Source organism: Micromonospora sp. LHW51205 (assembly GCF_003315815.1).
Classification (GTDB): Bacteria; Actinomycetota; Actinomycetes; order Mycobacteriales; family Micromonosporaceae; genus Micromonospora; species Micromonospora chalcea.
Genome location: NZ_QMEZ01000001.1, coordinates 1 through 57,186, shown reverse-complemented (window position 1 = coordinate 57,186; position 57,186 = coordinate 1). Strand labels below are relative to the sequence as shown.

Genomic DNA, 57,186 nt, shown 5'->3' with positions numbered 1-57,186 from the left:
CGGCGGCCGGGCGCGCGGGAGAGGATGGTCGTGACCGTCATCGATCTGGGGGAGTTGCGTCACGACGCTCCGCCCCCGGCGGCCCCCCGCCCGCCGCGCAGCGTCGGCCGGCCGGCCCGCACCCTGGCGCTCCTGCTGCTGGCGCTGCTCACGCTCACCGCCGCCGCGCCGCCGCGAGGACCGGCGGAGTGGACGCTGCCCGGCGGCCTGGGCTCGGCCGTGTTCGTCTCCGGCGACGTGGTGTACGTGGTGCGGCCGAACCGCGGTGACGGGCGGGAGATCGTCGCCTACCGCGAAGGGCGGGAACTGTGGCGCAGTCCGCTGCCCGGCATCGGCACCGCCGTGTCGGTGTGGGAGCAGGACGGCCGGGTGATGGTGGCCGGCCCGGCCGGCAACGACGAGGACTGGGAGACGGTGACGTACGACGCGGCCACCGGCGTGGACGTCTGGCGCCGGCGCGGCGTCGCGTTCGCGGTCGGCCGGGTGCTGCTGTCGCAGTCCGCCGCGTCCGACCCCCGCCCGTCGATCACCCGGGTCGACCCGGCCGACGGAAGGACGATGTGGACGCTGCCCTCGACGGGCATGCTGGGGTTCGATTACGGCTCCGGGACGGAACGCATGCTGTTGTGGCCGGCCACCGGGCAGGTGGTGGTCGTGGACGCGCGCACCGGCGCGCGGGTCGCGGCCCGGGACCTGCACCCGGTTCGACCGCCCGGCCCGCGCCACGTGATGACCGTGGCCGGGCTGCTGCTGGAGATCGGCGGCGGGCTCATCGAGGCGTACGACCTGGACACGCTGCGACCGCGCTGGACCGTCGAACAGAAGCTCGTCGACTACGTCGACAGGTGCGGCGCCCTGCTCTGCGCCGTCCGGCCGGGCGCCGGGATGACAGCGCTCGACCCGGCGACCGGCGCCGTGCGCTGGAGCGTGGACCGGTGGGCGCGCGTCGTGGCGGCGCGCGACGACCGGCTGCTCGTCGGCGACACCGCGATCGGCGCCGGCGGCCTGGCGGTGCTCGGCCAGGCCGACGGGCGTCTGATCGCCGAGCTGGGCGGCTGGACCCTGGCCCCGCAGCACGGGTCCGGCGGCCCGCTGCTGGCCACCCGGCTGCTGGGCGGCGGCCGGCAGCTCCTGGCCGAGATGGACCTGTCCGGCGGTCCGCCCCCGATCAGGGGAGTGATCACCGGGACCGACTGCACGACCGGCGTGACGCTGCTGGTCTGCCGCAGGCCCGCAGGTGACTACGTGGTGCGGCGGCTGCCGTGAGCCCGTTGATCGAACTGGGCGAGATGCGGCACGGCGAGTCCGCCGACGAGCCGGAACCCGCGCCGCCCCGCCGGCCGCCCGGCCCGGCGGCCCGGGTGGCGCTGCTCGGCGTACTGGTGCTGCTCGTCGTGCACGCTGCCGCCGGGCCGCCGCGCCGGCCCGTGCCGATCCGGATTCCCGCCCCGCAGGGCGCGGCGTTCGTGGTCCGGCCGGACCGGGTGGTGGTGGCCGACGGCCCCGGCGCGACCGGCCGGGGCGGGCGGGTGGTCGCCGCGTACCGGCTGCCCGGCGGGGAACCGGCGTGGCGGTTCGCGCTGACCGACGGCGACCACGTGCTCGGCCTCACCACCGTGGCCGGGGGACTGCTGGTGACGAGCAGCCCGGCCGGGGACGGTGACTCGGTGTCGGCGATGCTCGACCCGGCGACCGGCACGCTGCGCTGGCGGCATCCCGGATACCCGGTCCCGACCGCCTCCGGCGGGCTGCTGCTGGAGAACCCCCGCCCGCCCGGCGCGGGCACCGTACGGGCCGTGGACCCGGCCTCCGGCGCGGTGCGGTGGACGCTGCCCGTACCGGGCCAGGAGGTGGGGTACCGCCGCGACGACCACGGGGTGACACAGCTCGTCCTGGTCACCCCGCAGGGCCGGGTGACCGTGTACGACGCGGACGCGGGCACCGTCGCGCACACCGGCCGGGTGGCGCCCGCGGCCGGCCGTGCCGCCTACCGGTACGCCCAGGTGGTGGCCGATCTGCTGCTGGTCGAGGACGCCCGGGGCTCGGTCACCGGGTACGGGTTGGACCGGCTTGAGGAACGGTGGAGCCTGCCGGTGGGCTCCCGCGCCGGACTCTGGTTCGCCGACTGCGCCGGGATGGTGTGCCTGCGCAACCAGGTGGGCGGCGCGCAGGCCCTCGATCCGGCCACCGGCCGCCCGGCCTGGACCGACGAGCGGTGGCTCGGGATGGGACCGGTCGGCGACCGGCTGATCGCCGCCGAGCGCGGGGTCGGGGAGGAGCTGGAACTGTCGGCGCTGGACCCGCCGACCGGCCGGGTGCTGGCCCGGCTGGGCCGCTGGCGCGTCTCCGGCAACGACCTCCCGTCCGGGCCGCTGCTCGGGCTGCGCACGCTCACCGAGGACCGGACGCTCGTCGGCGCGCTGGACGTGGCGGTCGGGCAGGTGCGGATCCGGGGGATCCTGCCCGGCGCCTGGTCCGAGTGCGCGGACACGGGTACGCAGCTGGTGTGCCTGCGCCCGACCGGCGGCATGGCGATCTGGCCGGCCGGACGCTGATCACCAGTTGGCCTGCGCCGGTGGCGGCGGCAGGGGCGTCGACTCGGGGCGAAGCACGTACGCGATGCCGCCGCTGCCCACCTGCCAGGCATGCTCGAACGGCGCGCGCGGCACGGTGCGGCGGACCCGCTCGTCGTCCGGCGCGTACGGGTCGTTCAGCACCGGATCGCCGTCGGCGGTGAAGCCGACCAGCACGATGAGGTGCCCCCGGGTGTCGTAGTCCAGCCCCGGCACCTGCCCGGCGGTGAACGCCGCCGAGACGATCAGCGGGATGCCGGCGGCCACGAACAGTTCCGCCTCGGCCAGCGAACGCAGCCGGGTGACGAAGGCGTCCACGCCGTGCGTCGCCGCGTACGCGGTGTTGAACGGCCAGTTGCCCGCCCCGGCGTACGCGTGGTCGAAGCAGTGCCGGGCGGCGTGCACGACCCGCGGGCGGGGGCCGGGCGGCGTCACCCAGGCGTACCGGTCCGGGGTGGGGCCGGCGCCCCAGAAGTCGAGCACCATGGACACGCAGGTGGGGCTGCACCAGGAGTCACCGCCACCGCCCCAGCGGGTCTCCCCGGTGGCGTGCAGCCGCTGCGCGTAGCGCGGCACGTCCAGCACCCGCCCTCGCGCGCCGCCCGCGCCGGCATCGGTTCTTGCGACGGCTCGTTGTCCGACGCCGGGCGGGTCGGTGGAGGCGACCACGCCGATCGTGCGCAGCGCCGGGCCGTCCGCCGCGTCGAGGCGGCGCAGCAGCGTCACCCGCACCTGCCAGCCGGTCACCGTCGCGCCGGTCACCCGCAGCGTGTCGGCGGCCACCCGCGCCCGGTCGTCCGCCTGCCCGGGTACGGACGCCCGGTGCACCGTGCTGTCGTCGGCGGCCCAGTTGCCCAGCTCGTACCAGCCGGTGGAGGCCGCGTCGCCGGCCCAGCCCCGCAGCTCCACGCGCAGCCAGCAGCCGGCCGGCGTGTGCGCGGTCCAGGAGGGCACCAGCTCGACGGCGGCGAAGCCGAGCGGCGTCACCGGGGAGGTCCAGCTCCCGGCGGCGTACTCGGCGGTGGTCCCGGAGTGCGGATCGGTGTGGGTCAGGCGGCCGGGCGCGCCGTCGAGCGCCAGCCCGGTCGGCCCCGCGGTGAGCCCGTCGGCGAGGCCCACGTCCCGGTCCGCCGGGAAACGGAACCGGCGGTACGCGATGTCGCGGCCGGTCATCGGGAGGCCGCCCGGCGTGGATCGGGTGTCTCGACCGCGTGCTTGTCGATCATTGCCGCTGAGCATCGCGTACCCGAAGGTTTTGTGCAACGGCGGTGGGTGCGGGCCCCGCGCTGGACCGGTCGGCCAGTGGGTTCGGGCCAGCCGCGCGGGAGGGTCCGCCTGCTCGCCGGGCCCGGTGTGATCAGGGGCGTAGCGAGTCGATGGGGCGGCCCACCTGACTGCATTTTCGTCACCGAAGGTAACCGTGACGTGAGCTCCCGGGGTTCACCCTGCGCCGACTTTGCTCTGCAGCCATCGACGCAACGGTGACTCACCGCAACAAGTGCGTATCGGGCTGCAGAGCAAAGTCGACGGAAGGGCATCGCAGACCCCGACGGCTGAATTGGCGTATCTGCAGGTCAACGGCTTCTGACTCGGCGGCAGTCTCGCGTGGAGGAGCAACCGTCGGTGACAGTGCGTGACGCAGCGGCGCGCCGTCGCCAATCTCACGGACAGTCACAGAAATCCGCGCGTGCGAGGAAGAGCGACCCGGTGGACGGCGGGCGGATCATGCGCCGCCGGGACAGCTCCTCCGGCGACACGCTTGGCCGGCGGCACTAGGTTGTCAGAGGTCACGAGGCGGGAGGGCCGGGATGCGGGTACTGGTGGTCGAGGACGAGCGCAACCTCGCCGACGCGATCGCGCGCGGGCTGCGCAAGCGCGGGATGGCGGTGGACGTCGCCTACGACGGCGACGCCGGCCACGAGGCGGCGTTCGTCACCCGGTACGACGTGGTGATCCTGGACCGCGACCTGCCGGGTGTGCACGGCGACCAGATCTGCGCCGATCTGGCCGCCTCCGGCGCGCTGACCCGGGTGCTGATGCTCACCGCGAGCGGCACCGTCGCCGACCGGGTGGAGGGGCTGCAGCTCGGCGCCGACGACTACCTGGCCAAGCCGTTCGCGTTCGACGAGCTGGTGGCGCGGGTGCAGGCGCTCGGGCGCCGGGCCACCCCGGCCGCGCCGCCGGTGCTGGAGGTGGCCGACCTGGTGCTCGACCCGGCCCGGCGGGTGGTCACCCGTGGTGGCGTGCCGCTCGACCTCACCAACAAGGAGTTCGGCGTGCTCGCCGAGCTGCTCAAGGCGCGCGGCGCGGTGGTGTCCAGCGAAGAGCTGCTGGAACGGGTCTGGGACGCCAACACCGACCCGTTCACCACGATCGTCCGGGTCACCGTGATGACGCTGCGCAAGAAGCTGGGCGACCCGCCGCTCATCGACACGGTGGTCGGGGCGGGCTACCGGATCGGCCGCACGCAGTGAGCGTGGGCACCCGGCGGGTGCGGCCGACGCTGCGGTTGCGGCTGACCCTGCTCAACGGCGTCCTGCTGGTCGGCGCCGGGGCGATCCTGGTGCTGCTGGCCTGGCTGCTGGTCCGCGACGCGCTGCGCCCCACCGACGAGCTGCTGCCCGGCACCACAGTGGTGCTCACCGACGGCCGCACCCTCGACGCCGGGCAGTGGCAGCGGCAACTGGTCGACGCGGCGTCGCAGGAACTGCTGGTCAAGGGACTGCTCGCGCTCGTGGCGATCAGCGTCGTCGGGGTGGCCGGGGCGTACCTGGTGGCCGGCCGGGCGCTGCGCCCGCTGCACCAGGTGACAGCCACCGCGCGCCGGCTCGGCGAGGCCACGCTCGACGAGCGGATCGGCTGGTCCGGCGCCGACGACGAGGTGGCCGAGCTGGCCGAGACGTTCGACGCGATGCTGGACCGGATCAGCGGCGCGTTCGAGGCACAGAAACGGTTCGTCGCGAACGCCTCGCACGAGCTGCGGACACCGCTCGCGGTGATGCGTACCGAAATCGACGTGACGCTCAGCGACGACGACGCCGACCTCGCCGAGTACCGCCGCATGGCCGGGGTGGTGCGGGACGCCTCGGAGCGGGCCAACGGCCTGGTCGACGCGCTGCTGGTGCTGGCCCGCAGCGAGGCCCAGACCGGCCGGCGGCTGGCCCGGCGCGCGGAGTCGGACCTCGCCGTCGGCACCGCCAACGCGCTGTCCGCGGTGTCCCGGGAGGTCGAGCGGATCGGCCTGAAGGTGCACACGTCGCTGCGTCCGGCGCCGGTGGTCGGTGACCCGGGGCTGCTGGACCGGCTGGCCGGCAACCTGGTGGAGAACGCGGTCCGCTACAACCACCTGCACGGGCGGATCTGGGTGCGCACCGGCACCGACGGGCAGCGGTCCTGGCTGGTGGTGGGGAACACCGGCTTCGAGGTCGCCCCCGCCGACGTACCCGGGCTGTTCGAGCCGTTCCGGCGCGGCGGCCAGGAACGCACCGGTGCTCGCGGCTCCGGGCTCGGTCTGTCGATCGTGCGGGCCGTCTGCGACGCGCACGGCGGCACGGTGAAGGCGGTCGCCCAGCCCGGTGGCGGCCTGGAGGTGACCGTCACGCTTCCGTCGGCCGACCCGCCCGCGGCCACCTGACCGCCCATCCCGATCCGTCCAGCCGGTGAGGCGGCCTCACCTTTTCGTGCGGACAGCCTCGGCTGTCCTGGCCGGACCCGGCGGTGGTCGGCCCCCGGCGGCACGGTGGTCGGGCAGAATGCTCGGCTCACGCTGGACGCGGAGCGGTGATCAACGGAGAGTAAGCGCAGCGACGCCTCACCCTGCTCACCCACCGGAGCTGCCCGTGACCCACCTCTCGGCCCCGCGCCGCCGCCGTCTTCTCGCGGTCCTCACCGCCGGCGCCCTCACCGTCGTCGGCCTCTCTCCGGCCACGCCCGCGGCCGCCGCCGCGCCCGGCCACGACAAAGTGGTCCACACCGTCCCCTCCACGGCCTCGCCCGACGTCCAGGACGGCTCGGTCGACGCGATCCACGACGCCGGTACGAAGATCATCGCGGGCGGCTCCTTCACCCGTGTGCAGAACCGCAACTCCGACGTCGACATCCCCCGCGACTACCTGCTCGCGTTCGACAAGGCCACCGGCGCGGTGGACACCGCGTTCGCGCCCACGCTCGACAACGAGGTGACAGCGGTCACGGGCGGGCCCACGGCGAACACGGTCTTCGTCGCCGGCAAGTTCAACACCGTCAACGGCGTGACCCGGCGCAAGGTGGCCCTGCTCGACGTCAACACCGGGGCGGTCGTCACCAGCTTCGCGCCGCCCGCGTTCAACGGGCTCATCAAGGACATCGCGCTGGTCGGCAACCGGCTGCTGGTCGGCGGCATCTTCACCACGGCCGGCAACCCCAACCCGCGCGGCGGACTCGCGTCGCTCAACGCCACCACCGGCGCCGTGGACAGCTACCTCACCACCACGCTGACCGAGAACCACAACTGGGACGGGGTCAGCGGCGCCAAGGCCGGCGTCGGCGCGGAGAAGCTCGCCGTCTCCCCGGACGGCACGCAGCTCGTCGTCATCGGCAACTTCAAGAAGGCCGACGGGGTGCTGCACGACCAGATCGTCAAGATCGACCTGGGTGCCACCGCCGCCACCGTCGCGGACTGGAACACGGCCCGCTACACGCCGCGCTGCAAGTGGCAGTCCTTCGACTCGTACGTCCGTGACGTCGCGTTCTCCCCGGACAACAGCTACTTCGTGGTGGTCACCACCGGCGCGCCGTACAGCGGAACGCTCTGCGACACCGCGGCCCGCTGGGAGGCCGGCGCGACCGGCTCCGCTCTCCAGCCGACCTGGGTCGACTACAGCGGCGGCGACACGTTCCTGTCCGTCGGCATCAGCGAAGAGGCGGTCTACGTCGGCGGCCACCTCCGCTGGCTCAACAACACCACCGGCACCGACAACGCCCGGGCCGGCGCGGTCGGCCGGGCCAGCATCGCCGCGCTCGACCCGGCCAACGGCCTGCCGCTGTCCTGGAACCCCGGCCGCCACCCGCGCGGCATCGGCGCCTCCGAGATGCTCGTCACGCCGACCGGGCTCTGGGTCGGCGGCGACACGCTGTGGATCGGCAACTTCCAGTACCGCCGGGAGCGGATCGCGTTCTTCCCGCTGGCCGGCGGGACGGCGGTGCACCCCACCACCACGGCCACCCTGCCCGGCAACATCTACCAGGCGGGCCTGCCGCAGCCGACGAACGTGCTGTACCGGGTGAACGCCGGCGGCTCGTCCGTCGCCGCCACCGACGGCGGGCCGGACTGGGCGGCCGACACCAGCTCCAGCCCCAGCCCGTACCACAACACCGGCAGCAGCGTCTCCAGCTACACCACCGCCGCGAGCCTGGACTCGACGGTACCGGCCGGCACCCCGGTCGAGCTCTACAACCACGAGCGGTACGACCCGTCCGGCGGTGCGGAGATGACCTGGCAGTTCCCGGTGCCCAACGGCACCGAGGTGCACGTGCGGCTCTACATGGCCAACCGGTACGCGGGCACCGCCAACGCCGGCACGCGGATCTTCGACGTGGCGCTGGAGGGTGCTGTCGTCCTCGACGACCTCGACCTGTCCGCCACCGCCGGGCACAACGTGGGCACCATGCGGGAGTTCACGGTGGTCAGCGACGGCTCGATCGACGTGGAGTTCCGCCACGTGCGGGAGAACCCGCTGGTGAACGCCGTCGAGATCGTCAAGACCGGGCCCCCGCCCGCCCCGGCCAGCTCGCCGGTGCAGGTGCGCTCGTACGACGGGCAGAGCACGGTCGGCGCGCCGGACCCGGTGACCGACCCGAACGGCACCGTCTGGGCGGGCGCGCGCAACGCGTTCTGGGTCGGCGGGACGGTGTTCTACGGCGCCGACGGCGCGCTGTGGCGGCGTACGTTCAACGGCACCACGTTCGGCACGCCGGAACTGGTGGACCCGTACCACGACCCGTACTGGGACAACGTGATCACCAACTCCGGGCCGACCGGGCAGACGTACGTCGGCGCGACCACCGGCTTCTACGCCGAGATCCCGAACGTGACCGGCATGTTCTTCTCCGGCGGGCGGCTCTACTACACGCTCAACGGGCAGAACGGACTGTTCTGGCGCTGGTTCACCCCGGACAGCGGCGTCGTCGGCGCCGACCGGTTCACGGTGTCCGGGGCGAGCGGGTTCGCCGACGCGGGCGCGGTCTTCGTCTCCGGCGGCACGCTCTACAAGGTCAACCGCAACACCGGTGACCTGGCCGCCACCGACTGGGTGAACGGCGTGCCGGCCGCGACGTTCACCGTGCGCAGCGGCCCGGCGGTCGACGGCGTCGACTGGCGCGCGAAGGCGGTGTTCGTCGGCCCGTAAGGAAGGGCACCTTCTTAACGCCTCCGGTAGAGGAAGGGCCCCTTGTTAACACGCAGGTGTTAACAAGGGGCCCTTCCTTGCGGCGGGGCGGGGTTGCCGGCGCCGGAGGGCGGTGGAATGATCAACCGGTCAGCCCGATGAGGTGGAAGGGGGTGTGGTCGATGTCTTTCGTGAACCGTCCCGCGCCCCGCGTTCCCCGCTGACGTTCCCACTCCGCCGGGGCGCGTACCCCACAGGAGGAAGCACCGATGAGTGCACAGTTCCATTGCGTGACAGTCGAGTCCGACGACCCGTACACCCTCGCCGGATGGTGGGCCCGGGTGCTCGACCGCCGGCTCGCCGACGACGACCACCCGGACGACCCGGAGGCGGTCCTCGCCGCGCCCGCCGGCGACGGCCCCGACCTGTTGTTCGTCCGGGTGGGCGAGCGGCACGGCAAGGGCGCGTTCCACATCGACCTGCACGCGGCCGAGGGCACCCGCGACGAGGAGCTGGCGCGGCTGCGTGACCTCGGCGCCACGCTGGTGGCCGACCGGCGCCGGCCGGACGGCAGCGGCTGGGTGGTGCTGGCCGACCCCGAGGGCAACGAGTTCTGCGTCTGCCGGAGCCCTGCCGAACGGGCCGAGTCCGCCTGATCCGGAAACGACACCGGGCCCCCGCCGTCGCGGCGGGGGCCCGGTGCGTAGCGGTGTCAGCCCTGCTTCTCGATCTCGCCGCGCATCGTGACGAACTCCTTCTGGAGCTCGGCCGCGGACTTGAAGTAGACGACCACCATGCCGAGGCTGCCCCGGTCGGCCCAGATGCAGACGGCCACCTGCTCACCCGAGGCCTTGCCGTCGGAGCACTTGGCGTCGCCGCCAAGCGGGCCCGGGTCGACCGTCTTGAAGTCCTTGGTGGCCAGGTCCGGCGTGACCGCCGTGGCGGCGTCGTCCAGTTCCTTCTTCGGGTCGGCCATGACGCCGGACACGGCGACGATCATGACCAGGTCTTTCTTCTCCGGGTTGCCGTAGAAGGCGCCGGCCGTGCTCGTCGCGTCCGGCACGTCCTTGCTGAGCGAGGCCTTCATCTGCGTCGCGGCGTTCTGCAGCTGCGGGTCGGTGACCTTCGGCCGGCCGCCGAGCGTCTGCGGCTCGACCACCCGGGTCTTGGTGGCGGTGACCACCTCGCCGACGGTGTCCTTGGTGACGAGCCAGGTGACGATGCCGCCACCGACGCAGAGCACCAGGACCACCGCGAGGACGATCAGCAGGATCTTGCCGACGCCGGACTTCTTCGGCGGGACCGGCGCGCCGAACTGGTTGCCGTACTGGGGCTGCTGCGGGATCTGCGGGTAGTCAGCGCCGTACTGGGGCTGCTGCGGAGCCTGCGGGTAGCCACCGCCGTACTGCGGCTGCTGGGGCGGCTGGAAGCCGCCGGGCTGGTGCTGGGGCGGCGGGTAGTGGCCGGGGTAGGGATTGGACGGCGGCTGGGACATGTAGGCAGCTCCTGTGAGAAAACTGAAGGCGTGATCGTAGCCAGGAGCACCGACATGCCGCTGTCCGTGGAAGGCCGGTGGGACGAAACCGCATCCGACCCGTGACCTGCCCGCGAAACGCCGATCGCGGTGGCCGGGCGTCCGTCTCGGACAGCCCGACCACCGCGATCGATGCGGTATCGGTCAGCGCAGGCTGGCCACGCCGCGCGGCAGGAACCGCTTGCCGGTCACCCGCTCGGAGGTGCCGGTCCGGTCCAGGTACGGCGTCACGCCGCCCAGGTGGAACGGCCAGCCGGCGCCGAGGATCATGCACAGGTCGATGTCCTGCGCCTCGGCGACGACGCCCTCGTCGAGCATGAGCCGGATCTCCTGCGCCAGCGCGTCCAGCGCGTTCTGCCGCACCTGCTCGGCGGTGAGCGGCTCGTCGCCGACCACCAGCAGCTTCGCCACCTCGTCGTTGATCTGGTCGTCGACCACGATCGGCTGGCCCGAGTCGGCGATCCGCTTGAGGTTCTCGCTGACGCCGAACCGGTCCGGGAACGCCTCGTGCAGGGTGCCGCCGACGTGGTACGCCACGGCCGGCCCGACGAGCTGCAGCAGCGCCAGCGGACGCATCGGCAGGCCCAGCGGGTCCAGCGCGCTGTTCGCCACGTCCAGCGGGGTGCCCTGGTCGACGGCCGCGAACACGGTGCCGAGGAAGCGGGTCAGCAGCCGGTTCACCACGAACGCCGGGGCGTCCTTGACCAGCACCGACGACTTCTTGAGCTGCTTGCCGACAGCGAACGCGGTGGCCAGCGTGGCGTCGTCGGTCCGCTCGCCGCGGACGATCTCCAGCAGCGGCAGCACCGCGACCGGGTTGAAGAAGTGGAAGCCGACCACCCGCTCCGGGTGCTCCAGGTCGGCGGCCATCTCGGTGATGGACAGCGAGCTGGTGTTGGTGGCGAGCACCGCCTCCGGCTTGACGATCTTCTCCAGCTCGGCCCAGACCTGCTTCTTGACGCCCAGGTCCTCGAACACGGCCTCGATGACGAAGTTGGCGTCGGCGAAGACGGACTTGTCGACCGAGCCGCTGACCAGGCCGTACAGCTTGGCCGCGGTGCCCTTGTCCATCCGGCCCTTGCTGACGGCCTTCTCGATCTGGGTGTGCACGTAGCCGACACCCTTGTCCACCCGCGACTGGTCCAGGTCGGTCATGACGACCGGCACCTGCAGCCGCCGGGCGAACAGCAGCGCGAGCTGGCTGGCCATCAGGCCGGCGCCGACGATGCCGACCTTGGTGACCGGGCGGGCCAGGCCCTTGTCCGGCGCGCCGGCCGGGCGCTTGGCCCGCCGCTGCACCAGGTCGAAGGCGTACAGGCCGCTGCGCAGCTCCTCGGAGAAGACCAGGTCCGCGAGGGCGTCGTCCTCCGCCGCGGTGCCGGTGGCGAAGTCGGCGTCCTTCGCCGTCTCCAGCAGGTCCAGCGCCTTGTACGCGGACGGGACCGCGCCGTGCAGCCGCTGGTCGAGGGTCTGCCGGGCGAAGTAGAGCACGCCCGCCCACATGTCCTTGTCGACCTCGGGGCGGGTCACGGCGACCTCGCCCCGGACCACGCCGGCGGCCCACTCCAGCGACCGCTCCAGGAAGTCGGCCGGCTCCAGCAGCACGTCCGCGATGCCCATCTCGGCCGCCTGCTTCGGCTTGAGCATCTTGTTCTGCATCAGCGGGTTCTGGATGATCACCTGGGTGGCGGCCGGGATGCCGATCAGGTTCGGCAGCAGCTGCGTACCGCCCCAGCCGGGGATCAGGCCGAGCGAGACCTCGGGCAGCGCCAGCGCCGCCGCGCCCGCCGACAGCGTCCGGTAGTGGCAGTGCAGCGCCAGCTCCAGGCCGCCGCCCATCGCCGCGCCGTTGACGAACGCGAAGGTGGGGACGGCGCTGTCCTTGAGCCGGGCGAAGACGCGGTGGCCGAGCCGGCCGATCTCCAGCGCCTGCTCGCGGTTCTCCAGGGCGGGCAGGCTGGTGATGTCCGCGCCCACGCAGAAGATGTACGGCTTGCCGGTGACCGCGATGAACGCCGGCTCCGCCGCCAGCGCGGCGGTGATCGCCTCGTCCAGGCTGGTCAGACCGGCCGGGCCGAAGGTGTTCGGCTTGGTGTGGTCGAAGCCGTTGTCCAGCGTGATGAGGGCGGCGGGCCGGTCCAGCCCGGGTACGGCCACCTGGCGCAGCAGCGCCTTGGTGACGACCTCGTTCGGTGCGGCGAGGCTCACTTGTCTCCACCCTCCCAGTGCGGGTTCTCCCAGATCACGGTGCCGCCCATGCCGATGCCGATGCACATGGCGGTGAGGCCGTAGCGGACCTCGGGGTGCTCGGCGAACTGGCGGGCGAGCTGGGTCATCAGCCGGACGCCGGAGGACGCGAGCGGGTGACCGATGGCGATCGCGCCGCCCCACGGGTTGACCCGCGGGTCGTCGTCGGCGATGCCGAAGTGGTCGAGGAAGGCGAGCACCTGCACCGCGAACGCCTCGTTCAGCTCGAACAGGCCGATGTCGTCGATGCTGAGGCCGGCGATGCGCAGCGCCTTCTCGGTCGACGGGATCGGGCCGACGCCCATCACCTCGGGCTCGACGCCGACGAAGCCGAACGACACCAGGCGCATGCCGACCGGCAGGCCGAGCTCACGAGCGGTCTCCTCGGCCACCAGCAGCGCGGCGGTGGCGCCGTCGTTCAGGCCGGCCGCGTTGCCTGCGGTGACCTTGCCGTGCGGCCGGAACGGCGTCTTCAGCCCGGCCAGCTTCTCCATCGAGGTGTCGCGGGGCGCCTCGTCCACGGTGGCCAGGCCCCAGCCCGCCTCCGGGTCGCGCACCGCCACCGGCACCAGGTCGCCCTGGAGCTTGCCGTTGGCGTACGCCTTGGCGGTCTTCTGCTGCGACGCCAGCGCGAACGCGTCGGTGCGCTCCTTGGTGATGTGCGGGACCCGGTCGTGCAGGTTCTCCGCGGTGGAGCCCATCACCAGGGCGGACGGGTCGACGAGCTTCTCCGCGACGATGCGCGGGTTGGGGTCGACGCCCTCACCCATCGGGTGGCGGCCCATGTGCTCGACGCCGCCGGCGATCGCGACGTCGTACGCGCCCATGGCGATGCCGCTGGCCACGGTGGTGACGGCGGTCATCGCGCCGGCGCACATCCGGTCGATGGCGAAGCCCGGCACGGTCTTGGGCAGGCCGGCCAGCAGTGCGGCGGTACGGCCGATGGTCAGGCCCTGGTCACCGATCTGGGTGGTGGCGGCGATCGCCACCTCCTCCACCTTCTCCGGCGGCAGTTGCGGGTTGCGGCGCATCAGCTCGCGGATGCAGCGGATCACCAGATCGTCGGCGCGGGTGTTGGCGTACATCCCACCCGCCTTGCCGAACGGGGTACGGACGCCGTCGACGAAGACGACATCCCGGACTTCACGGGGCACTTGGAGCCTCCCTCGGCACGGGCATTTCCCCGGATGCTACTCGCCAGTAACCAAACGCGGCACCACCCCCCGCGTGGCCCACCTCACACCTGCCGCCGACGTTACTGCTGGGGGGTGCGCAGCGCCTCGGTAAGAGCGGGCAGCAGCAGCCCGATCTGCCACTCCCGGGCGCCGAAGGCGCGCAGCGCCTCCGCGACGGTGTCGTCGGTGATCTCCTCCGGCGGCTGCCACGCCAGCCGGCGGATCGAGTCCGGCGCGATCAGGTTCTCCGCCGGCAGCCGGTGCGCCCCGGCGGTGCCGACCACCACCTCCCGGGCCCGGGCCAGCCGCCCGGCCGCCACCGGGTCACGCTCGGCCCAGCGGTGCGGCGGAGGCGGCCCTTCCACCGTCGGGCTCACCGGCAGCGCGTCGTCCGGCAACTGACGCGCGTCGTCGAGCGCCGCCAGCCAGGTACGTGCCAGCCGGCGCACCGAGCGCCCACCGAAACCGGGGAGCGTGAGCAGTGTCTTCTCGTCCTTCGGGTCCAGCTCGGCGGCGGCCACGATGGCCGAGTCGGGCAGCACCCGGCCCGGCGCGGCATCCCGGCGGGCGGCGATCTGGTCCCGCGCGAACCAGAGGGACCGCACCCGGGCCTGGGCGCGCGCGCCGCGTACCCGGTGGATGCCGGACGTGCGCCGCCACGGCTCGGCGCGCACGCGCGGCGGACGGGCGCCGTTGCGCACCAGCGCGTCGAACTCCTCCGCCGCCCAGCCGGACTTGCCCTGCCGCCCCAGCTCCTCGTCCAGCGCGTCGCGCAGGTCCACCAGCAGCTCGACGTCCAGCGCCGCGTACGTCAGCCAGGACTCCGGCAGCGGCCGGCTGGACCAGTCCGCGGCGGAGTGGTGCTTCTCCAGGCTGAACCCGAGCAGCTGTTCGGTCAGCGCGGCCAGGCCGACCCGCTCGAATCCCGCCAGCCGGGCGGCCAGTTCGGTGTCGAACAGCCGGCGCGGGCGCAGGCCCAGCTCGGCCAGGCAGGCGAGGTCCTGGCTGGCCGCGTGCAGCACCCACTCGGTCTCGGCGATCGCCTCGTCGAGGGCGGACAGGTCGGGCAGCGGCAGCGGGTCGATGAGCGCGGTGCCGGCGCCGACGCGGCGCAACTGCACCAGGTAGGCGCGCTGGCTGTAGCGGTAGCCGGAGGCGCGTTCGGCGTCCAGGGCCACCGGGCCGGTGCCGCCCGCGAAACGGGCCACGACCTCGTTCAACTCGGCCGGTGTGGCCACCGGGGCGGGCGTGCCGTCGCGCGGCGCGGTCAGGGGGACGGCCGCGCCCGGCTCGGTCTCGGTCCCCGCGTCCGCCGGCTCCGGCAGGGCCGACGTCGGATCGGCGGAGACCTCTCCCGTACGGCTTTCGGCGGCCCGACGGCGCAGGGGTGGTTCGTCGGTCACCTGACAACCCTAGTAGGCCGGACGATCCGGTGTGCGCAGCCGGTCCGGCGCGTGTCGGCGCGGTGTCCGTCAGGTGTCCGGAACGAACCGGGTTGCGGGGCCGTGAGAGGGTCGGACAGCGGGGGAGACAAAGCCCGTTTCCGCCGGTACGGTCCATCGAGCCGCGAGCGGCGCACAGGGCCGGACGACAGCGGTCGGGGGCGTCGGCGAAGCCGACGGGGAGGACGGTCGAGCATGACAGGCGGGTACGGAACCGGCGACGGCGTGCCGGGGCAGGGCGGTGACCCGACGGCCGATCGGCCGGGCCCGCTGCCGCCGCGCTTCGACCCGCCCGGCGGTCCGGCTCCGCTGTCCGGGCCGGCCCTGCCCGGGTCGGCAGCGGGCGGTGGCGGTCCGGCGTGGAGCGGCGCCCCCGGCCACGCGGCGTCGGGCACGGGCTACCCGACCACGTCGCCGGGCGCGAGCTACCCGGGATCGTCCGGGGGGAGCTACCCGGCGTCCTCGGGCACGAGCTACCCCGCCCCGTCCTCGGGCGCGGGCTATCCGGCGCGGGCCGCCGCGCCGCCGTCCGCCGGTTACCCGGGCCGCGCCGACGCGGCCGGGGCGTCGCCGTCGGCCGCCTACTCCGCGTCGTCGGGTGTCGCGACCCCGCCCGCGCCGTCCCAGCCGTCGTTCGGCGCCGCGCCGTCCCAGCCGGGCCCGTCGTCGTTCGGCGGCGCGCCGGCCCAGCCGGGGCAGTCCTCCTACGGCACGCCGTCGGCCCAGCCGGGGCAGTCCTCCTTCGGCTCGGCACCGGCCCAGTCCGCCCCGGCCTACCCGGGCCAGGCGCCCGCCGGGTCACAGTCGTTCCCGGGCCAGGCCTCGTCGCCGTACGCGGACCGGCACTCCGGCGCCCCGTCCGGCTCCGGCTCGTCCTACCCGGGCCGGCCGGTCTCCGCGCCCGCCTATCCGGGCCAGCCGGTGTCCGCGCCGTCCTATCCCGGCCAGCCGGCGGCGTACCCGGGTCAGCAGGTCTCCGGCTTCGGCGCGCCGCTCGGCCCGCCGGAGCGCGCCCCCCGGCGCAGCCGGCTCGCGGTGGTGGCGCTGGCCCTGGCCGCCGTGCTGGCGGTGGTCAGCGGCGTGCAGGCGTACCAGATCTACCGGCTCGACGACCGGCTCGCCGCCGCCGACAAGCGGATGGCCGAGGGACAGGGCGCGGACGCCAGCCGGCTCGACGGCCTGGAGCAGCGCGCCGGCAGCCTGGAGAAGCAGGCCGGAGCCGCCTTCAACCCGGAGGCGGTGGCCAGCGCGGTGCTGCCGAGCGTGTTCCGGGTGCGGGCCGGGCAGTTCACCGGTACGGCGTTCGCCGTCGGCAAGGCCCCGTCCGGCGGCGGCACCACGCTGCTGACGAACTTCCACGTGGTCGAGTCGGTCTTCACCGCCGGTGAGCGCAAGGTGTTCCTGGAGCGCAAGGACCAGCGGTTCGAGGCGACGATCATCGCCACCGACAAGGACAAGGACCTGGCGCAGTTGCGCACCACCGCCAAGTTCGCCGGTCTGGTCGCGGCCAGTGATCCGGTGCGGTCCGGCCAGCAGATCATCGTGGTCGGCGCGCCGCTCGGGTTGCAGGACAGCGTCACCACGGGCGTGGTCAGCGCGTTCCGCGAAGACGAGCGCGGCGGCGGCCCGGTGATCCAGTTCGACGCGCCGATCAACCCCGGTAACTCCGGCGGCCCGGTGATCAACGGCGCCAAGGAGGTCGTCGGCATCGCCACGGCCAAGGCCCGCAACGCCGAGGGCATCGGGTTGGCGGTGCCGATCAAGACCGCCTGCGACCGGTTCCGCCTCTGCTGACCGGTCGCCCACGCCGGTGTGGGGCGACCGCAGCGCATCGACCCCGGCCCATCGGGCCACCCCGCGGGGGACCAGCTCATCTGGAGGAACGACATGTCCTACCCACCGGCCGGGGGCGACAACCCGCCCCCGGCGCCGGGGGGCACGGTCTACGGCAACGTGTACGGCAGCCGGCCCGCGCCCCAGCAGTACGACCCGAACCAGCCCGCCCCGACCCTGCACCAGCCCACCGCGCCCGACGGCGCACCCGGGTACGGCGGATACCATCCCGCCGCGCCGGGTCAGCCGGGCTACGCGCCGGGCGCCGCTCCGGTGCCCCCGCCGATGTCGGCGCCGCCGGTCTCCGTACCGCCGGTCTCCGGCCCCGGCTACCCGCAGCCGCTGTCGGCCCCGCCGCTGTCCGCCCCACCGGTGTCCGGCCCCGGCTACGGCCCGCCGCCGATGTCCGGGCCGCCCGGCCCCTACGGACCGGCCGGCGGCGCGCCCGCCGGCGGCGGCCGGAGGTGGGCCCCGCTGGTCCTCGGCCTCGTCGCCGCGCTGCTGTTCGTCTTCGGCGGCGTGATGACCTTCCTGTACGTCTCCACCGACGGCGAGCTGGACAAGTCCCAGCGGCTGGTCAGCCAGCGCGACGGCACCATCTCGGCGAACCAGCAGGAGATCGAGAAGCTCAAGGGTGAGCTGAAGACGGTGCAGGAGCGGCTGTCGGACACCCAGCAGGACCTGACCGGCACCAAGAACGACCGGGACGAGCAGGCCCGGCAGAAGAAGGTCATCGCGAGCTGCCTGGACAAGCTGACCACCGCCATCGCCGCCGCGTCGCGTGGCGACCGGGCTGCCTTCGAGGCGGCGAACAAGGGTCTGGACAAGGTCTGCGACGAGGCCGAGAACTATCTCTGACCTGTGCTCGCCCGAGGCCGCCCCGGTTCGCCGGGGCGGCCTTCGCGTATCCGGCCGGGTGTGGTCAGGCGGCGCCGGCGGAGCGCCGGGGCAGCGCGGTGACGCCGGGCGGCGGCAGGCCGGCCGTGGAGGCCAGCAGCGTGCACCAGCCGAGCAGGTGCGGACCCAGGTCGGCGCGCAGCGGCGTCCAGGAGGCGCGGATCTCGATGTCGCCGGCGGCGGGCGGCCCGGCCAGCTCGCCGAACCGGGTGGAGAGCGTCTGGGTGACGGTGCCGCCGATCGCCCGGTGCCCGGCGCCCTGCGCGTCCAGCGCGTCGGTCAGCCAGGTCCAGCCGACGCCCGGCAGCAGCGGGTCGCTGGCCAGGTCGACCTCAAGCTCGGCGGTGACGTACGTGACCAGCCGCAACGTGCCCTGCCACGCCTCGTGCCCGGCCGGGTCGTGCAGCAGGATCAGCCGGCCGGTGGCCACCTCGTCGTCGTCGCGCATCACGGCGGCGGAGAGCGCGAACGCGAACGGGGCCAGCCGCTGGGGCGCGCCGACCTCCTCCAGGATGATCTCCGGGCGGGGTGTCACCGACCGCAGCCCCGCGACCGCGCGAGCGAACGTTTCCGGGAGCGCGATCGGGGGGGCCATGCGGGCAGCCTATGCGCGCCCACCGTACGGCGCGCGACGGCGCGCCGGGTGATCGACGGTTAAGAAGGGGCCCTTCCTCTACCGGAGGCGTTAAGCGGGGGCCCTTCCTTCTACGTCACAAATGCGGACGGTGAGCGCGGGCGCCTGCCGGGGGCGTGGCACGATTGCCGCGATGACCACCGACACCACGGGCACTGCCGCCCGAGACGGAGAACCCCGCCGCGGCGGGCCGGCCGACTCGCCCTTCGTGCGCGCCTGCCGGCGCGAGCCGGGCCCGCACACGCCGGTCTGGTTCATGCGCCAGGCCGGCCGGTCGCTGCCGGAGTACCGCGAGATCCGGGCGAACGTGCCGATGCTGGAGTCCTGCCGCCGGCCGGACCTGGTCACCGAGATCACGCTCCAGCCGGTGCGCCGGCACGGCGTGGACGCGGCGATCCTGTTCAGCGACATCGTGGTGCCGGTCGCCGCGGCCGGCATCGACCTGGACATTGTGCCCGGCACCGGCCCGGTGGTGGCCGAGCCGATCCGTACCGCCGCCGACGTCGAGCGGATCTCCCCGATCGGCCGCGACGAGGTGTCGTACGTGGACGAGGCGGTCCGCCAGCTCGTCGTCGAGCTGGGTGACACCCCGCTGATCGGCTTCGCCGGCGCCCCGTTCACGCTCGCCAGCTACCTGGTCGAGGGCGGGCCGTCGCGTACCCACGCCAAGACCAAGGCGCTGATGTACGGCGACCCGGACCTGTGGCACGCGCTGTGCGCCCGGCTGGCCGAGGTGACGCTGGCGTTCCTCCAGGTGCAGATCGACGCCGGGGTCTCCGCGGTGCAGCTGTTCGACTCGTGGGCCGGCGCGCTCTCCGAGGCCGACTACCGCCGCTTCGTGCTGCCGCACTCGACGTACGTGCTGGGCGGGCTCGCTGACTCCGGCGTGCCGCGGATCCACTTCGGGGTGGGCACCGGCGAGCTGCTCGGCGCGATGGGTGAGGCCGGCGCCGACGTGGTGGGCGTGGACTGGCGTACGCCGCTGGACGTCGCCACCGGCCGGATCGGGCCGGACAAGGCGGTGCAGGGCAACCTCGACCCGACTGTGCTGCTCGCGCCCTGGCCGGTGGTGGAGACCGAGGTGCGGCGCATCGTCGAGCAGGGCCGGGCCGCTCCCGGCCACGTGTTCAACCTCGGCCACGGCGTCCTGCCGGAGACCGACCCCGAGGTGCTGACCCGGGTGGTCGCGCTGGTGCACGAGCTGACCGCGCGACCGGAGCGCTAGGAGGCGACAGTGGTGCGACCGTGGCGGGTGGCGATCGTCGGTGGCGGGATCACCGGGCTGGCCGCCGCCGTCCGGTTTCGCGACCGCGCTCCCGAGGGCACCGAGGTCACCGTGTACGAGCAGTCCGGCCGCCTCGGCGGCAAGCTGTTCACCGGTGAGCTCGCAGGCGGGCCGGTCGAGTTCGGCGCGGAGTCGTTCCTGATGCGCGACCCGGCCGGTGGCGAGTCGGCGGCGGTGACGCTGGCCCGGCGCCTCGGCCTGGCCGAGGCGATCGTGCACCCGACCGTCGGGCAGGCCGCCCTGCTGGTCGACGGCACGTTGCGCCCGGTGCCGGGCGGGACGCTCGTCGGCGTACCCGGGGATCTGGAGAAGGTGGCGGCGGTCGCGCCGCCGGCCGCGGACGCCGACCGCGACGCGGGCCACCCGTTGCTGGCCGACGGTGAGGACACCTCGGTCGGTGAGCTGGTCCGCAAGCGTCTCGGTGACGCGGTGGTGGAGCGGCTGGTCGATCCGATGCTCGGCGGCGTGTACGCCGGGCGGGCCGACGACCTGTCGCTGGTCACCACGATGCCGGCGCTGGCCCGCGCGGCACGCGCCGAGCACACGCTCGTCGGTGCGGTACGCGCCGCGCAGGCCGCCGCGCCGCGCGCGCCCGGCGCCCCGGTCTTCGGCACCCTGGCCGGTGGGCTGAGCACGCTGGTCGAGGCGGCGGCGACGGCGAGCGGCGCGACGATCCTGCGGGGCGCGGCGGTACGCGAGCTGCGCCGCACCCCGTCCGGATGGCGGCTCACCGTCGGGCCGACCCGCGACGCCGAGCACGTCGAGGCCGACGCGGTGCTGCTCGCGGTGCCGGCCCGCCCGGCCGCCCGGCTGCTCGCCGCCGCCGCGCCCGAGGCGGCCGACACGGTGGGCGCGCTCGACTACGCCAGCGTCGCCCTGATCACCCTGGCCCTGCCCGGTCCGGCCCTGCCGGAGCTGTCCGGTTTCCTGGTGCCGGCCGGTGAGGGGCTGACGATCAAGGCGTCGACGTTCTTCACCACCAAGTGGGGGCACCTGCGGCGGCCGGACGGGCTGGCACTGGTGCGCGCCTCGGTCGGCCGGTACGGCGACGAGACGTCGCTGCAGCTCACCGACGACGACCTGGCCGACGCGGTGCACCGGGAGCTGTCGGCGGTGCTCGGCGCGCCGCTGCCGACTCCGGTGGCCCGGCACGTGCAGCGGTGGGGCGGCGCGCTGCCGCAGTACACGCCCGGGCACACCGCCCGGGTGACGGCGGTCCGGGCGGCGCTGCGCGCCGCGTACCCGACGCTTGCGGTGGCCGGGGCCGGCTACGACGGCGTCGGCATCCCGGTGTGCGTCCGCTCCGGCGAGACGGCGGCCGAAGAGATCATCACGGCACTGGAAGGATCGGCAGCATGACCGAGCAGACCAACGCGGCGCGGCTGCGGGAGCTCAACGAGACCATCCGTTACACGATGTGGTCGGTGTACCGGGCCACCAGCCCGCTGCCGTCGCTGCGGGAGAACGTCGTCGACGAGGTCGAGTCGCTCTTCACCGAGCTGGCCGGCAAGGACGTCACGGTGCGGGGCACGTACGACGTGGCCGGGCTGCGCGCCGACGCCGACCTGATGATCTGGTGGCACTCGTCGTCCAGCGACGCGCTGCAGGACGCGTATCTGCGGTTCCGCCGCACCACGCTGGGCCGGGCGCTCACGCCGGTCTGGTCGCAGATGGCGCTGCACCGCCCGGCCGAGTTCAACAAGAGCCACATCCCGGCGTTCCTGGCCGACGAGCAGCCGCGCCCCTACCTGTGCGTCTACCCGTTCGTGCGCTCGTACGAGTGGTACCTGCTGCCCGACGCGGAGCGGCGCGAGCTGCTGGCCGAGCACGGCAAGATGGCTCGCGGCTACCCGGACGTGCGGGCCAACACGGTGGCGTCGTTCGCGCTCGGCGACTACGAGTGGATGCTCGCGTTCGAGGCCGACGAGCTGCACCGGATCGTGGACCTGATGCGTGACCTGCGCGCCTCCGGCGCCCGGCGGCACGTGCGGGAGGAGATCCCGTTCTACACCGGCCGCCGCCGCTCGGTGGCCGACATCGTGAACTGCCTGGTGTGAAAGGAAGGGCACCTTCTTAACGCCTGCGGTAGAGGAAGGGGCCCCGCTTAACACCCCAGCGGGTGTCGAGCAGGGCCCCGACCGGGAAGACCGGCGTCAGGCGGTCGTCGTACAGGACACGATGCTGGGCACCGGGTTCGTCGCACCGGCCGAGCCGGTGAAGCCGAACGAGGTGCTCGCACCCGGCGCGAGTGAGCCGTTGTAGGCGGCGTTTCGTGCCGTCACCAGTGTTCCGCTCGTGGTGACAGTGGCGTTCCACGCCGAGCTGACCTGCTGGCCGTTCTGGTAGTTCCAGCTCACCGACCAGCCGCGGATCGGCGAGCCGCTGTTGTTCGTCACCTTCACGTCGGCCTGGAAGCCGCCGCCCCACGAACCGGTGATCGCGTACGTCGCGGTGCAGCCGCCGGCCGGGTTCGGTGTGGTCGGCGGCGGGCTGGTCGGCGGCGTGCTCGTCGGCGGCGTGCTGGTGGGCGGGGTGCTCGTCGGCGGGGTGCTGGTGGGCGGCGGGGTGGTCGGGCCGGACCCGCCGAAGTCCACGTCACTGCACAGGTAGTAGGACTGGTCCAGGTGGCTGGCCTGCCAGATGGTGTAGACGATGTGCCGGCCGGTGCGGCCCGGCGCGTTCGCCGGGATCTGGATGGACACGCCGTCGACCTCACGCGTCCACTGGCTGGCCGGGGTGTTGCCGATCTGGCCGACCAGTTCCAGGTCGCTCCAGCGCAGCGGCGAGGTGAGCGCGTTGAAACCCTGCTTGGTCACGTACACCCGGATGTAGTCGGCGCCGTGGCTGGCCTGGTCGAAGAACTTGACCCGGAAGTTGTTGGTGACCGGCACGGTCTTCCAGGCGCCGACGGTGTCGAGCGCGTTGTACCGGCCGTTCTGGGTGCGGCCGCCGCTGCACAGCTGACCGTCCGGGATGGCGCCCTGGTGGTTGCCGGCCACGCCCTCGCGGAACAGGCCGTTCCAGTTCCACATGGCGTTCGGGTCGGCCTGCCACGCCTGCCAGCACATCGGGTCCTGGGTGGCCATGGCCGGGTTCTGGAAGTCACCGCCCCAGCGCTGCCAGCAGCTGTAGGCGCGCGAGGCCGGGTCGACCACCGACCCGTGCGCCGAGGCGGGGCCGGAGAACGCGGTGGTGAGCAGCGCCGCGACGACCGCGCAGACGCCGAGGATCGCCGCCGCGAGCGGTAACGGGCGGCGGTACGGAGTGGACATGGAAAGCCTCCGGGATGGGTGTCGGTGCACGACGCCCGGACTGTCGGGAGTTGCCCTCTCCCGCGTGGCGGCTCCGCCCGCACGTTGCCACAAAAAGTGACAAACGTCAATGAGTTGGGTCGCGGCGCATCGGGGTGTGCGGAATGCCGTCCTCGACGTAACCGGGGCCGCTGACCGTGAAACCGAATCCCGCGTAGAAGCCCACGAGATGCGTCTGCGCGTCGAGCACGCACGGCCGGTCACCCACCACCGCGAGGGCCTCGGCCATCAGCGCGCCGGCCAGGCCCGCGCCGCGGGCCGCCGGCGCCACCACCACCCGCCCGATCCGCGCCACGCCGCCGGGGTCGGCCAGGATCCGCAGGTACGCGACCACGGCGCCGTCGCTGCTCAGCCACAGGTGGCGGGTGCCGGGTTCGACGTCCCGGCCGTCCAGTTCCGGGTACGGGCAGGACTGCTCGACCACGAACACGTCGATGCGCAACCGGAGCAGGTCGTGGAAGGTGCGGGCATCCAGGTCGGCGAAACCGGCCAGGTGGGACTCGACGGGCATCGGCCCAGGTTAGGCGGCGCCCCGAGGTCCGGCCGGGCCGGGTGCGGGACGGCCGGGGCGCGCGCGTCAGGCGGGGCGGGCGCCGACCGCGTCGCGTACCTCGGCGCCCTGCTCGCCCTCGACGGCGCGGGCGCAGTGGGCGCAGCAGAAGAAGCGGCCGGAGACCTCGACGCCGTGGCCGACGATCTTGATCTGGCAGTGCTCGCAGATCGGCGCCATCTTGTGCACCGCGCACTCGAAGCAGTCGAACGTGTGCCGCGACCCGTCGACCGTGCGCACCTCGAACGCCATCCAGTAGTCGTTACCGCAAACCTCGCAGGTTGCCATGCGAAACCCCCCGAAAACGGACCTGTCATCCGAGAGTCGCGCAGACGACACCATCGAGCAACCGGAACCGGCGAACCTGATCCGGCCCTACGGCGAGTCGCTCCCGGCGTGTCGAGCGTTGACTCCGGTGACCGCCGAAAATCCCCGGAGGATCCGTGATCAAGCGCAACAAACTCTTCGGCAACCAGACCCGGGTGACGTTCTCGCTGCCCCGGGACACCCCGCCCGGCACGGTAAGCGTGGTCGGCTGCTTCAACGGCTGGGAGCCCGGCCGGCACGAGCTGGTGCCGCGCCGCGACGGCACCCGTACCGTGACGGTCCGGTTGAAGCCGGGGGAGTACCGCTTCCGCTACCTGGCCACCGGCGGCGTGTGGCTGGACGACGAGGCCGCCGACCGGGTGGACGAGGCCGGCGGCCTGCTGCGGCTGTGACGCCGCCGTCAGCCGGCGCTGGGCTCCAGCCGCACCGAGATCGAGTTGACGCAGTGCCGGGTGTCCTTCGGGGTGAAACCCTCACCCTCGAAGACGTGCCCGAGGTGGCTGTCGCAGCGCGCGCAGCGGATCTCGATCCGGCGCATCCCGAGCGTGTTGTCCGGGATCTCCTTGACCGCGCCCGGGATGGCGTCGTCGAAGCTCGGCCACCCGCAGTGCGAGTCGAACTTGTCCTCGCTGCGGAACAGTTCCAGCCCGCAGGCCCGGCAGTGGTAGACGCCGGGGGTCTTGGTGTCGACGTACTCACCGGTCCAGGGCGCCTCGGTGCCGGCCTCGCGGAGCACCCGGAACTCCTCGGGGCTCAGCCGCACGCGCCATTCGTCCTCGGTACGGGGCAGTTCGTTGTCGGAAAGACTCACCCCTTCACGGTACGTCGGCTGTCGGTGGCATCGCATATGGTCGCGTGATGGCGGGCAAGGGCACGGTCGAAGAGATCGAGGTAGCCGGGCACACGGTGCGGCTGAGCAGCCCCGACCGGGTGATCTTCCCCCAGCGGGGCTTCACCAAGGCCGACGTCTTCCGCTACTACCTGGCCGTCGGCGACGGGATCATGCGCGCCCTGCGCGACCGGCCGACCACGCTCCAGCGCTTCCCCGACGGCATCGAGGGGGAGATGTTCTTCCAGAAGCGGGTGCCGCAGCGGGGCGTACCCCCGTGGGTCCGCACCGCGCGGATCGCCTTCCCCAGCGGCCGCCCGGCCGACGAGCTGTGCCCCGCCGACCTGGCGCACGTGGCCTGGGCGGCGCAGATGGGCACCGTCGTGTTCCACCCGTGGCCGGTACGCGCCGCCGACACCGACCGCCCCGACGAACTGCGCGTCGACCTCGACCCGCAGCCCGGCACCGACTTCGCCGACGCGGTGACCGCCGCCGGTGAGCTACGCGGCCTGCTGGACGAGCTGGGCGTGCCCGGCTGGCCGAAGACCTCCGGCGGCCGGGGCGTGCACGTCTACCTGCGCATCCAGCCGCGCTGGACGTTCGTCGAGGTCCGCCGCGCCACCATCGCGCTGGCCCGCGAGCTGGAACGACGCCGCCCCGAGCTGGTCACCACCGCCTGGTGGAAGGAGGAACGGGGCGAACGGGTCTTCGTCGACTTCAACCAGATGGCGCGGGACCGCACCATCGCCTGCGCGTACTCGCTGCGTGCCAACGCGCGCGCCACCGTCTCCACCCCCGTCGACTGGGACGAACTGCCAGAGGTAGACCCGGACGACTTCCACCTGGGCACGGTGCCGGGCCGGTTCGCCGAGCGCGGCGACCCGCACGCCGGCATCGACGACGCCCCGTGGGACATCACGCCGCTGCTGGAGTGGGCCGAGCGGGACGCGGCGGACGGGCTGGGCGACATGCCGTACCCGCCGGAATACCCGAAGATGCCCGGCGAGCCGAAGCGGGTCCAGCCGTCCAAGGACCGCGACCGCCCCCGCCCCTGACGCCCGGGTGACCACGGCTCAGGCGGGCGAGGTGAGCATGCTCCGGACCGACGCGACGATGTGCCGGGGGCGGCGGTAGAGATCGGTGGCGGTGTAGACCCGCATCCGCCAGCCGTGCTCGGCCAGCCAGTTGAGCCGGGATCGATCGTGGTGCAGCCGGCCGGGGTCTAGGTGGGACCGGCCGTCGTACTCCAAGCCGATGCGCCGGTCGCGATAGCCCAGGTCGAGGCGGTAGATCAGGTTTCCGTCCTCGTCGGGAACCCACAGTTGGGGCTCCGGCGGAGGCAGCCCGCCGTCGATCAGCAACAGGCGCAGCTGGCTCTCCTGCCGGCACTCCGAGCGCGGGTCGGCGAGCGCGACGAGTTGCCCGGCCTGTCGTACTCCCCGCAGGCCGGCGTGCCACGCCACTTCGGTGAGCAGGTCCTCGCGGCGGCAGGCGCCGGCGCGGAGGCAGAGGTCGAGCACCGGCAGCGCGTCCGCCCGCCGGAGCACCCGGGCCAGATCCACGGCGCAGCGGGCAGCCGGCGCGCAGGGGATGCCGGCGATCTCCACCGCGTCCGGCACCGGCAGCACCGTCTGATGCGTCGCCACGCCCCGGATTCGCCGCGCGCTCACACCGGGCGGCACGATCACGTGCACCCGGTCGTCGGTCACCGCCCCGAACCGGTGCAGTCGCGCGCCGGTGTGGAACCCCGCGACGGTTCCCGGCGGCAACCGCCGGAACAGGGCGCGCAACCGATTCGTCTCGTCGTCCGCGTACCCGTAGACACCCCGGGACAACCGCCCCAGCCGCCCCGCCTCCACCTGGTGCCGTACCGCCGCACGGCTCACCCCACCCGCCAGCAACTCCCCATACCGCCACACCCGCCCACCCTCCCGCCCGCTGCCCTTGGAAAGCCGCCCCTGTGGACAGCCGCCGTCGATCTTGGAGTTGTGGTCGTGCACAAAAGCCGCATCGGCGTCATTCGAGGCGCCACAACTCCAAGATCGACGGGGAGAGTGCGCGGTGAGGCGGGGGGACCGATAACGATCATGTAACGGGCGCGAACCTTTTCCGGGGCTTCGCTGCTCTCTCTCGGCATCGGCCCGCCGGGGCCAGGAGAGGACGTCGGATGAAGCTGGTGTGGAGGCGGGCGGTAGAGGCCCGTGGGCTGCTGCTCGCCGCCGCTGTCGCGGCACTCGTCGCGGTCGCTTTGGTCACCGGGCTCTCCGACTACAACCGCCGGGCGGTGGACGCGGGCGCCCGGGCGGTGCTCGACGCCGCCCCGGCGGAGGAGCGCAGCCTGCTGATCAGCGGCTCCGGTGGGGCGGACGCCGCCGCGTACGCCGAGCGGGACCGGGCGGTACGGGCACAGTTCGCGAACGGGCTGGGCGGGGCGCCGGTCACGGTGGCCGGGATCCGCTCCGGCACCGGGCGGGAGCTGACCGGTGACGTGGGCGCCGCCCGCACCGACGACGACCCGATGTTCGCCAACCTGGCCACGCTCGACGACCTGCCGGCGCACGCCGAGCTGGCCGCCGGGGCGTGGCCGGTGCCCGGCAGCAACCCGCTGCAGGTGACGCTGCCGGAGAAGGTGGCCGCGCAACTGGGCCTGGAGGTCGGCGAGCGGGTGCCGCTGTACGACCGGGGCGCGGAGCGGGCCAGCACGGTGGTGGTGGCCGGCACGTGGCGGCCCCGCGACGCGGCCGAGGCGTACTGGCGGCTCGCCCCGGGAGTGGGGGAGAGCCAGGGCGACGCGGAGGTCACCTCGTACGGGCCGTTCGCGCTCGACCCGGCCGACTTCGCCCGTACCTTCCCCGGCTCGACCTCGGCGGCCTGGCTGGTGGACCCCGACCTGGTGGCCGTCGAGCCAGCCCGGTTGCCGGCCGTGACCACAGCGCTGAACGAGATCACCGAGAAGCTGCCCGAGGCCACCGGCCTGGGCTCCTCGACGCAGCAGGTCAGCCACCTGGACCGGCTGGTGGACCGGCTGGGCCGGGCCGACCTGGTGGGCCGGTCCGCGCTGCTCACCCCGCTGCTGCTGATCGTGGTGCTCGGCGGGTACGCGCTGGTGCTGGTGGCCGCGCTGCTCAACGAGGACCGGCGGGCGCAGACCGCGCTGCTGCGGGCCCGGGGCGCCGCGCGTCGGCAGATCGCCGGATTCGCCGTACGCGAGGCCACGCTCGTGGTGGCGCCGGCGCTGCTGCTGGCTCCGGCGTTGACCGGGCAGGCGGTCCGGTATCTCGGCGCGGACCTGCGGCTGGCCGACGGCGACCTGGCCCGGGTCTGGGTGGTCGCGGTGGGCGCGGCGGTCGGCTGCCTGCTCGCCATGGTGCTGCCGGCGTTGCGCCGGGCCGGCACCTACGTCGCCGACATGGCGGCCCGGTCCCGCCCGTCCCGCAGCGCCGCCGTGCAGCGCGCCAGCGTGGACGTGGTGCTGGTGGCGCTCGCCGTGCTCGCCTGGACCCAGTTGCGGCAGTACTCCTCGCCGCTGGCCGGCGCGAACGGCAGCCTCGGCATCGACCCGCTGCTGGCCGCCGCGCCCACGATCGGCGTGCTGGCCGGCGCGGTGATCGCGCTGCGGCTGCTGCCGCCGACCACACGGCTCGCGGAACGTTTCGTCGACCGCCGGCCGTGGAACGCCACCATGTTCGGCATGTGGCAGGCGGGGCGTCGCCCGCACGCCGGCCCGGTGCTGCTGCTCGCGCTCGCCGTCGGCGGCAGCACGCTCGCGTGGTCGCTCGTCGCCTCCTGGGAACGCTCGCAGCGCGACCAGTCGCAGCACACGGTCGGCACGGACCTGCGGCTGACCGAACGGGACGGCACCGCCCCCGCGGACCGGGCCGCCCAGCTGGCCGCCGTGCCCGGGATCGACCGGGTGCTGCCCGCCTGGCGTGACGACGTGCGCCTGGGCCGCGAGGCCCGGCCGGCGACAGTGGTGGCCCTGGACGCCGCCGCCGCGAAGGGGATGATCCGGCTCGACGACGCCGACGGCGGCGCGTCCACCGGTGCCCTGCTGGACCGGCTCGCGGGCGGCCGGGGCGCGCCGGTCGGCGGTGTCCTGCCGGCCGGGGCGAAGACCTTCTCCGGCACCGTCCGCACGCCGGTGGAGAGCATGTACGACCGGCCGCGCGTCGCCGTGACCGCGCTGTTCGCCACCGACGCCGGGGCCACCTGGCGGGTCCGGCTGGCCGAGGCCGACGGCAATGGACGGCCGGTGCGCTTCTCCGTGCCAGTGCCCGACACCGGCGGCGCCCCGCTGCGTCTGACCGGTTTCGAGGCCGACGGCGGCGACGCCACCGGCAACTCGTACCGGCTGCTGCTCAGCGACATGCGGCTCACCGACGGCGGCGGCGCGGCGCTGCCGTTGCCGGTGGAGGGGGCCTGGCGGGTGATCGACCCGGGCAGCGGGCCGCGCCGGGACGCCCGGGCCACCCCCACCGAGGTGGACGCGACGCAGGGCTTCGACGTGCCCGCGGGGTTGTTGCAGTTCGCCCGGGTGCCGTCGTCCCGGTTCGCCGTGGTGCCCATGGCCGAGGACCCGCCGGTGCCGGTGCTGATCACACCGGGGGTCGCCGCCGCGCTGAGCGTGCAGACCGGTGACACCGTCAAGCTGTCGGTCTCCGAGGTGACGATCGAGGCCACGGTGGTCGGCCAGGTCGCCGCGATCCCCGGCACCGCTGGCGACGGCGTGCTGCTGGACCTGCCCACCGCCGGTACCCAGTTGCTGGAACGCAGCGGAGGCATACGGCCGGTGGCCGAGTGGTGGCTGCGTACCACGCCGGGCGGGCACGCCGCCGCGACCGAGGCCCTCGCCACTGTCGGCGGCACGGTGCTGCTGGACCGGCAGCGCGTGGCGGAGGAGGCCGCGGGGGACCCGTACTGGCAGGGCGCCCGCACCGGGCTGCTCGCCGCCGCGCTCGGGTCGGTGCTGCTGGCGCTGGTCGGCCTGGCGGTCGACGTGTGGGCCACCACCCGGCGGCGGCTCACCGAACTGGCCGTGTTCAACACGCTCGGCGCGAACACCCGGCTGCTGGCCCGCGCCTACCTCGCCGAGCAGGGTTTCCTGGCCGCGATCGGAGTCGGCGTCGGGCTGCTGGTCGGCGCCCTCGTCGCGGCCACCATGGTGCCGCTTGTGATCCTCACCCCGGCCGCCGGCCGGCCGGTGCCCGAGGCGGTCTTCACAGTGCCCTGGGTGCCGATCGGGGCGACCGCCGCCGGGCTGCTGCTCGCCGCGCTCGCCTTCGCCGCCGTCATCACCACCGGCATCCGCCAGCGGGTCGCCGCCGCGCAGCTCCGGATCGGAGGAGAACGATGAGCCTTCCTGGTGCCGCGCGCCGGGTCCGCGCATACGGGGGGCAGTTCCTGCTGCTCGCCGTCCTGACCCTGGTGACCGCGCTGTTGATCACGGGCGTGCCCCGGGTCGCCGACCGGCTGACCGGGCAGGGGCTCACCGAGTACGTGGCCGGTCAGCCGGTGGCCCGCCGGGACCTCACGTACAGCACCGCGCCGGACGTCGTGCCCGCCTCGGAGCAGCCCGTCGCCGCCAGCCGGGGGACCCTGCTCGCGGCGATCGAGGAGAAGATGCCCGCCGAGGTGCGCGACACGATCGGCGAGCGCTGGTTCGCTGCGCAGACCGTCCCGGGGCGACTGCGCGGTCCGACGCTCAGCGACGACAAGGGGCTGATCGACCTGCACCTGCGCGCCGGCACCGGCATCCGGGAGGCGGCCACCCTGGTCGACGGGCGGTGGCCGGAACGCGGCGTCACCCCGGCCGGCGCGATCGAGGTGACGCTCGCCGAGACGATCGCCACCACGCTGGGCGTCGCGGCCGGCGACCGGTTCCGTCTCTCGCTGCTGGACGCCGACAACAACGTGCTCAACTCCCGCCCGGTCGACCTGGTCGGCGTGTGGCGGCCGAACGACCCGGCCGGCGGTGTCTGGGACACGCTGCCGTCGATGCTGAAGCTCAGCCCGCCGGAAGGCGACGGCCAACCGTTCGTGGGCGTCGCGTACACCGCCGACGCGGGTCTGAACTCGATCACCGCCGGGGAATGGCCGGTGGCCTTCGGCTGGCGGTACCGGATCGCACCGGACCGGCTCGAACCGGGCCGCCTCGACGCGCTGATCGCCGGCGTCGACGGGCTGGACCGGGCCCTGCCCACCGAGGTCAAGGTGACCCTCAGCCAGGGCGTGGACATCCCGCTGCGGCGCTTCGCCGACTCGCTCGCCGCCGCGCGTACCCTGCTCGCGGTCATCGCCGCCGGGCTGCTCGCCACGCTGGCCGGGCTGACGCTGCTGGCCGCCCGGCTGGCCGCGAACCGACGCCGCGCCGAGTTCCACCTGATCCGGGCCCGCGGTGGCTCGACCGGTGACGTGCTGCGCCGCGGTCTGGCCGAGTCGCTGCTGGTGCTGCCGGCCGCGGCCGGGATCGGCTGGCTGCTCGGCGGGTTGCTGCCCGGCGCCGGGTCGCCGTGGCTCTGGGTGCTGATCGCCGGGCTGCTGGCCACGCTGCTGCCGCCACTCGCCGCGCTCGCGGTCGGCCGCCGCGCCGGTGGCCGCTCCGACCTCGGCGGCCGGTCGCCCGCCGTCCGGCTCACCGTCGAGGTGGCGGTGCTCGGGCTGGCCGTGCTCGGCGCGTTCCTGCTGCGCCGCCGCGGGCTCACTGCCGGTTCGGTGGACCCGCTGCTGGTGTCCGTGCCGGTGCTGCTGGCGATCGCGGCGGCGCTGGTGGCGCTGCGCGCGTACCCCTGGCCGTTGCGGCTGGTCAGCCGCGTCGCCGCCCGGGCGCGCGGCAGCGTCGCGTTCCTCGGCGCCGCCCGCGCGGGCCGGGCCGCGAGCACCGGGCCGCTGGTCGTGGTGGTGCTGGCCGTCGCCACCGCCGCGTTCTGCGGCGTGGTGGCGACCGGCATCGAGACCGGCCGGGACACCGCCGCCGCCCAGGCCGTGCCGGGTGACCTGCTGGTACGCGGGGAGCGCTTCGCGCCGGACACCGCCGGCAAACTGGCTGAGCTGCCCGGGGTACGCGCTGTCGCGCCGCTGCTCACCGTGCCGGCCGAGCGGCCGTACGCCGACCGCGCCGGCCGCCCCGCCCCGGTCACCGAGCTGCGCGTGGTGCTCGTGGACGGCGAGCGATTCGCCGAGGTGGCCAGTGCGGCAGGCGTACCGGTGAGCGTGCCCGACCCGGTGCGGGCCCGCGCCGACGGGAGCACGCCGCTGCCGGCGCTGGTGTCCCCGGCGGTCGCCGACGAGCTGGCCGACGCCGGGCTCGCCGACGCCCAGGGGGACCGGCCCGCCTGGCTGGACGTGCAGGGCAACCGGCTGCCGGTGCGCACCGCCGCCACCGTCGACGAGTTCGCGCTCGTCGGCGACGGCGTGGCGCGGTTCGTGGTGCTGCCGTGGCCGGCGTTGCCGGCGGACGCGCCGCACCAGCTCGCGCCCACCGGGTTCGTGCTGGCCGGCGCGGGCGTGGACGCCGCCGAGGTGGACCGGGTCGCGCGTGAGGGGCAGAACCGCTACCTGCGCATCGGCGGGGTCGGCACCGGGGACAAGGCCCGCGCGCCGGAGGTCACCACCCGCTCGGCCGTCCGCGCCGACCTGGGCGGCACCGGCGTGAACGGCCTGCTGGTGTTCGGTTTCGCGCTCGGCGCCGGGGGCGGCGCCGTGCTGGGGCTGCTCGGGCTCGCGCTCGCGGTGCTCGCCGGGGCCCGCTCGCGCGGGCAGGTGCTGTCCCGGCTGCGCACCATGGGCCTGTCCCGCCGGCAGTGGCGCGGCATGCTGATGGTCGAGCTGACCCCGCTGGTGCTGGTGTCGGTGCTCACCGGGGCGGTGGTCGGCGCGTTGCTGCCGTTGCTGCTCACGCCGGTGCTCGGGCTGCCCGCCTTCACCGGCGGCGTGGACGTACGCCCGCAGTTCGAACCCGGCCTGGTCGCCGGGGTGTCGGTCCTGGCCATGCTGGCCCTCGGCTTCGCGATCACCGTGGAGGCCGTGAACAACCGCCGGATGCGCCTCGGCGAGGTGCTGCGGCTCGGAGAGGAGAGCTGAGATGACCGCGACCGCCGAGACGTCCGTACCGGACCTGGCGTCCCTGCAGCAACGCGCGGCCGAACGGGCCGCGCAACGGGCCGGAGGGCGGGACCGGCTGCGCGGGCACATCGTCTGCGACGGCCTGGTACGCATCTTCAAGACCGAGGGCGTCGAGGTCGTCGCCCTGCAGGGCCTCGACCTGGTCATCGACCGGGGTGAGCTGGTCGCGATCGTCGGGGCCTCCGGCTCCGGCAAGTCGACCCTGCTGAACATCCTGTCCGGCCTGGACACCCCGACCGCCGGCATCGCCCGGGTCGCCGACTACGACCTGCTGTCGCTGTCGAACAAGCGGCGGCTGGCGTACCGGCGGGAGGTGGTCGGCTTCATCTGGCAGCAGACCGGCCGCAACCTGCTGCCGTACCTGACCGCGTTGGAGAACGTGGAGCTGCCGATGAAGCTGGCGGGGCGGGCCGGCGGGCGGCGCAAGCGGCGGGAACGGGCCCGCGAGCTGCTGGACATGGTCGGCGTCGGCTACTGCGCGGACCGCCGTCCGGGCCAGATGAGCGGCGGCGAGCAGCAGCGCTGCGCGGTCGCCGTGGCGGTCGCGAACGACCCGGAGATCCTCTTCGCCGACGAACCCACGGGTGAGCTGGACGAGGCCACCGGCGCGGAGGTGTTCGCCGCGCTGCGCACGATCAACGCCGAGCTGGGGGTCACCATCGTGGTGGTCACCCACGACCACGCCGTGGCCGGCCAGGTCCGCCGTACCGTCGCGATCCGCGACGGCCGGACCGCCTCCGAGGTACGCCGGACCGCGCGCGTCACCGCCGACGGCGGCACCGAGATGGTCAGCGAGGAGTACGCGGTGCTGGACCGCACCGGCCGGATGCAGCTGCCGGCGCAGTTCGTGGAGGCGCTGTCGCTGCGTGACCGGGTCCGCCTCAATCTGGAACCCGACCACGTCGAGGTGCGCCCCGGCGACCGGACGCACGCCGAGGAGAGTGAGTGATGACCGACCAGACAGTGGTGCTGCCGGCGGTGCCGGGGACGGCAGTCGAGGACGTGGTCCGGGTCGAGGGGGTGAGCCGCACCTTCGGCAAGGGGGAGCACGCCGTGCACGCCGTACGGGACGTCTCGTTCACCGCGCGGCGCGGCGAGCTGGTGGCGGTGCGGGGTCGCTCCGGCGCCGGCAAGACCACGCTGCTGAACCTGGTCGGCGGCCTGGACCGCCCGGACGCCGGCCTGATCCGGGTGGCCGGGCACGAGGTCACCGCCGCGGGCGAGCGGGAGCTGCTGGCGTTGCGCCGGGGCACGATCGGGTTCGTGTTCCAGACGTTCGGCCTGGTGCCGATCCTGTCCGCGGCGGAGAACGTCGGGGTGCCGCTGCGGCTGGCCAAGGTGCCGGCGGCCGAGCGGGAGCAGCGGGTGGCGGTGCTGCTGGAGCTGGTCGGGCTGGGCGGGCACGCGGCGCAGCGCCCGTACGAGCTGTCCGGCGGGCAGCAGCAGCGGGTGGCGGTGGCCCGGGCGCTGGCGAACGAGCCGGACCTGCTGATCGCCGACGAGCCGACCGGCCAGCTCGACTCGGAGACCGGTCGCTCGATCATGGACCTGCTCCGGGCGGTGGTGCACGCGCGGGGGATGACCGCGCTGGTCGCCACGCACGATCCGGCGCTGATCGAGATGGCCGACCGGACGCTGACGCTGCGCGACGGCCGGCTGGCGCCGGAGGACTGACCGGGGTGACCGGGCCGCGCGCCTTCGGGTGGCGGCCCGGCGCCCGATCACGGCCGGGCGCCGGGTCGCGGCCCGGTCAGAGCGCCAGCTTCATGCCCTCGTGGCTGGCCACGAAGCCCAGGCCGCGGTAGAACCGGTGCGCGTCGGCGCGCTGCTTGTCGGTGGTGAGCTGCACTAGCGCGCAGCCGCGCTCCCGGGCCCGGTCGATCGCCCAGCGCATCATCGTCCCGCCCAGCCCACGGCCGCGCCGGTCGGAGCGCACCCGCACCGACTCGATCAGGCACCGCTCGGCGCCGTGCCGGCCCAGCCCGGGGATGTAGGTGAGCTGGAAGCAGCCGACCAGCTCCCCGCCGTCGTCGGCGACGATCAGCTCGTTACGCGGATCCGCGTCGAGGTCGGCGAAGGCCCGCTCGTACGCCGCGTCCACCTCGGGCAGGTCACGGGTACGCCCCAGCACGTCGTCGGCGAGCAGCGCGAGCACGGCCGGCAGGTCGGCGCGGACCGCCTCCCGGAAGATCACCTCGGTCATCCGGCCAGCCTGGCACAGCGCCTCGTGCCGGTGTCGCCCGGTCTGGCGTCGAGGAGGTGCGGCGGCCTCAGCCGCCGTCCAGCCAACTCCGCAACGCCCACCACCAGTGCACGCTCTCCGGCACCGTGCACCGCGCTCCCTCCTCGACCGGCGGCCCGCCGGTCAGCTCCCGCAGCCGCCGCAGCCGGTAGCGCACCGTGTTCGGGTGTACGTGCAGCGCGGCGGCCGTCTGGTCCAGCCGCTGGCCGTGGTGCAGCCAGGCGAGCGCGGTGCCGGCCAGCTCCCGGTGGAAGTCGTCGGCCGGGTCGAGCGCGCCGAGCAGCGTGCCGCGCAGCAGCTCGGCCAGGACCGGCTGGGCGGCCAGCGCGGTCTCCCCGGCCAGGTCGGTGACCTGACGCAGGCCGCGCAGCCGCCGGTGCGCCGCCGTGGCCAGCGCCGCCAGGCAGAGCGCGTACATGGCCGGGGCCCGCGCCAGCGGCTGCGCGGGCGTCACCAGCGTCAGCAGGTCGGCCGGTACGGCGTCGGGCGGTCGCGGGAGCAGCCCGGCGAGCCGGTCGTCGACGGTGCCGAGCAGCCCGCCGTGCCGGATGAGCTGCCGGTGCAGGGCGTGCGTGCGTACCGGGTCGGGTGGCGCGGCGACCAGGCAGTGGTAGCGCCCGTCCGGCCGCAGCCCGAACCGGGTCAGCTCGGCCGGGGGCAGGCCCGCCGGGCCGTCGCGCAGCAGCCGCCGCAGCAGGTGCGCCCGGGCCGCCGCGCCGGTGCGGAGCAGGTCCCGTTCGGCGGCCCGGTGCCCGTCGACCACTGCCCGCTCCACCGCCGCGGCGTACCGGCCGATGGTGAGCAGCCCCTCCAGCAGCACCTCGTCCGGGATGCCGGCGGCCCGGCCGTGCCGGACCACCAGCTCCACCGCGCGGTCCCGCCCGGCCTGCACCCCACGCAGCAGCCCGGCCACCGTGACGCCCTGCGCGGCCCGGTCCGCGCCCAGCCGGCGTGCCTCGGCGAAGTCCCGTCCGGCCGGGTCCTCGTGGCGTTCCAGCGCGCCGAGGCCACTGGTCAGCAGCAGGACGACCTGGCGGCGTACCTCGTCGGCGGGCAGCCGGGCCACCTCGGGGGAGTTCACGCGGGCCGCGCGCGCCACCTCGTCGACGGCGGCCGGGTCGGCGGACAGGTCGCGCAGCAGCGTGCCGAACGTGGGGACGTTCCCGGTCCGGGTCACGCCGCCTCCCGTTGTCGTCGCGGCACAACCGGGTCGCGCGGGCGTTGGCGTCCGGTCCCTAGCCCCGGCGGCCGGCCGGTTGCTCTCCTGGTTGTTACCGCAAGGTAACACCGTTCGCGCCACTGAGAAACGTCGATGTCGTACCGGCTGCCAGGAGGCGTCCATGACCCCCGTGCCACTCCGCCCGCCCCGACCCCGCCGCCGCGCCGCGCTCGCCGTGCTGGCCGCGCTCGCCCTCGTCGCCCCGGCCCCGCTGCTGACGGCGCCCGCGCCGGCCGCCGCCGCGGTCCCGCTCCAGGAGGTGATGTTCGTCGGCAACAACTGGGACGGCACCGCCGACGTCATCCGGTCCCGTGGTGACTACGCCAAGCTCGGCCGGATCAACGTCATCCCGGACCGCGCCGCGCGGCTGCGCGAGATCTACCTCAACCCGATCAAACTGGCGTACTTCCTCGGCATCCGGCAGGGCCCAGGGGAGGGCCACGACCAGTTCGTCGACGACATGTACACCACCCCGGACGGCAGCGCGGTGGTGGTGTCCCGGCCCAGCTTCGCCGACGTCGTCTCGATCGACCTCGCCACCGGCGCGCTGCGCTGGCGGTTCCCGGTCTCCGGCTACCGCTCCGACCACATGGCCGTGTCACCCGACGGCACGCGCGTCGCGGTCTCCGCCTCCACCTCCAACACCGTGCACGTGCTGGACATCCGCACCGGAACGCAGCTCGGCTCGTTCGGCGCCGGCGACAAGCCGCACGAGAACATCTACACCGACGGCGGCACCCGGCTGTGGAACATGTCCATCGGCGAGGTCAACACCGACCTGGACGCGCCCTGGCTCGACTGGACCAAGGGCGACCGCCGGATCACCGTCGCCGACACCAGCACGTACCAGGTGGTCAAGGTCATCGACATGCGGGACCGCCTCGACGCCGCCGGCCGCCGCGACCTCTCCGACGCGGTCCGCCCGGCCGTGTTCACCCCCGACGGCAGCCGGCTCTACTTCCAGGTGTCCTTCTTCAACGGCGTGGTCGAGTACGACGTGGCAACCGACCGGATCACCCGCATCGCCACGCTGCCGAAGAACCCGGCCACCAGCGAGGACCGCACCACCTGGGTCAACGACTCCCGGCACCACGGCCTGTCGATGAGCCCCGACGGCGCCCGGATCTGCGTCGCCGGCACCATGGACGACTACGCCACGGTGCTGGACCGGGCCACGCTGCGCGAGGGGCCGCTGGTGCCCGCGAACAAGCCGTACTGGGCCACGGTCAGCGGGGACGGCCGGGACTGCGTGATCTCCGAATCCGGTGCCGACCAGGTCACCGCGATCAACTTCGCGACCGGGCAGAAGGTCGCGAGCGTCCCGGTCGGCGACCACCCCCAGCGCGTCCGGATCGGACACGTGCCGCAGGACTGGACGCCCCCGGCCGCCGGCTGACCGCCGACGTTCGACCGGCCGGCGTCCGGCTCCCGGCCCGCCGGCCGGACCGTCACCGGGCGGGGCAGCGCAGCCCCTCCCGGGGGACGGTGAGCGAGATCAGGTACGCGTCGACCGCCGACGTCACGCACGGCGTCTGCGGGTACGCGGTGTGCCCCTCACCCTCCCAGGTGAGCACCCGACCCACGCCCAGCATCGCGGCCAGCGCGGGCGTCTGCTCGTACGGCGTGGCCGGATCACCCGTGGTGCCGACCACCAGGATCGGCGGCGCGCCGTTCGCCCGGCCGGTCGGATACGGGTCCCGCTCGCCCGGCCACTCCACGCAGCCGAGCATCCCCACCGCGAGGGCGGGACCGAACAGCGGGTACTTCTGCCGCCACTGCGACTGCAACTGGCGGACCTGCTCCCGGGTCGGCTTCTCGGTCTCGTCCGCGCAGTTGACCGCCAGGTTCGCGTCGAACAGGTTGGAGTAGTGCCCGTCCGGCTCCCGGCCCGCGTACGAGTCGGCCAGCTTGAACACGCCGGCCGGGTCGCCGCCCTGCAACTCGTCGATCGCCCGGGCCAGCTCCTGCCAGCCCTGCTCGGTGTAGAGCGAGGAGATCACCGCGTAGAAGACCCAGCCGGACGTCGCCTCCCGGCCGTCCTGCCCGCGTACCGGGGAGGTCTTCGCCTTGGCGATCGCGTCGGTGACCGCACCGCGGGCGTCCGGCGCGATCGGGCAGCGGCCGGCGTTCGCCGCGCACCAGCGGGAGAAGTTGTCGAACGCCCGCTCGAAGCCCTTCGCCTGGCTCTCCGACCCGGCGATCAGCTTCTGCTGCGGGTCGACCGCGCCGTCGAGCACCAGGGCGCGCACACGCTGCGGATAGAGCTGGGCGTAGGTGGCGCCGAGCAGCGTGCCGTAGGAGTAGCCGAGGTACGTCAGCTTGTCGTCGCCGACCGCCGCCCGGACCGCGTCCATGTCGCGGGCCGCCTGCTCGGTGCCGTAGAGCGGAAGCTGGTCGCCGTACTTCGCGCCGCACCGCTCGCCGATGCGCCGGTTGAGGCCGGCGAAGCCGTCGAACGACGACTGGCTCTCCGGGTCGGGGTCGTAGCCGAAGCTGGCGTCCAGGTCGGCGTCGGAGATGCACTTGACCGGGCTGGACCGGGCCACCCCGCGCGGGTCGAAGCCGACGATGTCGAACCGGTCGGTGACCGACGTCGGCAGCCCGCCGAACGCCGGACCGAAGGACAGGTAGACGGCGGTGTCCACGCCCGAGGCCCCCGGCCCGCCGGGGTTGACCACCAGCGACCCGATCCGGTCGCGCTGCTTTGTCGAACGGGCCCGGATCAGCGCGATCTCGAACGTCTCTCCCGCGCCCGGCCCGGCGGTCGCGCCGGTGGTTGCCCCGGTGCCCCAGTTGCGCGGCACGGCGATCCGGGCGCAGTCGTAGCGCATGTCCGCCGCACCCCGGCCGACCAGCTCGTTCGGCACCTCCGGGCAGGCCCGCCACTGTGGGGCGGTGCCCGGCGGGGCGGCCTCGCCCTCGCTCTCGGCGCGCGGCGCGAACGCCGGCAGCGTGCAGCCGGCGGTGAGCACCACCGCCGCGACGAACGCGGCGAGGGCGGGCCGGAACCGGCGGGTCCGGTCGGGGAAGCCTGTCACGTGGGCGCCTTCCATGATCGTGTCGACCGCCAGGCTACGCCCGGCCGGCCGCGTCACCGACCGTCGCCGCCGGATCGCCGCGCAGCACCTCGTCGACGTCGTAGCGGATCGGGCGGTCGAGCTGGCCGTAGTCGCAGGAGCGCGGATCACGGTCGGGGCGCCAGCGCACGAACCGGGCGGTGTGCCGCAGCCGGTCGCCCTCCATCGCGTCGTACGCCACCTCGACCACCAGCTCGGGACGCAGCGGCTCCCACTCCAGGTTCTTGCCGCCGGTCCACCGGCTCACCCCGCCCGGGATGCGCTGGCCGCGCTCGTGGTCGCCGTGCACCCACGGGTGCTCGCCGCCGACCTCGCGGTAGGGCTCCAGCTCGTCCAGCAGCTCCTTGCGGCGGGCCATGGTGAACGAGGAGCTGACGCCGATGTGGTGCAGCACGCCCTGGTCGTCGTAGAGCCCCAGCAGCAGCGAGCCCACCACCGGGCCGGACTTGTGCCAGCGGAAGCCCGCCACCACCGCGTCCATGGTGCGCGCGTGCTTGACCTTGAACATGAGCCGCTTGCCCGGCTCGTACGGCAGGTCGGCCGGCTTGACGATCAGCCCGTCCAGGCCGGCGCCCTCGAACACCTCGAACCAGCGGCGGGCCGTCTCCGGGTCGGTGGTCACCTGGGTCACGTGCACCGGCGGGCGCACCCCGGACAACGCCTGCTCCAGCCGCTCGCGGCGCTGCGGATAGGGCTGCCCGGTGAGCAGCTCGTCGTCGATGGCCAGCAGGTCGAACGCGACGAAGTCGGCCGGGGTGGTCTCGGCCAGCAGCTTCACCCGGGAGGCGGCCGGATGGATCCGCTGGGCCAGCAGCTCGAAGTCGAGCCGGGGGTGCCCGCCCGGCCCGTCCCGGCGGATCACGATCAGCTCGCCGTCGACGGCGCACCGGGGCGGAAGCTGCCGGCGCGCCTGCTCGACCACCTCCGGGAAGTAGCGCGTCATCGACTTGCCGCCCCGGCTGGCCAGCTCGACCTCGTCACCGTCGCGGAACACGATGCAGCGGAAGCCGTCCCACTTCGGCTCGTAGGTCAGGCCGGGATCGGTGGGCAGCTCGGACACGCTCTTGGCCAGCATCGGCTCGACCGGAGGGTTGATCGGCAGGTCCACGGCGACCAGTCAACCAGACCCCACCGACAGTGGTGAGGCAGATCACCGGGGGTGGCCGGGCGGCGTGTCCCGTACCGGTCGCCTTCGTCACCGCCGCCCGGATGGTGAAACCGCAGGTCAGAGCTACCTTCGCGGCGTGCCGGAATGGAGCTGCGGATGCTGCGGGCGCTGGCGGGTCAGCGTCGAGCTGATCCGTGGCCGCTACCGCTACCGGCTGGCGCACCGCTATCCGGCCGAGCACGGCGGCGGCGCGAACGTCCTCGGCGAGGTCGGCTCGATCACCGAGCTGGAACGCCTGCTGAAGCGCTACGCCCCGGTCACCCTGGCCGACCTCCACGAGGCCGCCTGACCCTCCGCCCGGCGACCCGCTGCCCGCCGGCCGGCGCCGAGCGACGGAATGCCGGTTGCCCCTCCGCCCCGGCATCTCCGCCCCGGCAAGCCGCCGATCTTGGAGTTGTGGTGCCTCGTAAAGTTCGTCAATCGGGCATCCTGGGCACCCTAAGTCCAAGATCGACGAAGCGGGGGCGGGGCGAGGGCGGAGTGGGCGGGGACGGCGGGCGGGTGGAGTGCGGGCGTAGCCTGAGCTGACGCGTCCACGGGGGAGGAACGCCGATGCGGTTCGTCGAGTCCGTCGAGATCGCCGCCGACGTCGACCGGGTGTGGGCGGTGCAGAGCGACGTCGAGCGCTGGCCGGAGTGGACGCCCTCGGTCACCGCCGCCCGCCGGCTGGAACCCGGTCCGCTGGCGCTCGGCTCGACCGCCCGGCTGGAGCAGCCGCGCCTGCCCCCGGCGGTGTGGCGGGTCACCGAGATCGAGCCGCCGTACTCGTTCGCCTGGGAGTCCGCGAGCCCGGGCGCGCGCAGCCGGGGTGAGCACCGCCTCGTCGCGCTCGGCGACGGGCGCACCCGGGCCGAGCTGGCCCTGGTGCAGACCGGGCCGCTGGCCGGCCTGATCGGCTTGTTCGCCGGGTCGATGATGCGCCGCTACCTGCGGCAGGAGGCGGACGGGCTCAGGCGCCGCTGCGAGCGGGACTGACCGTCTTCTCCAGCACGGCGAGGCGGTTGCCGTTCTCGTCCGGCCGGTGTGCCACCACCCGGTAGCCGCGCCGCGCGTACAGGGCCAGGTTCGCCGCGCTGTCCGCGCCGGTGAACAGCGCGAACCGGGTCACCCGGCCCGCGCAGGCCTGCTCGACCGCGTCCAGCAGCCGTCCGCCGACGCCCCGGCCCTGCTGGTCCGGCGCGACCGAGAGGCGGCCCACGTGGGCGGTGTCGCCGTCGACGCGGGCGCGTACCGAGCCGACCAGGCGGGGGCCGCGCCGCGCGGCGAGCACCACGTCCGGTCCGGCCAGCGCCGCCCGGACCTCGTCCAGCGTCTCGGTCAGCGGGGGCAGGAACACGTCCCGGTAGCGCTGCGCCTCCACCAGGTACGCGGCGCGCTGCACGGTGAGGATCTCACCGGCGTCGGCGACGTCGGCGGGGGCGATGGTCACGTCGGTCACCGGCTCAGCTCACCACAGCGCTCAGAAGCGGCCGTACGCTGGCGGGGGTGTTCCCATCAGCGTGGAGGTGACCGGCGTGCCCGAGCTGACGTACCCGGAGGTGGGCGCGACCCGCGCCGGCGGCCTGCCGGCCGGCTACCACCACCTGCGCCACCGGGTCCGGCTGCCGGACGGCGGCTTCCCGGTCGCGGCGGACGCGCTGCTGGGCTGGCGGCTGCACCGCGCCGCGGGCGTGGTGATGCGCGCGGACGCGCCGCGCGCGGCGCCCGGGGTACGTGTCACGCCGGGACTGGGCGTCGGCCCGGTGCGGCTGTGGGGCCCGACCGAGGTGGTCTGGGTGGTGGACGAGCCGGACCGGGCCGGGTTCGGCTACGGCACGCTGCCCGGGCACCCGGAGGTCGGTGAGGAGGCGTTCCTGGTCACCCGGGGCGCCGACGGCGTCTGGTTCGAGGTGACCGCGTTCAGTCGCCCCGCCCACTGGTACGTGCGGGCCGGCGGGCCGGTCGTGCTCGGCTTCCAGCGGGCGTACGCCTGGTGGCTGGGCCGGACGCTGCGGCGGCTGTGCCGGCGGCGCTGAGCGGTCAGTAGCGGGCGAACGAGCGGATCGGGGCGCGCGGGCCGTACTTCGGCGCCTGGATCCCGGCCGCCTCCAGCAGCACGCAGACCCGGCCACGGTGCCCCTGGAACGGCGCCAGCAGCGCCAGCATCCGGGCGTCGTCACCGCGCGGCTCACCGGCCAGCGCCCAGGCCACCGTGTTCGGCACGTGGTAGTCGCCGACGCTGACCGCGTCCGGGTCGCCGTACGCGATGCGCACCACCTCGGCGGCGGTCCACGGCCCGATGCCGGGGATCGCGGTGAGCCGCCGGGTGGCCTCGGCCGAGTCGGCGCAGCGTTCCAGCCGGTCCGCGACGGCCGCCGCGCGGCGCAGCGTGTCGGCGCGTCGCTGTTCCACGCCGAACGGGTGGAACACCCAGTACGGCGTGGCCGCCACCGCGGCCGGCTCCGGCGGCAGCAGCAGTGGTTGCAGCGGACCCGGGGCGGGTTCGCGGAAGTGCCGCACGGTGGCGGCGTACGCCCGGTACGCCTCCTTGCCGGTGACCTTCTGCTCGAAGACGGCCCGCAGCAGCCGGGGGAAGATCTGGCCGGTGGCGGGCATCCGCAGCCCGTGGTGCGTGTGGGCGAGGCGGGCCACCAGCGGGTGCGCGGCGGCGAGCGCGGCGAACCCGGTCAGGTCGTCGCACAGTCCGGCGATCCGGTCGGCCCGCTCGACCACCCAGCCGGCGCCGGGGCCGTACCCCTCGGCGGTCAGCTCGCCGGCCTCCGGGCGCAGCGCCAGCGTGGCCGGTCCGTCCGGGGTGCGGGTGGCCCACCAGAACGTGCCGGCGGCGATCCGCGCGCACGGGTCGTACGGGCTGAACGTGAGCGCCCGCACCGACGCGGCCAGCCGGTAGCCGGCCGGGGGGCGCAGCGTGCGGCGGGCGGCGGGCGAGGTCACCCGGCCACTCTGCCACGCGTCCCGGCGGTGACGCCGGACACGCCGAGCCGGGAGGCGGGGCGATGCCGGTGCGCCCCGCCTCCCGGGTTCCCGACGATGACCGGCCGCGCCCTCCCCGGCGGCGACCGGTCACCGTGACCTGGTGCGTCAGTACGAGTAGTCCGACCCGCCGCCGGAGCTGTTCGAGCTGCCCGCCGCGGGCGGCGCGACCGGCTTGGGCGTGCCGGTGGGCAGGCAGGTCAGGTTCTTCTTGCCGTTCGGGTCGACCACGAACCAGGTGCCGCCGACGCCCTGGCCCTTCCACTGGCCCGGCTTCTTGTCGCCGATGTAGCGGTAGACCGGCCAGCCGCCGATGGTGAGCTGCCGGGTGCCGTCCTGGCGGGTGATGGTGCCGACCTTGTCGTCGGAGACGCCACGCAGCTTCGGGTTGCCGTCGGTGAGCGACGGCGGCCAGACCTCGGCGCACTTGTCCACGCAGTTGGACTGCGGCGGGTCGTCGGAGTCCTTGTCGAACCGGTACAGCACCCAGCCGTCCTGGTCGGTGACGACGCGGCCCATCCGGGGCAGCTTCTTGCCGACCAGCTCGTCGGTGATCTTCACGTTGGCCGGGGGCGCCTTGTCCGCGACCGGCTCCTCCTCGGGAGCCGCCGACGCCTCCGGTTCGGCCGCCGCGGTGGGTTCGGCCGCGGCGACGGCGACCGGCTCGGCCGCGCTCGAGTTCGCCCCGTTGTAGCCTGCGGGGGCGCAGGCCGTAAGTGCGACCATCGCGCTCGCGACGATGACGGTCGTCCGCTTGTGGTGTGCCACGTGCCCTCCTCGTTCTTGGCAGTTCGCCGAGTAGTACGGGCGCGGCACTGTCAAGGTTGAAATCGAAACGGTGGCACATTTCACAGTGGACTGATTGAACCGACAGCCGTTCTGGCGCGTGCGTCAGCACGAGGGGGTCCGCCGGCCCGGACACGACAAGACGGCGCCGGGCGGTCCAGCCGCCCGACGCCGTCGTCGTACCGGATCAGATGTCGTCCACCGTCACCAGCGGACTCGCCACCCCGTTCGCGTCCACCGACTGCACCTGAAGCTTGTCGATGTCGCGCACCGGGGCGGAGGTGGACGCGGTCAGCTCCAGCGGAAGCTGGTTCTGGTTCGTGCCGTAGCCGCCGGCCGGCACCGACCAGGTGGAGATGACCTCGCTCGTGGCGTTCTTGCGCACCACCACCAGCCGGCAGACACGCGGCCCGGGCAGGCGGCTCAGCTGCACCGAGATCTGCGTGCCGTACTCCTTGCGCGCCAGCCACATCGTGGTCTGCACGCCGGTGCCCGCGTCGGTGGCGTTGTGCTGGTCGCCCTCGATCGGCTTCTCCCCGCCGACGCCCGGGTCGTTCGGGTTGCCCGGCTCGCCGCTCGGCGCCGCGGTCGGCGCGGTCTGCGTCGGCCCGGCCTGCGGCGTCGGCCCCGGCTCGTCGCCGAGCATCCCGGCGGCGACCCCGCTCAGGCCGCCGAACACCACCACTGCCGCCGCTGTCGCCAGCAACTGCCGCACCCGGGTACGACGGCGGTCCCGCCGCACCGCCACCAGCGTCCGGTCCAGCAGCGCCGGATCGGTGTGCGTCTGCTCCAGCGCGGCCATCGCCTCGCCGTCGATGCCGGAGAGCAGCCCCACCACCGGGACCATCGTCTCCAGTTCCGCCGCGCAGGCCCAGCAGGTGGCCAGGTGCTCCTCGAACCGCTCCGCGTCCTCCGCGTCCAGCACGCCGAGCGCGTACGCGGCGACGTCCATGTGGTCGGCCCGGCTCATTCGGTCACCCCCCTCTCCTGCAGAGCCGTGCGCAGCGCGCGCAGCGCGTAGTAGACCCGCGACTTGGCGGTGCCGAGCGGAAGCCCCAGCTCCTCGGCCGCCTCCGGCACGGTGCGCCCCCGGAAGTACGTCGCCACCAGGATCTCCCGGTGCGACTGGCTCAGCGTACGCAGCGCGTCCGCCACCGTCATCGTGCGCAGGACCCGGTCGGTGCTGTCCGCCTCGGCGAACGCGGTCAGATCCCGGTCGTACGTCTCCGGCGGGCGGGCCTGCTCGCTGCGGTGCTCGTCGATCGCGATCCGCCGGGCCACCGTGACCAGCCAGGGACGCAACGAGCCCTGGCCCTGCACGCCGAGCCGGTGCGCGTTGCGCCAGGCCCGCAGCAGCGTCTCCTGCACGATGTCCTCGGCCCGCTGCCGGTCCCCGCCGGTCAGCCGCATCACGAACATCAGCAGCGGGCCGGCGTGCTCGGCGTACAGCAGGCGGATCAGCTGGTCGGAGTGGCTGGCCTCGGCGGAGGTCGCCTGGTGGCGTCCGGGAGCGGGTCGCGGCGGCACCGGGTCATTCTGGCGATCGGCGGGCCGGGCGTCGACCCCCCGGCGGGAACGCGAGGCGCGCGAGTGTGGTTGTGCCCGGGCGAACATCCACTCGGGCCGCGCCACTTCGCCGTGCCAGCCGGCCGCCACCGCATGCATGCAGACCTCCGCTGTCCAATGACATCAGCCGGCCCCCCACGGGCATGGCCGCCCGGTGATACGCAGCCACCAGCCGATCGGATCAACGTTTGACGGAAAAAATTCCGGGCGGCGGGGGAGTGGAGTCGACGGCGCCCGCGTCGTGGACCACCGCCGCGCCGCCGGTGAAGCGGTCCAGCTCCGCGCCGGCCAGCACCCGGCCGGGGAACCAGTCGCCGGCCGCCCGCCGGGCCAGCTCCGGCACCGGCGGCTCCACCCGGGACGCCACCAGCACCAGGTTGCCGTACCGGCGGCCGCGCAGCACCGCCGCGTCGCCGACCAGGCAGGCCCGGGGCAGCACGGTACGCACTGTGGCGACCTGCGCCTTCGCGTGCCGCAGCGGCGGGCCGTCGGCCACGTTCGCCAGATAGCTGCCGCCGGGCGCCAGCACCCGGGCCACCTCGGCGGCGTACTCCACCGAGGTGAGGTGCGCGGGGGTACGGGCACCCGCGAACACGTCGGCCACGATCACGTCGTACGCGCCGTCCCGGCTCGACGTCAGCGTCGCCCGCGCGTCGGCCACCCGTACCCGCAGGCGCGGATCGGCAGGCCACGGCAGCTCGCGGCGGACCAGCTCCACCAGCGCGCCGTCCACCTCGGACACCCGCTGCGTCGAACCCGGGCGGGTGGCCTGCACGTACCGGGGCAGGGTGAGCGCGCCGCCGCCCAGGTGCAGCACCCGCAGCGGCGCCCCGGCCGGCGCCACCAGGTCCAGCGCGGCGGCCAGCCGCCGGACGTACTCGAACTCCAGGTGAGCCGGATCGGTCAGGTCCACATGCGACTGCGGCGCACCGTCCAGCAGCAACGTCCACGAGCCCGGACGGTCCCGGTCCGGCACCAGTTCGGCCCGCCCGGTGTCGACGTCGGCCACCACCCGGTCGGCGTCGCGTCGCCGGCCCATCAGCGCCGCATTCCGCGCGCCGCCGCGGTGAGCACGCGGTGCAGCAGCCGCGCGTCGCCGAGCATCCCGCGTAACCGGCGTTCCAGCCCGGCGATCGGCACCAGGTTCTGCGGGGCACGCGGATCCTTGTACGGGGTGGAGGCGAACCGGGGCAGCGTCACCAGCGACAGGTCGGCCAGCGCGATCGCCTCCGGCACGGTCAGGTCGGCCGAGCACTCCACCCGCACGATCCCGGCCCACGGCGCCCCGGCGTGCACCGGCAGCCGCAGATACCACGACCAGCCGCCCCACGCCGTGCCCAGCCGGAACACCGGGCATCGCTCACCCGGCGCCAGCCCGGTCACCACAGCGGTCAGCCGCCCGTCCAGGTATTGGCTGTGCTGCGTCTTGATGTACCCGAGCGTGCGCGGCAGGTTCCGCCGGCTGCGCAGCGGGCCGTCCACCACCAGCAGGTCGCCGTCGGTGCGTACCGCGTCGGAGACGGCCACCTCCAGCGCGGTCAGCGGCGCCTGCACCGCCGCGGGCAGCTTGCTCAGCTCACCGGTGCCGCTGACCCGGTGCACCGGGTAACGCACAGTCCCGGCGACCACGTCCTGCGCCGACGGGCTCGCCGTGAACAACCCCCGGCCCACCCGGGCGCCGGCCATCTCGGCGGCGCCCCGGTCCAGGTCGCAGCGGACCACACCGGCCGCGTACGAGGCGGCGATGCCGGGGAACGAGCCGCCGTCCTCCTCGGCCGTCCAGACGCTGGCGTCGATCCGGCGTACCCCGTCGACGAGCAGCACCACGTCCGGCGACCGCACGCCCGCGCGGGGGCCGATCGCCCGCCAGTCGGTGGCCGGCAGCTCGACGTCGGCGTCCACCTGGGCGCTGCTCGGCGCGGCCGGACCGGACCCGCCCGCAGCCTCGAACGACGCGCCGTACGCCGGATCCCAGGCGTCGACGAAGAACGCCGGCGACTGTGACGTCACAGGCCGGTCCGTTCCACGCGGGCCGTCCGCGCGTCCTTGCGCACCTCGAACCGGACCGGGATCCGCTCGGCCAGCGCCGGCACGTGGGTGACCACGCCGACCATCCGGTCGCCCCGGGCGGCCAGGTTTTCCAGCGTCGCCGCGACCGTGTCCAGCGTCGCCGCGTCGAGCGTGCCGAAACCCTCGTCCAGGACGATCGACTCCAGGCTGGCCGCGGTGGTGGACATGCCGGCGAGCTGCTCGGACAGCGCCAGCGCCAGCGCCAGCGACGCCTGGAACGTCTCCCCGCCGGACAGCGTGCGCACCCCGCGCCGCAGCCCCGCGTCGTGGTGGTCGACCACGAAGAACTCGCCCTTGTCGTGCACCAGGTCGTACTGCCCGCCGGACAGCTCCCGCAGGATCCGCGACGCGCCGTCGACCAGCAGGTCCAGCGCCTCGGTGAGCAGCCAGCGTTCGAAGTTGTTCGCCCGCAGGTGCGAGGCGAGCGCCCGCGCCACCCGCGCCTCGTGCTCGTGCCCGGCCCGCTGCTCCCGCAGCCCGGCGGCCTGCTCGCGGCGCTCGTCCAGGCGGCGCAACTCCGCCTCGGCCCGCTCCACCGCCACCGCCACGTCGCGCGGCGCGTCCTGCGGGGCGTCCAGCCCGGCCGCGGTGAACAACGCGGCGATCCCGTCGGCGACCTCGGCCGCGGCCCGCTGCGCCGCCTCCACCGACTCGGCCAGCCCGTCGCGGTCCGCGCGCCGCGCCCGCGCCTGCTCGCCCGCCCAGTCGGCCAGCGCCGTCCACGCCGCCGCCACGTCGTCCCGGTCGGCGGCCGGCGGCCCGAACCGGGCCAGCCCGTCGCGTACCGCGTCGAAGTCACGCCAGGCCCGGCGCAGCCGATCCTGCGCGGCGTCGAGCGCGCCCCGCGCCCGCCGGGCCGCCTCCCGCCCGGCCCGCACCGCGCCGGCCGCCTCCTCCAGCGCGGCGCGCAGCCGGGCGTGCTCGGCCAGCGCCTCCCGCAGCCGTTCCGGCGTGGGTGCGTCAGTGAGCTGCTCGTCCAGCTCGGCCAGGCGCGCGCCGAGCTGGTCGTGCTGGGTCCGGGCGCGCAGCAGCACCCGGTCCAGGTCGCGGGCCGCGGCGTCGCGTTCCTGCACCACCCGCTTGGCCGCCTCGCTCGCCGCCCGCGCCGCCTTGCCCGCCTCGATCGCCCGGCTCACCGCCGAACCCGTCGGCACCGCCGGCACGGTGGTGACCGTCTGCTCGCACACCGGGCAGGGCGCGCCGTCGACCAGGTGCGCCCGCAGCGCCGCCGCCTGGTCGGCGGCCTTCGCGTCCTCGTGCGCGCGGAACGCCGACTCCAGCTCCGTCTCGGCCCGCTGCGCGTCCGCCCGCGCCGCCGCCAGCGCTGCCACCGCCGCGTCGTGCTCGCCGCGCGCCGCGTCCACCGCCGCGCGCACAGTCGCCGCCTCCGCGGTCAGCCGGTCCCGGTCCGCGTACGCCTTCAGGTGCAACCGCAACGCGCTCTCGTCACCGGCGGCGGTCAGCTCCCCGCGCAGCTTCTCCTCGCGCTCCTCGGCCAGGCCGACCGCGCCCGCCGCCTCGTCGGCGGCGACCCGGGCCGCCGCCACCGCCCGCGCCAGCTCGGCCGTTCCGTCCGGCGGCCGCACCCCGGCCAGCACACCCAGCTCCGCGTCGAGGGCGGCCAGCGCCGCGGCCCGCTCACCCGCCGTCGCCCGGGCCCGCTCCCATTCGGGTACGGCGGCAGCGACCGCTGCGGCCAGCTCCCGCATCGCGTCCACCCGCTCCCGGGCGGCGGCCAGACTCTCGTCGTCGACGTCGGTGAGCCCGCCGAGCAGCTTGTCGACGGTCTCCAGCTTCGCCTCGGCCTGCCCGGCCCGCTCGACCGCCTTCTTCTGCACGTTCTCGTAGACGCCCAGCCCGAGCAGGTTCACCAGGATCTGCTGCCGGGTGGCCGGCTTGGCGTGCAGGAAGTCGGCGAACTGCCCCTGCGGCAGCACCACGCAGGAGGTGAACTGCTCGTACGGCAGCCCGACCGCGTCCAGCACCGCCTGTTCCATCTCGGCCGGGGTGCCCGCCACCACCTCGCCCAGATCCTCCGGGCTGAGCCCGGTGTCGAGCTTGGTGACGTCGAAGCCCGGCGGCATGAGCTGCAGCCCGGCGCTGGCCGTCTTCACGGTGCCCCGGCCGTCCCGGCGCACCACCCGGGTCGCCACGTAGCGGTCCCCGGCGGACTCGAAGACCAGCCGGACCCGCGCCTCGGTGGCCGACGGCGCCAGCGCGTTCGCCAGCCCCCGGGCGCCGCCCCAGCGCGGCACCGTGCCGTAGAGCGCGAAGCAGATCGCGTCGAGCACCGTCGACTTGCCCGAACCGGTCGGCCCGACCAGCGCGAAGAAGTCCGCGTCGGTGAAGTCGACAGTGGTCTCGTCGCGGAACACCGTGAACCCGGCCATGTCCAGCCGCATCGGCCGCATCAGTGCTCCACCTCCTCGAGCAGCTCGTCGAAGAGTTCCCGGACACCCTCGTCGGCGTGCCCGCGGCTGTCCAGGTAGTCGCCGAACAACTCGCCCGGCGACCGCCCGGCCCGCTGGGCCGTCCGGGTCCCGCTGCCCGGCGCGGGCACCAGCTCCGGGTCGATCCGGATCTCCAGCGCCCGGGGCAGCAGCTCCTGCACCTCCTCGCGCAGCCCGGCCCGGGGCTGCTCCCGGACGTAGACGCGCAGCCAGCCCTCCGGCGCCTCGATCTCGGCGAGCTGCGCGAGCGTGCCGCGTACCGTGCGCAGCGGCACCGCGCCCGGCACCGGCACCTCCCGGATGCGGGCGGCGGTGGTCGCCGTGACCTCCACGATCGTCACCGAGCTGACGTTCTCCTGCTCGCCGAAGTCGACGGCGAGCGGGCTGCCGCTGTAGCGGATCGGGCACGGGCCGATGACCCGCTGCGAGCGGTGCAGGTGACCCAGCGCCACGTAGTGCGCGTTGCCGGGGAAGACGGTGGCCGGGACCGCGTATCCGAGCACCGTGTGCGCGTCCCGCTCGCCGCCGCCGGTGCTCGCCCCGACCACTGTCAGGTGCGCGGTCACCAGGTGCACGCGGTCCGGCTCGGTGAACCCCTCGGCGAGCCGGTCCAGCACCCGGCCCAGGTGGTCGGCGTACGTCTGGTTTGCCTCGGCCGGGGTGAGCGTGTACATCTCCACCGCGCGCACCGCGTACCGCTGGGACAGGAACGGCAGCGCGGCCAGCCGCCAGCGTTCCCCGCCGGCGGTGACGCCGTCGACGACGTGCTCGTCCGGGTTCTCCCGGACGCTGCCGCGCAGCGTGATCCCGGCCGCCTCGGCCCACGGGCGCAGCGCGTCCAGCGCCGCGCCGTTGTCGTGGTTGCCGCCGATCGCCACCACGTCCGCGCCGGTACGCCGCAACGCGGTGAGCGCCCGGGTCACCAGCCGCGTCGCCTCCGGGGTGGGCGCGGCGGTGTCGTACAGGTCACCGGCGACGATGACCAGGTCGGGCCGCTCACGCTGGGCGATCTCGATGACCTGGGCGAGGACCTGCTTGTGCTCCTCGGCCCGGGACTGCCCCTTGAGGACCTTGCCGACGTGCCAGTCGGAGGTGTGCAGGATCTTCATCTGGGTGCCGCCTAGAACGGGATGTCGTCGTCGGAGGAGCCGGAGCCGACCACCGCGAACGGATCGGCGGCCTGCGTGATCGACCGTAGCGTCTCCGAGGGCGCGCGGCCCGCCTCCGAGACCCGGGTGGCCCACGCCGGGAACGGGAACTCCAGGCAGAGCGGCACCGGGATGTCCGGCTGGTTGACGAACATCGTGCCCGGCTTGGCCAGCAGCGCCCGCTGCCGTTGGGCGGGCGGCAGGAAGCCGTACTCCGGGCGGGACGCCTCGGCCGGGTCGAGCCGGCCCACCACCCGGATCGCCGAGTTGGTGACGATCCGCCGTTCCACCTCGCTGGCGGTCTGCTGCGCGCCGACCAGGATCACGCCCAGCGAGCGGCCCCGCTCGGCGATGTCGAGCAGCACCTCCTTGATCGGCGACGAGCCCTCCCGCGGCGCGTACTTGTTCAGCTCGTCCAGCACGACGAACAGCAGCGGCTTGGCGGTGCCCGCCTTCTCCTTGCGCTCGAACTCGCTCTTGAGCGTCACACCGACCACGAACCGCTGCGCGCGGTCGGGCAGGTTGTGCAGGTCGACCACAGTCACCTGCGCGCTCTCCGCCGTGTTGATCGAGTGCGGGCGGCGGGTCGCCAGGTCACCACGGATCAACCGGCCCAGGTCCTTCTTGCTGCCGATCAGCCGCCGGGCGAACGCGTTCACGGTGCCCAGCCCGACCGCGCTGCCCGCCCACTCGCCGCGCGTCTCGTCGTCGTTGAGCTGCTCGACCACGTGGTCGACCAGATCCGCGTACGAGCCGAGCCGTACCCCGTCGATACTCACTCCGCCGTCGGCCGGCTGGGCGTAACGGGCCAGGTGCGCGGCCACCGAGTGGACCACCATCGTGTACTGCTGGCGCTCGTCGTCCGCGTCGGCGAACACGTACGGCAGCAGCCGGTCGGCGCAGAACTCGGACAGCGTCCAGTAGAAGCTGTCCACCCCGGTGAGCCGGCTGCTCACATCCGGCGTGCCGGAGGAGTCGCCGACCCGCGGCGGGGCGTACACCCGCACGTCCGGGAACGCGCCGGCATCAAGGCCCAGCTTCGCGTACGCCGCCCGGGTCGGATCGTCGAGCCGGCTGTTCGGGTGGTCGAGGAAGAGCAGGTCCTCGCCCTTCACGTTGAAGATCAGCGCCTTCGCGTTGACCGCGTCGCCGCCCAGCACGCCGGAGCGGAACACCGAGTAGAGCAGGAACGTGGCGAAACTCGTCTTGGTCGCGACGCCGGAGATGCCGGAGATCGACACGTGCGCGCCCCGGGTGCCGTCGAGGAAGTCGGCGTTGAGGTAGACCGGCACCCCGTCGCGGCCCATCCCCATCGGGATCCGCCGCTCCATCCGGTCGAAGTGCAGCGCCCGCGCCCGCGCGTCACCCTCGGCCCGGTGCACCACGGCGCCCGGCGTCGGCGGCACGTAGAACTCCGGGTCGACCCGCGTGGTCGTCACCTCGGCCGCCTCCTGCACCTGCGCCGGCAGCGTGCCGTCGGCGATGGCGAAGACGTCGGAGTCGAACTGCGCCCCCTCGTGCCGGGCACGCACCTGGGTCACCACCCCGGCGATCGTCACCGGCTCCCGGTCGGGCAGGTCGCGGCGGGTCACCACCACGTCGTCCAGCTGCAGGTAGCTGCCCGGCGCGACCGCGGTCCAGAAGGTGAGCGGGGTGGCGTCGGCGGTGCCGAGCACCCGGCCGACACCCTCGCCGGGCCCGTCGAGCTGGTCGTCGGTCATCGGCGGTCTCCGGTCGGCTGGTCGTACCGTTGGCGGTGCACGTCGTGCATCCTGCCCGAGGGATGCGACAGGTTGCCACGCGACGCGGCGGACGCCACGCCGAGCGTGCGCCGAACGGTAGCCGCCCGGATCCGCCCGGCCACGGTGCGTACGTTTCTGCCCGCTCCGGCGCTGTCTCCGGCCCCCGGCCCGGCTGACTCGGTGGAACGTCATGGGTGTCTCCGCGCGCTTCTGACACCCATGACGTTCCACTCGCCCCGCGAACCCCGGGTTGCTTGGCGCGCGAGAGCCGCCCCCAATGTCGAGACCCACGTCCCGCTCTCCGGGACGCTCGGAGATCTTGGTACGAGAGCGCCCTCATAGGGGCCGTTTGGTACCAAGATCTCGGGAGCCGGGAGCCGGGAGCCGGGAGCCGGGAGCCGGGAGCCGGGAGCTGGTCAGGCTGCGGGGGCGGATCCGGCGGGTGTGGGGTCGGCGGGGTCGCGGGCGTACCGCAACATGAGCACTCCGTCGGCGGCGGCCAGCACGTGGCGCAGCGGCAGGTGCCGGGGCGGGCTGGCGTCCCCGGCGGTGATCCGGCCCGGGCCGGCGCCGGCGAGCAGCGGCGCCACGGTCAGGCACAGCTCGTCGACCAGGTCGGCGGCGGTGAGCGCGCCGAACAGGTGCGGGCCGCCCTCGCAGAGCAGTTGGTCCAGCCCTCGGCGGCGCAGCTCCGCCAGGCCCACGGACAAGTCGACCCGGCCGCTGCCGTCGACCCGGTCGGTGCTGGTGACCGGGGCGGTGCCGCAGCGGACCAGGTCGGCGACGTCGGTGAGGCCGGGCGGCGGTACGGCGTCGGCGTGGGTGAGCACGATCGGCCGGACGGGGGCGTCGGCGAACGCGGCCTGGGCCGGGTCGAGGTCGAGTGAGCCGGAGACGACCACGAGCGTCGGGAACTCGGCCAGCCCGCGTTCGCGGCGCCAGGCCCGGCGTTCCGGGCTCAGCCGGACCGCCCGGTAGCCCTCGTGCCGCAGCGTGCCGGCGGCCACCACGAGAGCGTCGCAGAGCATCCGCAGCAGCCCGAAGACCCGCTTGTCCGGCTCGCCGGAGAGCCCGGCGGAGTAGCCGTCCAGAGTGACCGCCCCGTCGGCGCTGGCGACGAAGTTGACCCGCAGGTGCGGGCGGGCCGACCGGCCGTAGAGCGCGGTGAGTTCCGGATCGGTCAGCGCGCCGGTGACGGGTGCGGGCCAGATCCGTTCGATCGGGGTTCCGACGCTCATTCGCCGGCCGGACCGGTGACCGGAGGGGTGGGTTCGGGGGTACGGTGCTGGCAGTCGCACCACTTCCGGCCAGGACAGTCGTCGTGCCGCCGTTCCCGGCAGGCTCGGCAGATCATGCAGGCAGCCTATGCCGAGGAAGGATGGGACGTCGTGTCGCGTCAGATCTTCCAGCTCATGGTGTCGCTGGCCGGGGTCCGGCCGCGGGTGTGGCGGCGGGTGCTGGTGCCCGGCGGCTACACGCTGGACCGGCTGCACCGGGTGATCCAGCACGCGATGGGCTGGCGCGACTGCCACCTGCACTCGTTCGACGTGGACGGCCGGCAGTACGGCGAACCCGACCCGGACGGCGAGCTGGCGCTGCGCGACGAGCTGGACGTCCGGCTGGACACGGTAGTGGGCAAGGGCGACCGGTTCCGCTACACCTACGACTTCGGGGACTGGTGGGAGCACGACCTGGTGGTGGAGGACTGCTGCGCCGCCGACCCGGACGAGCGTTACCCGGTCTGCCTGGACGGGGAGCGGGCCTGCCCGCCGGAGGACGTGGGCGGCCCGGCCGGCTATGCGGTCCTGCTCGCGGCGCTCGCCGACCCGGCGCACCCGGAACACGTGACGATGCGCGAGTGGGCCGGCCCGGCGTTCGATCCGGCCGCGTTCGACGCCGGCCGCGCCACCGTCCTGCTGCGCCGCTGCTGCTGATCGCGCCGCCCGCGCGCCGCTGATCGCGGGCTCCGGGGAGGGGTCGCCAGCGGCGCGGTAACGAAATGGGAACGCTCCCAACGGTCTATTGACACCCCTGTCACCTCCCGGCAACCTCATGGGAGCGCTCCCGAGAGTGGTGCGGATCTCCCTCCTGCCCCGCTCCGGCCCGCGCGAAACGCACCCCCCACCACACAGCAGATATCGCCTCACCACCGAAAGAGGGGTCTCGGATGAGCGTCCCAATCCGTCGTCGGCGGTTCGCGGCCATCGCGCTCGCGTCCGTCGTCGTGCTCGGCACCACCGCCGCCTGCGGCGACGACTCGGACAGCGGCGACAGCGGCAGCGGCGACGGCCCGATCACGCTGGTCGTCGACGTCTTCGGCGACCAGGGCTTCGGCTACGAAGAGCTGTACAAGCAGTACGAAGCGGAGCACACGAACGTCAAGATCCAGGAGCGGGGCAAGGGTCTCGGCCTCGGTGACTACAACACCCGTCTGACCCAGCAGATCACCGCGGGCTCGGGCGCCGGTGACGTGGTGGCCCTGGAAGAGGGCACCATCGTCCAGTTCTACGCCCAGGCCGACAAGTTCGTGAACCTCGCCGACCACGGCGCGAACGACCTCAAGGGCAACTTCCTGCCGTGGAAGTGGGAGCAGGGCACCACCCCCGACGGCAAGGTGCTGGGCCTCGGCACCGACGTCGGCTCGATGGCGCTGTGCTACCGCAGCGACCTGTTCAAGGCCGCCGGGCTGCCCACCGACCGCGAGCAGGTCGGCGCGCTCTGGCCGACCTGGGACGAGTTCATCGCCACCGGCCAGAAGTTCGCCGCCGCCGACAAGAAGCACAAGTTCGTCGACTCGGCGACCAACTTCTACAACGTGGTGCTGATGCAGGTCGCGGGCCAGGGCAGCGGCTACACGTACTACGACAAGAGCAACAAGATGGTCATCGACCAGAACCCGGACGTGAAGACGGCGTACGACCTCACCACCAAGATGATCGCCGCCGGGCTGTCCAACAACCTCCAGTCGTTCTCCAACGAGTGGAACGCCGGCTTCAAGAACGGCACCTTCGCCACCATCGCCTGCCCCGCCTGGATGACCGGTGTCATCAAGGGCCAGGCCGGTGACGCGGCGGCCGGCAAGTGGGACATCGCCAAGGCGCCGGGCGCCGGTGGCAACTGGGGCGGTTCCTTCCTGGGCGTGCCGAAGTCGAGCAAGCACCAGAAGGAGGCCGCGGAGCTGGCCAAGTTCCTGACCAGCGCCAAGGGTCAGATCGGCGCGTACAAGGCGGTCGGCAACCTGCCGTCGAACCCGCAGGCGCTCACCGACCCGGCCGTCGCCGACTCGACCAACGACTACTTCAGCAAGGCCCCGGTCGGCAAGATCTTCGCCGCCGGCGCGACCGAGCTGAAGCCGGTCTACCTCGGCCCGAAGAACAACGCGGTCCGCACCGCCGTGGAGAACACGCTGCGCGCCGTGGAGCAGGGCAAGTCGGCCGGCGAGCAGTGGCAGGCGGCCCTGAAGAACGGTGCGGCCGCCGGTAAGTGACCGGTTGAGCCACCCGCGGTGCCCGCAGAGTCCGGCGTCGCCCGTGTGGCGGGTGACGCCGGCCGAGGAGAAGGACTCCCCATGAGCCTCGACCTGCACGCCGCGGCGCCGCCCGAGCCCGGCGCGCCGCGCTCC

At 74.3% G+C, this 57,186-nt stretch carries 49 protein-coding genes; 23 read left to right on the top strand and 26 right to left on the bottom strand.

Annotated elements, in window-relative coordinates; genetic code table 11:
• Positions 1-30: 30 nt before the first annotated feature.
• Complete coding sequence (locus DQE82_RS00245; protein WP_113972331.1) at positions 31-1,266, top strand: PQQ-binding-like beta-propeller repeat protein; 1,236 nt, start codon at positions 31-33, stop codon at positions 1,264-1,266.
• Positions 1,263-2,555 (top strand): PQQ-binding-like beta-propeller repeat protein, encoded by a 1,293-nt coding sequence (locus DQE82_RS00240; RefSeq protein WP_113971738.1) that lies wholly within the window; start codon positions 1,263-1,265, stop codon positions 2,553-2,555. The genes DQE82_RS00245 and DQE82_RS00240 overlap by 4 nt, the downstream gene beginning before the upstream one ends.
• Here DQE82_RS00240 and DQE82_RS00235 read toward each other — a convergent pair whose 3' ends face one another.
• Complete coding sequence (locus tag DQE82_RS00235; protein ID WP_233514554.1) at positions 2,556-3,746, bottom strand: C39 family peptidase; 1,191 nt, start codon at positions 3,744-3,746, stop codon at positions 2,556-2,558.
• 635 nt (positions 3,747-4,381) lie between these two features.
• Here DQE82_RS00235 and DQE82_RS00230 point away from each other — a divergent pair.
• From DQE82_RS00230 to DQE82_RS00215, 4 genes are all read left to right on the top strand, one after another.
• The gene (locus tag DQE82_RS00230; RefSeq protein WP_043325656.1) at positions 4,382-5,047 is read left to right on the top strand and encodes a response regulator transcription factor; all 666 of its coding nucleotides are present in this window, start codon (positions 4,382-4,384) and stop codon (positions 5,045-5,047) included.
• A 2-nt stretch (positions 5,048-5,049) separates the two neighbouring features.
• Positions 5,050-6,207 carry a cell wall metabolism sensor histidine kinase WalK gene (locus tag DQE82_RS00225; protein ID WP_176722869.1) on the top strand — a complete coding sequence of 386 codons (1,158 nt, stop codon included), beginning with the start codon at positions 5,050-5,052 and terminating at the stop codon, positions 6,205-6,207.
• Between the two features lie 205 nt (positions 6,208-6,412).
• On the top strand, positions 6,413-8,959 hold the full coding sequence (locus DQE82_RS00220; protein ID WP_113971736.1) for a malectin domain-containing carbohydrate-binding protein: 2,547 nt from the start codon (positions 6,413-6,415) through the stop codon (positions 8,957-8,959).
• 248 nt (positions 8,960-9,207) lie between these two features.
• A complete protein-coding gene (locus DQE82_RS00215; RefSeq protein ID WP_113971735.1) occupies positions 9,208-9,594 on the top strand; it encodes a VOC family protein in 387 nt (128 codons plus the stop codon).
• A gap of 56 nt (positions 9,595-9,650) precedes the next feature.
• Here DQE82_RS00215 and DQE82_RS00210 read toward each other — a convergent pair whose 3' ends face one another.
• The 4 genes from DQE82_RS00210 to DQE82_RS00195 form a co-directional block, all read right to left on the bottom strand.
• Positions 9,651-10,433, bottom strand: a complete 783-nt coding sequence (locus tag DQE82_RS00210) for a hypothetical protein (RefSeq protein WP_064447155.1) — start codon at positions 10,431-10,433, stop codon at positions 9,651-9,653.
• Positions 10,434-10,616: 183 nt separating this feature from the next.
• Entirely contained in the window at positions 10,617-12,680 is a 2,064-nt protein-coding gene (locus DQE82_RS00205) for a 3-hydroxyacyl-CoA dehydrogenase NAD-binding domain-containing protein (RefSeq protein ID WP_113971734.1), read from the bottom strand.
• Positions 12,677-13,873 (bottom strand): thiolase family protein, encoded by a 1,197-nt coding sequence (locus tag DQE82_RS00200; protein ID WP_064447157.1) that lies wholly within the window; start codon positions 13,871-13,873, stop codon positions 12,677-12,679. Before DQE82_RS00200 ends, DQE82_RS00205 begins: the two co-directional genes overlap by 4 nt.
• Before the next feature lie 101 nt (positions 13,874-13,974).
• Positions 13,975-15,297, bottom strand: a complete 1,323-nt coding sequence (locus tag DQE82_RS00195; RefSeq protein WP_113971733.1) for a ribonuclease D — start codon at positions 15,295-15,297, stop codon at positions 13,975-13,977.
• Between the two features lie 234 nt (positions 15,298-15,531).
• Between DQE82_RS00195 and DQE82_RS00190 the strand changes: the two genes are divergently transcribed.
• Positions 15,532-17,130: a trypsin-like peptidase domain-containing protein gene (locus DQE82_RS00190; RefSeq protein ID WP_113971732.1), complete on the top strand. Its 1,599-nt coding sequence runs from the start codon at positions 15,532-15,534 to the stop codon at positions 17,128-17,130.
• Positions 17,131-17,223: 93 nt separating this feature from the next.
• Positions 17,224-18,027, top strand: coding sequence for a hypothetical protein (locus tag DQE82_RS00185; protein ID WP_113971731.1), 804 nt, complete (start codon positions 17,224-17,226; stop codon positions 18,025-18,027).
• 64 nt (positions 18,028-18,091) lie between these two features.
• Here the strand turns inward: DQE82_RS00185 and DQE82_RS00180 are convergent, their stop codons facing one another.
• Positions 18,092-18,661 (bottom strand): DUF3000 domain-containing protein, encoded by a 570-nt coding sequence (locus DQE82_RS00180; protein WP_043325643.1) that lies wholly within the window; start codon positions 18,659-18,661, stop codon positions 18,092-18,094.
• A gap of 172 nt (positions 18,662-18,833) precedes the next feature.
• On the opposite strand from DQE82_RS00180, the gene hemE reads away from it, so the two are divergent.
• The 3 genes from hemE to hemQ are packed head-to-tail and all read left to right on the top strand — an operon-like array spanning position 18,834 to position 22,042.
• On the top strand, positions 18,834-19,925 hold the full coding sequence (hemE, locus tag DQE82_RS00175) for a uroporphyrinogen decarboxylase (RefSeq protein WP_043325641.1): 1,092 nt from the start codon (positions 18,834-18,836) through the stop codon (positions 19,923-19,925).
• A gap of 9 nt (positions 19,926-19,934) precedes the next feature.
• Positions 19,935-21,344, top strand: coding sequence for a protoporphyrinogen oxidase (hemG, locus tag DQE82_RS00170; protein WP_069089384.1), 1,410 nt, complete (start codon positions 19,935-19,937; stop codon positions 21,342-21,344).
• On the top strand, positions 21,341-22,042 hold the full coding sequence (gene hemQ, locus DQE82_RS00165; protein WP_043325639.1) for a hydrogen peroxide-dependent heme synthase: 702 nt from the start codon (positions 21,341-21,343) through the stop codon (positions 22,040-22,042). Before hemG ends, hemQ begins: the two co-directional genes overlap by 4 nt.
• A gap of 96 nt (positions 22,043-22,138) precedes the next feature.
• Here hemQ and DQE82_RS00160 read toward each other — a convergent pair whose 3' ends face one another.
• The 3 genes from DQE82_RS00160 to DQE82_RS00150 all read right to left on the bottom strand — a co-directional run bounded on the left by DQE82_RS00160 (position 22,139) and on the right by DQE82_RS00150 (position 24,134).
• The gene (locus DQE82_RS00160) at positions 22,139-23,257 is read right to left on the bottom strand and encodes a lytic polysaccharide monooxygenase (protein WP_113971730.1); all 1,119 of its coding nucleotides are present in this window, start codon (positions 23,255-23,257) and stop codon (positions 22,139-22,141) included.
• Positions 23,258-23,363: 106 nt separating this feature from the next.
• Complete coding sequence (locus DQE82_RS00155; protein ID WP_113971729.1) at positions 23,364-23,807, bottom strand: GNAT family N-acetyltransferase; 444 nt, start codon at positions 23,805-23,807, stop codon at positions 23,364-23,366.
• 66 nt (positions 23,808-23,873) lie between these two features.
• On the bottom strand, positions 23,874-24,134 hold the full coding sequence (locus DQE82_RS00150; RefSeq protein WP_030503017.1) for a hypothetical protein: 261 nt from the start codon (positions 24,132-24,134) through the stop codon (positions 23,874-23,876).
• Positions 24,135-24,289: 155 nt separating this feature from the next.
• On the opposite strand from DQE82_RS00150, the gene DQE82_RS00145 reads away from it, so the two are divergent.
• The gene (locus tag DQE82_RS00145; RefSeq protein ID WP_043325634.1) at positions 24,290-24,565 is read left to right on the top strand and encodes an isoamylase early set domain-containing protein; all 276 of its coding nucleotides are present in this window, start codon (positions 24,290-24,292) and stop codon (positions 24,563-24,565) included.
• A gap of 8 nt (positions 24,566-24,573) precedes the next feature.
• On the opposite strand, the gene msrB is transcribed toward DQE82_RS00145, so the two are convergent.
• Complete coding sequence (gene msrB, locus DQE82_RS00140) at positions 24,574-24,984, bottom strand: peptide-methionine (R)-S-oxide reductase MsrB (RefSeq protein WP_030503019.1); 411 nt, start codon at positions 24,982-24,984, stop codon at positions 24,574-24,576.
• A gap of 47 nt (positions 24,985-25,031) precedes the next feature.
• Here msrB and ligD point away from each other — a divergent pair, with 47 nt between their 5' ends.
• Entirely contained in the window at positions 25,032-26,057 is a 1,026-nt protein-coding gene (gene ligD, locus DQE82_RS00135; protein WP_064447165.1) for a non-homologous end-joining DNA ligase, read from the top strand.
• Positions 26,058-26,075: 18 nt separating this feature from the next.
• On the opposite strand, the gene DQE82_RS00130 is transcribed toward ligD, so the two are convergent.
• The gene (locus tag DQE82_RS00130; protein WP_113971728.1) at positions 26,076-26,921 is read right to left on the bottom strand and encodes a hypothetical protein; all 846 of its coding nucleotides are present in this window, start codon (positions 26,919-26,921) and stop codon (positions 26,076-26,078) included.
• A gap of 248 nt (positions 26,922-27,169) precedes the next feature.
• On the opposite strand from DQE82_RS00130, the gene DQE82_RS00125 reads away from it, so the two are divergent.
• Genes DQE82_RS00125 through DQE82_RS00110 form a run of 4 tightly spaced genes read left to right on the top strand, consistent with a single transcriptional unit; the run spans position 27,170 to position 34,797 of the window.
• Positions 27,170-30,355: an FtsX-like permease family protein gene (locus DQE82_RS00125; protein WP_113971727.1), complete on the top strand. Its 3,186-nt coding sequence runs from the start codon at positions 27,170-27,172 to the stop codon at positions 30,353-30,355.
• Positions 30,352-33,081, top strand: a complete 2,730-nt coding sequence (locus DQE82_RS00120; protein ID WP_113971726.1) for an FtsX-like permease family protein — start codon at positions 30,352-30,354, stop codon at positions 33,079-33,081. The genes DQE82_RS00125 and DQE82_RS00120 overlap by 4 nt, the downstream gene beginning before the upstream one ends.
• A gap of 1 nt (position 33,082) precedes the next feature.
• On the top strand, positions 33,083-34,072 hold the full coding sequence (locus tag DQE82_RS00115; RefSeq protein WP_064447169.1) for an ABC transporter ATP-binding protein: 990 nt from the start codon (positions 33,083-33,085) through the stop codon (positions 34,070-34,072).
• A complete protein-coding gene (locus DQE82_RS00110; RefSeq protein WP_030503025.1) occupies positions 34,072-34,797 on the top strand; it encodes an ABC transporter ATP-binding protein in 726 nt (241 codons plus the stop codon). The genes DQE82_RS00115 and DQE82_RS00110 overlap by 1 nt, the downstream gene beginning before the upstream one ends.
• Before the next feature lie 76 nt (positions 34,798-34,873).
• Here DQE82_RS00110 and DQE82_RS00105 read toward each other — a convergent pair whose 3' ends face one another.
• Positions 34,874-35,326 (bottom strand): GNAT family N-acetyltransferase, encoded by a 453-nt coding sequence (locus tag DQE82_RS00105; protein ID WP_113971725.1) that lies wholly within the window; start codon positions 35,324-35,326, stop codon positions 34,874-34,876.
• Positions 35,327-35,393: 67 nt separating this feature from the next.
• Positions 35,394-36,542, bottom strand: a complete 1,149-nt coding sequence (locus DQE82_RS00100; protein ID WP_113971724.1) for a helix-turn-helix domain-containing protein — start codon at positions 36,540-36,542, stop codon at positions 35,394-35,396.
• Between the two features lie 163 nt (positions 36,543-36,705).
• Between DQE82_RS00100 and DQE82_RS00095 the strand changes: the two genes are divergently transcribed.
• Complete coding sequence (locus DQE82_RS00095) at positions 36,706-37,980, top strand: YncE family protein (protein ID WP_113971723.1); 1,275 nt, start codon at positions 36,706-36,708, stop codon at positions 37,978-37,980.
• Between the two features lie 52 nt (positions 37,981-38,032).
• Here the strand turns inward: DQE82_RS00095 and DQE82_RS00090 are convergent, their stop codons facing one another.
• Entirely contained in the window at positions 38,033-39,637 is a 1,605-nt protein-coding gene (locus DQE82_RS00090; protein ID WP_199495889.1) for an alpha/beta hydrolase, read from the bottom strand.
• Positions 39,638-39,656: 19 nt separating this feature from the next.
• Positions 39,657-40,769, bottom strand: coding sequence for an ATP-dependent DNA ligase (locus DQE82_RS00085; protein ID WP_064447172.1), 1,113 nt, complete (start codon positions 40,767-40,769; stop codon positions 39,657-39,659).
• 136 nt (positions 40,770-40,905) lie between these two features.
• Between DQE82_RS00085 and DQE82_RS00080 the strand changes: the two genes are divergently transcribed.
• Both DQE82_RS00080 and DQE82_RS00075 read left to right on the top strand, forming a co-directional pair.
• Positions 40,906-41,118 (top strand): hypothetical protein, encoded by a 213-nt coding sequence (locus tag DQE82_RS00080; RefSeq protein WP_069089394.1) that lies wholly within the window; start codon positions 40,906-40,908, stop codon positions 41,116-41,118.
• Positions 41,119-41,381: 263 nt separating this feature from the next.
• Positions 41,382-41,804 carry an SRPBCC family protein gene (locus DQE82_RS00075; protein ID WP_113971722.1) on the top strand — a complete coding sequence of 141 codons (423 nt, stop codon included), beginning with the start codon at positions 41,382-41,384 and terminating at the stop codon, positions 41,802-41,804.
• On the opposite strand, the gene DQE82_RS00070 is transcribed toward DQE82_RS00075, so the two are convergent.
• Positions 41,779-42,267, bottom strand: a complete 489-nt coding sequence (locus tag DQE82_RS00070) for a GNAT family N-acetyltransferase (RefSeq protein ID WP_043325626.1) — start codon at positions 42,265-42,267, stop codon at positions 41,779-41,781. The two genes, DQE82_RS00075 and DQE82_RS00070, sit on opposite strands and share 26 nt — an antisense overlap.
• Positions 42,268-42,322: 55 nt before the next feature.
• Here DQE82_RS00070 and DQE82_RS00065 point away from each other — a divergent pair, with 55 nt between their 5' ends.
• Positions 42,323-42,844 carry a DUF1990 family protein gene (locus tag DQE82_RS00065; RefSeq protein WP_113972329.1) on the top strand — a complete coding sequence of 174 codons (522 nt, stop codon included), beginning with the start codon at positions 42,323-42,325 and terminating at the stop codon, positions 42,842-42,844.
• Between the two features lie 4 nt (positions 42,845-42,848).
• Here DQE82_RS00065 and DQE82_RS00060 read toward each other — a convergent pair whose 3' ends face one another.
• The 10 genes from DQE82_RS00060 to DQE82_RS00015 form a co-directional block, all read right to left on the bottom strand.
• Positions 42,849-43,763, bottom strand: a complete 915-nt coding sequence (locus tag DQE82_RS00060; protein WP_113971721.1) for a DNA-3-methyladenine glycosylase — start codon at positions 43,761-43,763, stop codon at positions 42,849-42,851.
• Between the two features lie 147 nt (positions 43,764-43,910).
• Complete coding sequence (locus DQE82_RS00055; protein WP_064447175.1) at positions 43,911-44,570, bottom strand: hypothetical protein; 660 nt, start codon at positions 44,568-44,570, stop codon at positions 43,911-43,913.
• A 205-nt stretch (positions 44,571-44,775) separates the two neighbouring features.
• On the bottom strand, positions 44,776-45,558 hold the full coding sequence (locus DQE82_RS00050; protein WP_030503037.1) for an anti-sigma factor: 783 nt from the start codon (positions 45,556-45,558) through the stop codon (positions 44,776-44,778).
• Complete coding sequence (locus DQE82_RS00045) at positions 45,555-46,253, bottom strand: sigma-70 family RNA polymerase sigma factor (protein WP_030503038.1); 699 nt, start codon at positions 46,251-46,253, stop codon at positions 45,555-45,557. The genes DQE82_RS00050 and DQE82_RS00045 overlap by 4 nt, the downstream gene beginning before the upstream one ends.
• Before the next feature lie 82 nt (positions 46,254-46,335).
• The gene (locus tag DQE82_RS00040; protein ID WP_043325620.1) at positions 46,336-47,193 is read right to left on the bottom strand and encodes a spermidine synthase; all 858 of its coding nucleotides are present in this window, start codon (positions 47,191-47,193) and stop codon (positions 46,336-46,338) included.
• On the bottom strand, positions 47,193-48,164 hold the full coding sequence (locus DQE82_RS00035; RefSeq protein ID WP_113971720.1) for a hypothetical protein: 972 nt from the start codon (positions 48,162-48,164) through the stop codon (positions 47,193-47,195). Before DQE82_RS00035 ends, DQE82_RS00040 begins: the two co-directional genes overlap by 1 nt.
• On the bottom strand, positions 48,161-50,635 hold the full coding sequence (locus DQE82_RS00030) for an AAA family ATPase (RefSeq protein ID WP_113971719.1): 2,475 nt from the start codon (positions 50,633-50,635) through the stop codon (positions 48,161-48,163). Before DQE82_RS00030 ends, DQE82_RS00035 begins: the two co-directional genes overlap by 4 nt.
• On the bottom strand, positions 50,635-51,783 hold the full coding sequence (locus tag DQE82_RS00025) for an exonuclease SbcCD subunit D (protein WP_043325615.1): 1,149 nt from the start codon (positions 51,781-51,783) through the stop codon (positions 50,635-50,637). Before DQE82_RS00025 ends, DQE82_RS00030 begins: the two co-directional genes overlap by 1 nt.
• An 11-nt stretch (positions 51,784-51,794) precedes the next feature.
• On the bottom strand, positions 51,795-53,543 hold the full coding sequence (locus DQE82_RS00020; protein WP_043325613.1) for an ATP-binding protein: 1,749 nt from the start codon (positions 53,541-53,543) through the stop codon (positions 51,795-51,797).
• A gap of 437 nt (positions 53,544-53,980) precedes the next feature.
• Positions 53,981-54,802: a pyrimidine reductase family protein gene (locus DQE82_RS00015; RefSeq protein ID WP_113971718.1), complete on the bottom strand. Its 822-nt coding sequence runs from the start codon at positions 54,800-54,802 to the stop codon at positions 53,981-53,983.
• A gap of 150 nt (positions 54,803-54,952) precedes the next feature.
• Here DQE82_RS00015 and DQE82_RS00010 point away from each other — a divergent pair, with 150 nt between their 5' ends.
• Both DQE82_RS00010 and DQE82_RS00005 read left to right on the top strand, forming a co-directional pair.
• Positions 54,953-55,498, top strand: coding sequence for a plasmid pRiA4b ORF-3 family protein (locus DQE82_RS00010; protein WP_043325609.1), 546 nt, complete (start codon positions 54,953-54,955; stop codon positions 55,496-55,498).
• Positions 55,499-55,731: 233 nt separating this feature from the next.
• Positions 55,732-57,051: an ABC transporter substrate-binding protein gene (locus DQE82_RS00005; RefSeq protein ID WP_043325608.1), complete on the top strand. Its 1,320-nt coding sequence runs from the start codon at positions 55,732-55,734 to the stop codon at positions 57,049-57,051.
• Positions 57,052-57,186 lie beyond the last annotated feature (135 nt).

What these genes read in the sequence shown, in the direction of transcription:
- DQE82_RS00115 (WP_064447169.1), top strand. Translation starts at nt 33,083, where the DNA reads ATGACCGCGACCGCCGAGACGTCCGTACCGGACCTGGCGTCCCTGCAG.
- DQE82_RS00185 (WP_113971731.1), top strand. Translation starts at nt 17,224, where the DNA reads ATGTCCTACCCACCGGCCGGGGGCGACAACCCGCCCCCGGCGCCGGGG.
- DQE82_RS00015 (WP_113971718.1), bottom strand. Translation starts at nt 54,802, where the DNA reads ATGAGCGTCGGAACCCCGATCGAACGGATCTGGCCCGCACCCGTCACC.
- DQE82_RS00190 (WP_113971732.1), top strand. Translation starts at nt 15,532, where the DNA reads ATGACAGGCGGGTACGGAACCGGCGACGGCGTGCCGGGGCAGGGCGGT.
- DQE82_RS00045 (WP_030503038.1), bottom strand. Translation starts at nt 46,253, where the DNA reads ATGCATGCGGTGGCGGCCGGCTGGCACGGCGAAGTGGCGCGGCCCGAG.
- hemE (WP_043325641.1), top strand. Translation starts at nt 18,834, where the DNA reads ATGACCACCGACACCACGGGCACTGCCGCCCGAGACGGAGAACCCCGC.
- DQE82_RS00155 (WP_113971729.1), bottom strand. Translation starts at nt 23,807, where the DNA reads ATGCCCGTCGAGTCCCACCTGGCCGGTTTCGCCGACCTGGATGCCCGC.
- DQE82_RS00180 (WP_043325643.1), bottom strand. Translation starts at nt 18,661, where the DNA reads ATGGCCCCCCCGATCGCGCTCCCGGAAACGTTCGCTCGCGCGGTCGCG.
- DQE82_RS00210 (WP_064447155.1), bottom strand. Translation starts at nt 10,433, where the DNA reads ATGTCCCAGCCGCCGTCCAATCCCTACCCCGGCCACTACCCGCCGCCC.
- DQE82_RS00005 (WP_043325608.1), top strand. Translation starts at nt 55,732, where the DNA reads ATGAGCGTCCCAATCCGTCGTCGGCGGTTCGCGGCCATCGCGCTCGCG.
- DQE82_RS00075 (WP_113971722.1), top strand. Translation starts at nt 41,382, where the DNA reads ATGCGGTTCGTCGAGTCCGTCGAGATCGCCGCCGACGTCGACCGGGTG.
- DQE82_RS00090 (WP_199495889.1), bottom strand. Translation starts at nt 39,637, where the DNA reads ATGGAAGGCGCCCACGTGACAGGCTTCCCCGACCGGACCCGCCGGTTC.
- DQE82_RS00110 (WP_030503025.1), top strand. Translation starts at nt 34,072, where the DNA reads ATGACCGACCAGACAGTGGTGCTGCCGGCGGTGCCGGGGACGGCAGTC.
- DQE82_RS00230 (WP_043325656.1), top strand. Translation starts at nt 4,382, where the DNA reads ATGCGGGTACTGGTGGTCGAGGACGAGCGCAACCTCGCCGACGCGATC.
- DQE82_RS00235 (WP_233514554.1), bottom strand. Translation starts at nt 3,746, where the DNA reads ATGACCGGCCGCGACATCGCGTACCGCCGGTTCCGTTTCCCGGCGGAC.
- DQE82_RS00050 (WP_030503037.1), bottom strand. Translation starts at nt 45,558, where the DNA reads ATGAGCCGGGCCGACCACATGGACGTCGCCGCGTACGCGCTCGGCGTG.
- DQE82_RS00215 (WP_113971735.1), top strand. Translation starts at nt 9,208, where the DNA reads ATGAGTGCACAGTTCCATTGCGTGACAGTCGAGTCCGACGACCCGTAC.
- DQE82_RS00040 (WP_043325620.1), bottom strand. Translation starts at nt 47,193, where the DNA reads ATGGGCCGGCGACGCGACGCCGACCGGGTGGTGGCCGACGTCGACACC.
- DQE82_RS00125 (WP_113971727.1), top strand. Translation starts at nt 27,170, where the DNA reads ATGAAGCTGGTGTGGAGGCGGGCGGTAGAGGCCCGTGGGCTGCTGCTC.
- DQE82_RS00030 (WP_113971719.1), bottom strand. Translation starts at nt 50,635, where the DNA reads ATGCGGCCGATGCGGCTGGACATGGCCGGGTTCACGGTGTTCCGCGAC.
- DQE82_RS00160 (WP_113971730.1), bottom strand. Translation starts at nt 23,257, where the DNA reads ATGTCCACTCCGTACCGCCGCCCGTTACCGCTCGCGGCGGCGATCCTC.
- DQE82_RS00020 (WP_043325613.1), bottom strand. Translation starts at nt 53,543, where the DNA reads ATGACCGACGACCAGCTCGACGGGCCCGGCGAGGGTGTCGGCCGGGTG.
- DQE82_RS00150 (WP_030503017.1), bottom strand. Translation starts at nt 24,134, where the DNA reads ATGGCAACCTGCGAGGTTTGCGGTAACGACTACTGGATGGCGTTCGAG.
- DQE82_RS00120 (WP_113971726.1), top strand. Translation starts at nt 30,352, where the DNA reads ATGAGCCTTCCTGGTGCCGCGCGCCGGGTCCGCGCATACGGGGGGCAG.
- DQE82_RS00025 (WP_043325615.1), bottom strand. Translation starts at nt 51,783, where the DNA reads ATGAAGATCCTGCACACCTCCGACTGGCACGTCGGCAAGGTCCTCAAG.
- DQE82_RS00095 (WP_113971723.1), top strand. Translation starts at nt 36,706, where the DNA reads ATGACCCCCGTGCCACTCCGCCCGCCCCGACCCCGCCGCCGCGCCGCG.
- ligD (WP_064447165.1), top strand. Translation starts at nt 25,032, where the DNA reads ATGGCGGGCAAGGGCACGGTCGAAGAGATCGAGGTAGCCGGGCACACG.
- DQE82_RS00105 (WP_113971725.1), bottom strand. Translation starts at nt 35,326, where the DNA reads ATGACCGAGGTGATCTTCCGGGAGGCGGTCCGCGCCGACCTGCCGGCC.
- hemQ (WP_043325639.1), top strand. Translation starts at nt 21,341, where the DNA reads ATGACCGAGCAGACCAACGCGGCGCGGCTGCGGGAGCTCAACGAGACC.